Annotated in this window: 53 protein-coding genes and 1 pseudogene (1 of these 54 only partly in view); 22 read left to right on the top strand and 32 right to left on the bottom strand. The window is 74.1% G+C overall.

Translation table 11 applies throughout. From position 1 onward, the window contains the following. Positions 1-88: 88 nt before the first annotated feature. The 4 genes from V1J52_RS12375 to yczE all read right to left on the bottom strand — a co-directional run bounded on the left by V1J52_RS12375 (position 89) and on the right by yczE (position 3671). Positions 89-463, bottom strand: coding sequence for an RNA polymerase-binding protein RbpA (locus tag V1J52_RS12375; protein ID WP_330139770.1), 375 nt, complete (start codon positions 461-463; stop codon positions 89-91). A 253-nt stretch (positions 464-716) separates the two neighbouring features. Continuing rightward, positions 717-2078 carry an MFS transporter gene (locus V1J52_RS12370; protein WP_330139769.1) on the bottom strand — a complete coding sequence of 454 codons (1362 nt, stop codon included), beginning with the start codon at positions 2076-2078 and terminating at the stop codon, positions 717-719. A gap of 73 nt (positions 2079-2151) precedes the next feature. Continuing rightward, the gene (locus V1J52_RS12365) at positions 2152-2919 is read right to left on the bottom strand and encodes a glycerophosphodiester phosphodiesterase family protein (protein WP_330139768.1); all 768 of its coding nucleotides are present in this window, start codon (positions 2917-2919) and stop codon (positions 2152-2154) included. Continuing rightward, positions 2916-3671 carry a membrane protein YczE gene (gene yczE, locus V1J52_RS12360; RefSeq protein WP_443075806.1) on the bottom strand — a complete coding sequence of 252 codons (756 nt, stop codon included), beginning with the start codon at positions 3669-3671 and terminating at the stop codon, positions 2916-2918. Before yczE ends, V1J52_RS12365 begins: the two co-directional genes overlap by 4 nt. A 56-nt stretch (positions 3672-3727) precedes the next feature. Between yczE and yczR the strand changes: the two genes are divergently transcribed. Beyond that, on the top strand, positions 3728-5230 hold the full coding sequence (gene yczR / locus V1J52_RS12355) for a MocR-like transcription factor YczR (RefSeq protein ID WP_330139766.1): 1503 nt from the start codon (positions 3728-3730) through the stop codon (positions 5228-5230). A gap of 34 nt (positions 5231-5264) precedes the next feature. Here yczR and V1J52_RS12350 read toward each other — a convergent pair whose 3' ends face one another. From V1J52_RS12350 to V1J52_RS12340, 3 genes are all read right to left on the bottom strand, one after another. Further along, positions 5265-6743: an NACHT domain-containing protein gene (locus tag V1J52_RS12350; RefSeq protein ID WP_330140102.1), complete on the bottom strand. Its 1479-nt coding sequence runs from the start codon at positions 6741-6743 to the stop codon at positions 5265-5267. Positions 6744-6795: 52 nt separating this feature from the next. Continuing rightward, on the bottom strand, positions 6796-6990 hold the full coding sequence (locus V1J52_RS12345) for a hypothetical protein (RefSeq protein WP_330140101.1): 195 nt from the start codon (positions 6988-6990) through the stop codon (positions 6796-6798). 100 nt (positions 6991-7090) lie between these two features. Further along, the gene (locus V1J52_RS12340; protein ID WP_330139765.1) at positions 7091-7285 is read right to left on the bottom strand and encodes a hypothetical protein; all 195 of its coding nucleotides are present in this window, start codon (positions 7283-7285) and stop codon (positions 7091-7093) included. A 245-nt stretch (positions 7286-7530) separates the two neighbouring features. Between V1J52_RS12340 and V1J52_RS12335 the strand changes: the two genes are divergently transcribed. The 3 genes from V1J52_RS12335 to V1J52_RS12325 all read left to right on the top strand — a co-directional run bounded on the left by V1J52_RS12335 (position 7531) and on the right by V1J52_RS12325 (position 9389). Then, positions 7531-7950 carry a VOC family protein gene (locus V1J52_RS12335; protein WP_330139764.1) on the top strand — a complete coding sequence of 140 codons (420 nt, stop codon included), beginning with the start codon at positions 7531-7533 and terminating at the stop codon, positions 7948-7950. A 138-nt stretch (positions 7951-8088) separates the two neighbouring features. Continuing rightward, on the top strand, positions 8089-8493 hold the full coding sequence (locus V1J52_RS12330) for a DoxX-related protein (protein WP_330139763.1): 405 nt from the start codon (positions 8089-8091) through the stop codon (positions 8491-8493). Between the two features lie 191 nt (positions 8494-8684). After that, a complete protein-coding gene (locus V1J52_RS12325) occupies positions 8685-9389 on the top strand; it encodes a phosphatase PAP2 family protein (RefSeq protein ID WP_330139762.1) in 705 nt (234 codons plus the stop codon). 33 nt (positions 9390-9422) lie between these two features. Here the strand turns inward: V1J52_RS12325 and V1J52_RS12320 are convergent, their stop codons facing one another. From V1J52_RS12320 to V1J52_RS12310, 3 genes are all read right to left on the bottom strand, one after another. Then, positions 9423-9590: a hypothetical protein gene (locus tag V1J52_RS12320; protein ID WP_330139761.1), complete on the bottom strand. Its 168-nt coding sequence runs from the start codon at positions 9588-9590 to the stop codon at positions 9423-9425. Between the two features lie 231 nt (positions 9591-9821). Next, positions 9822-11885 (bottom strand): neutral/alkaline non-lysosomal ceramidase N-terminal domain-containing protein, encoded by a 2064-nt coding sequence (locus V1J52_RS12315; RefSeq protein ID WP_330140100.1) that lies wholly within the window; start codon positions 11883-11885, stop codon positions 9822-9824. Positions 11886-12104: 219 nt separating this feature from the next. Further along, a complete protein-coding gene (locus V1J52_RS12310) occupies positions 12105-12443 on the bottom strand; it encodes a DUF427 domain-containing protein (protein WP_330139760.1) in 339 nt (112 codons plus the stop codon). A 143-nt stretch (positions 12444-12586) separates the two neighbouring features. On the opposite strand from V1J52_RS12310, the gene V1J52_RS12305 reads away from it, so the two are divergent. Beyond that, complete coding sequence (locus tag V1J52_RS12305; protein WP_330139759.1) at positions 12587-13810, top strand: cytochrome P450; 1224 nt, start codon at positions 12587-12589, stop codon at positions 13808-13810. A gap of 16 nt (positions 13811-13826) precedes the next feature. On the opposite strand, the gene V1J52_RS12300 is transcribed toward V1J52_RS12305, so the two are convergent. From V1J52_RS12300 to V1J52_RS12275, 6 genes are all read right to left on the bottom strand, one after another. Further along, positions 13827-15089: a cytochrome P450 gene (locus V1J52_RS12300; protein ID WP_443075821.1), complete on the bottom strand. Its 1263-nt coding sequence runs from the start codon at positions 15087-15089 to the stop codon at positions 13827-13829. 29 nt (positions 15090-15118) lie between these two features. After that, positions 15119-15730, bottom strand: coding sequence for a GTP-binding protein (locus V1J52_RS12295; protein ID WP_330139758.1), 612 nt, complete (start codon positions 15728-15730; stop codon positions 15119-15121). Continuing rightward, the gene (locus V1J52_RS12290; RefSeq protein ID WP_330139757.1) at positions 15711-16070 is read right to left on the bottom strand and encodes a DUF742 domain-containing protein; all 360 of its coding nucleotides are present in this window, start codon (positions 16068-16070) and stop codon (positions 15711-15713) included. The genes V1J52_RS12295 and V1J52_RS12290 overlap by 20 nt, the downstream gene beginning before the upstream one ends. After that, positions 16067-16486 (bottom strand): roadblock/LC7 domain-containing protein, encoded by a 420-nt coding sequence (locus V1J52_RS12285; RefSeq protein ID WP_330139756.1) that lies wholly within the window; start codon positions 16484-16486, stop codon positions 16067-16069. The genes V1J52_RS12290 and V1J52_RS12285 overlap by 4 nt, the downstream gene beginning before the upstream one ends. 123 nt (positions 16487-16609) lie before the next feature. Then, on the bottom strand, positions 16610-18115 hold the full coding sequence (locus V1J52_RS12280) for a sensor histidine kinase (protein WP_330139755.1): 1506 nt from the start codon (positions 18113-18115) through the stop codon (positions 16610-16612). Between the two features lie 649 nt (positions 18116-18764). Then, the gene (locus tag V1J52_RS12275; protein WP_330139754.1) at positions 18765-19181 is read right to left on the bottom strand and encodes a CBS domain-containing protein; all 417 of its coding nucleotides are present in this window, start codon (positions 19179-19181) and stop codon (positions 18765-18767) included. A 513-nt stretch (positions 19182-19694) separates the two neighbouring features. On the opposite strand from V1J52_RS12275, the gene V1J52_RS12270 reads away from it, so the two are divergent. Further along, positions 19695-20552, top strand: coding sequence for a SigB/SigF/SigG family RNA polymerase sigma factor (locus tag V1J52_RS12270; protein ID WP_330139753.1), 858 nt, complete (start codon positions 19695-19697; stop codon positions 20550-20552). Positions 20553-20579: 27 nt separating this feature from the next. On the opposite strand, the gene V1J52_RS12265 is transcribed toward V1J52_RS12270, so the two are convergent. After that, positions 20580-20954 carry an RNA-binding S4 domain-containing protein gene (locus V1J52_RS12265; RefSeq protein WP_330139752.1) on the bottom strand — a complete coding sequence of 125 codons (375 nt, stop codon included), beginning with the start codon at positions 20952-20954 and terminating at the stop codon, positions 20580-20582. A 169-nt stretch (positions 20955-21123) separates the two neighbouring features. Between V1J52_RS12265 and V1J52_RS12260 the strand changes: the two genes are divergently transcribed. After that, positions 21124-22542 carry an FAD-dependent oxidoreductase gene (locus tag V1J52_RS12260; protein ID WP_330139751.1) on the top strand — a complete coding sequence of 473 codons (1419 nt, stop codon included), beginning with the start codon at positions 21124-21126 and terminating at the stop codon, positions 22540-22542. Between the two features lie 54 nt (positions 22543-22596). On the opposite strand, the gene V1J52_RS12255 is transcribed toward V1J52_RS12260, so the two are convergent. Together V1J52_RS12255 and V1J52_RS12250 are read right to left on the bottom strand one after the other, a co-directional pair. Continuing rightward, on the bottom strand, positions 22597-22944 hold the full coding sequence (locus V1J52_RS12255; RefSeq protein WP_330139750.1) for a DUF3140 domain-containing protein: 348 nt from the start codon (positions 22942-22944) through the stop codon (positions 22597-22599). Further along, complete coding sequence (locus tag V1J52_RS12250) at positions 22941-23192, bottom strand: hypervirulence associated TUDOR domain-containing protein (protein ID WP_330139749.1); 252 nt, start codon at positions 23190-23192, stop codon at positions 22941-22943. Before V1J52_RS12250 ends, V1J52_RS12255 begins: the two co-directional genes overlap by 4 nt. 246 nt (positions 23193-23438) lie before the next feature. Here V1J52_RS12250 and V1J52_RS12245 point away from each other — a divergent pair, with 246 nt between their 5' ends. From V1J52_RS12245 to V1J52_RS12235, 3 genes are all read left to right on the top strand, one after another. Then, on the top strand, positions 23439-24740 hold the full coding sequence (locus tag V1J52_RS12245) for a glycosyltransferase family 4 protein (RefSeq protein ID WP_330139748.1): 1302 nt from the start codon (positions 23439-23441) through the stop codon (positions 24738-24740). After that, a complete protein-coding gene (locus tag V1J52_RS12240) occupies positions 24737-25660 on the top strand; it encodes a hypothetical protein (RefSeq protein ID WP_330139747.1) in 924 nt (307 codons plus the stop codon). Before V1J52_RS12245 ends, V1J52_RS12240 begins: the two co-directional genes overlap by 4 nt. 127 nt (positions 25661-25787) lie before the next feature. Beyond that, positions 25788-26072, top strand: a complete 285-nt coding sequence (locus tag V1J52_RS12235; protein ID WP_330139746.1) for a hypothetical protein — start codon at positions 25788-25790, stop codon at positions 26070-26072. A gap of 305 nt (positions 26073-26377) precedes the next feature. Here V1J52_RS12235 and V1J52_RS12230 read toward each other — a convergent pair whose 3' ends face one another. Continuing rightward, on the bottom strand, positions 26378-26731 hold the full coding sequence (locus V1J52_RS12230) for a glycoside hydrolase family 3 C-terminal domain-containing protein (protein WP_330139745.1): 354 nt from the start codon (positions 26729-26731) through the stop codon (positions 26378-26380). 302 nt (positions 26732-27033) lie between these two features. Beyond that, positions 27034-27693, bottom strand: a pseudogene (locus tag V1J52_RS12225) (glycoside hydrolase family 3 protein); the annotation flags it as partial. A 337-nt stretch (positions 27694-28030) separates the two neighbouring features. On the opposite strand from V1J52_RS12225, the gene V1J52_RS12220 reads away from it, so the two are divergent. After that, the gene (locus V1J52_RS12220) at positions 28031-28270 is read left to right on the top strand and encodes a hypothetical protein (protein WP_330139744.1); all 240 of its coding nucleotides are present in this window, start codon (positions 28031-28033) and stop codon (positions 28268-28270) included. 83 nt (positions 28271-28353) lie between these two features. Here V1J52_RS12220 and V1J52_RS12215 read toward each other — a convergent pair whose 3' ends face one another. Beyond that, positions 28354-29361 (bottom strand): YihY/virulence factor BrkB family protein, encoded by a 1008-nt coding sequence (locus V1J52_RS12215; RefSeq protein ID WP_330139743.1) that lies wholly within the window; start codon positions 29359-29361, stop codon positions 28354-28356. A 122-nt stretch (positions 29362-29483) separates the two neighbouring features. On the opposite strand from V1J52_RS12215, the gene V1J52_RS12210 reads away from it, so the two are divergent. Further along, the gene (locus tag V1J52_RS12210; RefSeq protein ID WP_330139742.1) at positions 29484-29987 is read left to right on the top strand and encodes a metallophosphoesterase family protein; all 504 of its coding nucleotides are present in this window, start codon (positions 29484-29486) and stop codon (positions 29985-29987) included. A 45-nt stretch (positions 29988-30032) separates the two neighbouring features. Here V1J52_RS12210 and V1J52_RS12205 read toward each other — a convergent pair whose 3' ends face one another. Continuing rightward, positions 30033-30896 carry an MBL fold metallo-hydrolase gene (locus V1J52_RS12205; protein ID WP_330139741.1) on the bottom strand — a complete coding sequence of 288 codons (864 nt, stop codon included), beginning with the start codon at positions 30894-30896 and terminating at the stop codon, positions 30033-30035. A gap of 232 nt (positions 30897-31128) precedes the next feature. Between V1J52_RS12205 and V1J52_RS12200 the strand changes: the two genes are divergently transcribed. Further along, a complete protein-coding gene (locus tag V1J52_RS12200) occupies positions 31129-32337 on the top strand; it encodes a glycoside hydrolase family 64 protein (RefSeq protein ID WP_330139740.1) in 1209 nt (402 codons plus the stop codon). Here the strand turns inward: V1J52_RS12200 and V1J52_RS12195 are convergent. Further along, positions 32324-32884, bottom strand: coding sequence for a gluconokinase (locus V1J52_RS12195; RefSeq protein WP_330139739.1), 561 nt, complete (start codon positions 32882-32884; stop codon positions 32324-32326). The genes V1J52_RS12200 and V1J52_RS12195 overlap by 14 nt on opposite strands. A gap of 125 nt (positions 32885-33009) precedes the next feature. On the opposite strand from V1J52_RS12195, the gene V1J52_RS12190 reads away from it, so the two are divergent. Beyond that, positions 33010-33711, top strand: a complete 702-nt coding sequence (locus tag V1J52_RS12190; protein WP_330139738.1) for a FadR/GntR family transcriptional regulator — start codon at positions 33010-33012, stop codon at positions 33709-33711. 64 nt (positions 33712-33775) lie between these two features. Here V1J52_RS12190 and V1J52_RS12185 read toward each other — a convergent pair whose 3' ends face one another. From V1J52_RS12185 to V1J52_RS12175, 3 genes are all read right to left on the bottom strand, one after another. Further along, on the bottom strand, positions 33776-35209 hold the full coding sequence (locus V1J52_RS12185) for a GntP family permease (protein ID WP_330139737.1): 1434 nt from the start codon (positions 35207-35209) through the stop codon (positions 33776-33778). A gap of 75 nt (positions 35210-35284) precedes the next feature. After that, the gene (locus V1J52_RS12180) at positions 35285-36508 is read right to left on the bottom strand and encodes an FUSC family protein (RefSeq protein WP_330139736.1); all 1224 of its coding nucleotides are present in this window, start codon (positions 36506-36508) and stop codon (positions 35285-35287) included. A 194-nt stretch (positions 36509-36702) separates the two neighbouring features. Further along, the gene (locus V1J52_RS12175; RefSeq protein ID WP_330139735.1) at positions 36703-37032 is read right to left on the bottom strand and encodes a hypothetical protein; all 330 of its coding nucleotides are present in this window, start codon (positions 37030-37032) and stop codon (positions 36703-36705) included. A 234-nt stretch (positions 37033-37266) separates the two neighbouring features. Here V1J52_RS12175 and V1J52_RS12170 point away from each other — a divergent pair, with 234 nt between their 5' ends. After that, entirely contained in the window at positions 37267-39483 is a 2217-nt protein-coding gene (locus V1J52_RS12170) for a catalase (RefSeq protein WP_330139734.1), read from the top strand. 38 nt (positions 39484-39521) lie between these two features. Then, entirely contained in the window at positions 39522-41087 is a 1566-nt protein-coding gene (locus tag V1J52_RS12165; RefSeq protein WP_443075805.1) for an MFS transporter, read from the top strand. Between the two features lie 72 nt (positions 41088-41159). On the opposite strand, the gene V1J52_RS12160 is transcribed toward V1J52_RS12165, so the two are convergent. The 3 genes from V1J52_RS12160 to V1J52_RS12150 all read right to left on the bottom strand — a co-directional run bounded on the left by V1J52_RS12160 (position 41160) and on the right by V1J52_RS12150 (position 45192). Beyond that, entirely contained in the window at positions 41160-42068 is a 909-nt protein-coding gene (locus V1J52_RS12160) for a ribokinase (RefSeq protein WP_330139732.1), read from the bottom strand. A 186-nt stretch (positions 42069-42254) separates the two neighbouring features. After that, positions 42255-43724 (bottom strand): NADP-dependent phosphogluconate dehydrogenase, encoded by a 1470-nt coding sequence (gene gnd, locus V1J52_RS12155; protein WP_330139731.1) that lies wholly within the window; start codon positions 43722-43724, stop codon positions 42255-42257. A 217-nt stretch (positions 43725-43941) separates the two neighbouring features. Continuing rightward, positions 43942-45192: a PP2C family protein-serine/threonine phosphatase gene (locus V1J52_RS12150; protein WP_443075820.1), complete on the bottom strand. Its 1251-nt coding sequence runs from the start codon at positions 45190-45192 to the stop codon at positions 43942-43944. Positions 45193-45485: 293 nt separating this feature from the next. Between V1J52_RS12150 and V1J52_RS12145 the strand changes: the two genes are divergently transcribed. From V1J52_RS12145 to V1J52_RS12140, 3 genes are all read left to right on the top strand, one after another. Continuing rightward, positions 45486-45908 carry a VOC family protein gene (locus V1J52_RS12145; protein WP_330139728.1) on the top strand — a complete coding sequence of 141 codons (423 nt, stop codon included), beginning with the start codon at positions 45486-45488 and terminating at the stop codon, positions 45906-45908. A gap of 258 nt (positions 45909-46166) precedes the next feature. Then, on the top strand, positions 46167-46598 hold the full coding sequence (locus tag V1J52_RS26150; protein ID WP_443075804.1) for a squalene/phytoene synthase family protein: 432 nt from the start codon (positions 46167-46169) through the stop codon (positions 46596-46598). Next, a complete protein-coding gene (locus V1J52_RS12140) occupies positions 46480-47721 on the top strand; it encodes a geranylgeranyl reductase family protein (protein WP_443075803.1) in 1242 nt (413 codons plus the stop codon). Before V1J52_RS26150 ends, V1J52_RS12140 begins: the two co-directional genes overlap by 119 nt. Positions 47722-47844: 123 nt before the next feature. On the opposite strand, the gene V1J52_RS12135 is transcribed toward V1J52_RS12140, so the two are convergent. Further along, positions 47845-48663, bottom strand: a complete 819-nt coding sequence (locus V1J52_RS12135) for a hypothetical protein (protein WP_330139726.1) — start codon at positions 48661-48663, stop codon at positions 47845-47847. Between the two features lie 245 nt (positions 48664-48908). Then, complete coding sequence (car, locus tag V1J52_RS12130; protein WP_330140098.1) at positions 48909-52337, bottom strand: carboxylic acid reductase; 3429 nt, start codon at positions 52335-52337, stop codon at positions 48909-48911. 602 nt (positions 52338-52939) lie between these two features. Between car and V1J52_RS12125 the strand changes: the two genes are divergently transcribed. The 3 genes from V1J52_RS12125 to V1J52_RS12115 form a co-directional block, all read left to right on the top strand. Then, complete coding sequence (locus V1J52_RS12125; protein WP_330139725.1) at positions 52940-54112, top strand: 3-deoxy-7-phosphoheptulonate synthase; 1173 nt, start codon at positions 52940-52942, stop codon at positions 54110-54112. A 143-nt stretch (positions 54113-54255) separates the two neighbouring features. Next, positions 54256-54939, top strand: a complete 684-nt coding sequence (locus tag V1J52_RS12120; RefSeq protein WP_330139724.1) for an isochorismatase family protein — start codon at positions 54256-54258, stop codon at positions 54937-54939. Between the two features lie 38 nt (positions 54940-54977). Continuing rightward, positions 54978-55549 carry the start of an anthranilate synthase family protein gene (locus V1J52_RS12115; RefSeq protein ID WP_330139723.1) on the top strand. The gene runs 1321 nt beyond the window's last position, so only the first 572 of its 1893 coding nucleotides appear in the window; the start codon lies at positions 54978-54980; its stop codon lies off the right edge, out of view.

Here is a 55549-nt window from a genome sequence, read left to right as displayed (position 1 = left end):
GGCGCGGGGGCCTGGCACGCCATCCTCGGATGACGTCCCAGGCCCCCGCGCCGTGTACGGCAGCCGCCGTGCGCCGGGCCGGAGGGCCCTAGGCGGACTTGCGGCTGTCGCGCGGGTGCACCGCGATGTTCATGGCTCCGGAGCGCAGGACGGCCAGCCGTTCGGCCAGCACCTCCTCCAGCTCCTCACGGGTGCGCCGCTCCATGAGCATGTCCCAGTGCGTGCGCGCGGGTTTCGTCTTCTTCTCCTCGGGGCCCTCGCCGTCCACCAGCAGGGCCTGGGAGCCGCATACCTTGCACTCCCACTCCGGCGGGATCTCCGCCTCGACCGAGAACGGCATCTCGAACTGATGTCCGTTCTGGCATGCGTACTCCACGGCCTGGCGCGGAGCCAGATCGATGCCGCGGTCCGTCTCGTAGCTCGTCACCACGAGTCGCGTGCCGCGTAGAGCTCGCTCACTCATGAATCGTGCCTCCCGGGCTTGTCGCCCACAGGACAGGTGTCGCTGTCGTCGTCATCCGGTCAACGTCCGGTCGGCGGTGAAGATTCCCGTATCGGGACATGCGTCGCCCGTCGTGCCGCCCTTGTTCTACCCACCGGCGCCCGCTTTGTCACATCTGCGGCAAGATGTCATCCGGCGTCCTTCCTGGTGGACGCGCGGTAACGGTCCGTCCGGCGGGCCAAAGGCGTACACTACCGCCCCGGCGGCGGCGGGGCTAAATCCGGCCAGGGACCGTGTTGCCCACCGCCTCGGCCGCCCGCCGTACGGGTACCCGCAGCAGGAGCACGAAACCGGCGGCGAAGAACACGACCAGCGAGATGATGGCGTCCCGGTAGCTTCCGGTGAGCTGGTACGTCAGCCCGAACACCAGCGGCCCCAGCCAGCTCGTGCCCCGGTCGCTCACCTCGTACAGGGAGAAGTACTCCGCCTCCTTGCCGCGCGGCACCAGCTGCGCGAACAGCGACCGCGACAGCGCCTGCGTACCGCCGAGCACCATGCCGATCGCCGCCGCCAGCACGAAGAACCACAGCGGCTCCCCGGCGGGCAGGAAGTACCCGGCGGTCACCGTGGCCGTCCAGGCCACCAGCGAACCCAGGATCGTGCGCTTCGCGCCGTGCCGCTCCGCCAGCCGGCCCAGTCCCAGGGCGCCGAAGACGGCGAGCACCTGCACCAGCAGGATCGCGCCGATCAGCGTCTCCTGGGCCATGCCCAGCTCCTCGGAGCCGAAGACCGACGCCTGTGTGATGACCGTCTGCACGCCGTCGTTGTAGAGCAGGTAGGCGAGCAGGAACATCAGCGTCAGCGGATAGCGGCGCAGCTCCCGCAGTGTGTGGCCCAGCTGGCGGAACCCGCCGCCCAGCGACAGCCGGGCCCCGGCCACCGTGCCCGGCCGCTCCCGCAGCCGCCGCAGCGGCACCAGGGTGAACACCGCCCACCACAGCCCCGCCGACGCCAGGCAGATCCGCACGGCGGTGCCCTCGGTGACGCCCAGCGCCTCGTGGCCGAGGAACAGCCCGAGGTTCGCCACCAGCACCAGCGCGCCCGCCGCGTACCCGAAGGCCCAGCCCCGCGAGGAGACGCGGTCCCGCTCCTGGGGCGCTGCGATCTGCGGCAGGTAGGAGTGGTAGACGACGATCGAGGCGGCGTAGGCCACGTTCGCCGTGATGAGCAGCAGGCCGCCCAGGAGGTACCGGTCGCCGTCCAGGAAGAACATCGCGGCGGTGGCGGCGGCGCCCAGGTAGGCCGACGCGCCCAGCAGCGGCTTCTTGCGGCCCGTGCGGTCGGCGAGCGCGCCCACCAGCGGCATGACGAGCACCGACAGCAGCACCGAGGCCGAGATGACGTAGGCGAAGTAGGACCCGTCCCGCACCGGTATGCCCAGCGGGTACACGTAGCCGTCCGCGTCGGCCGCGGCCTTGGCCACCTCCGTCAGGTACGGGCCGAGGAAGACGGTGAGCACGCTCGTCTGGAAGACGGAGTTCGCCCAGTCGTACCAGTACCAGCCGCGCTGTTCGCGGCGGCGCGCGCCCGCGTCCGGCGCGCCGCCCTCCGGCTCGCTCACGGTCTCGGTGTCCACCCGTGCCCCCTCGTCGCCACCCGCGCCGTCACCCGGGCCGCGGCCCGGCGCGGACCCGTGCGCGGGGCCGGGTTCACGGTACCCAGGCACCGCGTTCTTCGAGCACCGCGCGCAGCAGCTCCACGTGATCGGTCATGATGCCATCCACGCCCAGGTCCAGCAGCCGCCGCATCTCCCTCGCCTCGTTCACCGTCCACACGTGCACCTGAAGGCCCCGGCGGTGGGCGCAGCGGACGAACGCCCGGTCCGCCACCGGGACGCCGCCGTGCCGCACGGGCACCTGGGCGCCCAGCGCGTCGCCGCGCAGCCGCACGGGCAGGCCCCACGAGCGCAGCCGCAGCGCCAGCACCCCCCGGGTGCCCAGGGACGTCGCCAGCCGCGGCCCGGCCAGCTCCCGCGCCCTGGCGATCCGTCCCTCGTCGAAGGAGCCGACGCAGACCCGGTCCCAGGCGTCGGCCTCGTCGAGGACCCGCAGCAGCGGCAGCAGGGCGGCCTCCGCCTTCACGTCGACGTTCCACCGGGCGCGGGGGAACTCCCGCAGGAGGTCACCGAAGAGGGGCACCGGTTCGCGCCCGCCGACCCGGGCCCGCGCCACCTGGGACCAGGGCAGCTCCGCGATGCGCCCGCGGCCGTCGGTCACCCGGTCCAGCGTGGGGTCGTGGAAGGCGGCCAGCCGTCCGTCGGCCGTGGCGTGCACGTCCGTCTCCAGGTAGCGGTAGCCCAGGGCCACCGCGCGGGCGAAGGCCGCCCGGGTGTTCTCCAGGCCGTCGGCCGCCCCGCCCCGGTGGGCGAAGGCCAGCGGGCCCGGATGGTCGAAGTAGGGATGAGGCGCAGTCGTCACCGGCGCAGTATCGCGCGCCGCCCGCGCGGCGCGGTCGGCGCCGCCGGCCCGCCGGTCCTCCCGCCCCCCGTCGCGGGCGGTACCGCGAAGACGCGCAGGAACCACTGCGCCAGGGGGCCGATGGTCAGCGCGTAGGCCACCGTTCCCACACCGGCCGAACCGCCCAGCGCGAACCCGCTGGCCAGGACGGTCAGCTCGATGCCCGTGCGCAGCAGCCGCACGGAACGTCCGGTGCGCTGGTGCAGCCCCGTCATCAGCCCGTCGCGCGGCCCCGGCCCGAACCGGGCCGCGATGTACAGGCCCGTGGCCGCCCCGTTGCCGACGATCCCCGCCACCAGCAGCAGCACCCGCACCGCGAGCGGTCCGGGCTCGGCGGGCAGCAGGGCCAGCGTGGCGTCCAGGGAGAGCCCCACGACCACGACGTTCGAGACGGTGCCGAGTCCCGGCCGCTGCCGCAGCGGCAGCCACAGCAGCAGCACCACGGCCCCCACCGCGACCGAGACCATCCCGATGGAGGTGCCGGTGCGCTCGGCGACGCCCTGATGGAAGACGTCCCACGGGCTGAGCCCCAGGCCCGCCCCGACCATCAGGGCGGCGCTGGCGCCGTAGAGGACCAGCCCCGCGTACAACTGCGTCAGCCGCCGCACCAGCCGTCCGCCGCCCCGCCGCTCGTGCGCCCCCGTGGTCACGTCGTGCCCCTTCCTTGCCGGCTGCGGCGCACCGGCTCCTCCCGCGGTGCGCACCCGTGTCATCCTGGGCTTGCGACCAGGCCAGTGCGATGGCCAATTCCCGGAAGGTGGACCGGATCATGCCCCAGTGGACCTCGGCGGTCGGCTCGCCCCAACTGGTGCGGCTGCTGCACTCCCAGCGCGCGGCGGCGCCGGGGGAGACCGGCGGCGTCCCGGCGTACCGCGCGCTGGCCGACGGCGTGCGGCTCCTCGTCCTGGAAGGCCGGGTGCCCGTGGGGGCCCGGCTGCCCGCCGAGCGGGAGCTCGCCGCGTCCCTCACCGTCAGCCGCACCACCGTGGCCGCCGCCTTCGAGGCCCTGCGGGCCGAGGGCTTCCTCGTCTCCCGTCGCGGCGCGGGGAGCTGGACGGCCGTCCCTGCGGGCAGCCCGCTGCCCAGCCGCGGCCTTGAACCGCTGCCGCCGGAGTCCGGCGCCACCACCATCGACCTGGGCCAGGCCGCGCTCCCGGCACCCGAGCCGCACCTGAGCCGGGCGTTCGAGGCCGCGCTCGCCGACCTCCCGCCCTACGCCCGCACCCACGGCGACTACCCGGCGGGCCTGCCCGACCTGCGGCAGGCGCTCGCCGACCGCTACTGCGCCCGGGGCCTGCCCACCATGCCGGAACAGATCATGGTGACCACCGGCGCCATGGGCGCCGTCGCCGCGATCTGCCGCCTCCTGGTGCCGCGCGGGGAGCGCATCGCCGTCGAGCACCCCAGCTACGCGAACGTCCTGCAACTCCTGCGCGACCTGGGGGCCCGGCTGGTGCCGGTCCCCATGGCCGACGGGCTCGGCGGCTGGGAGCTGCCCGCCTGGCACCAGGCCCTGCGGGCGGCGGCCCCGCGCATGGCGTACGTCGTCGCCGACTTCCACAACCCCACCGGCGCGCTGGCCGACGAGGACCAGCGCCGCGACCTGGTCACCGCCGCCCGCACGGCCGGCACCGCGCTGGTCGTCGACGAGACGATGGCCGACCTCGCCCTCGACACCGCCGCCCAGGGCGCCCCGCCCCGGCCCGTCGCCGCCTTCGACCCGGGCGGCGCGACGGTCATCACCGTCGGCTCGGCGAGCAAACCGGTGTGGGCGGGGCTGCGCATCGGCTGGGTGCGGGCCACGCCCGACGTCATCCGCAGCCTCACCGCCGCGCGGGCCTGGGCGGACCTCGGCAGCCCCGTCTTCGAGCAGCTCGCCCTCACCCGGCTGCTGACCGACGGCGGCTGGGAGCGCGCCGTGGCCGTGCGCCGGGCGGAGGCCGGGCGGAACCGGGACGCGCTGGTCGCCGCCGTGCGGCGGCACCTGCCGGACTGGGAGTTCAGCGTGCCCCGCGGCGGGCTGACCCTGTGGGCGCGCACCGGCGGCCTGTCCGGGTCGCGCATCGCAGAGGCGGGGGAGCGGACGGGGGTACGGGTGCCCTCCGGCCCGCGCTTCGGCGTGGACGGCGCCTTCGAGGGGTACGTGCGGCTGCCGTTCACCGTGGACGACCCGCTGGCCACCGAGGCCGCCGTACGCCTCGCGGCCGCCGCCCGGATGGTGGCCGGCCGGAGCGCGGCCGAACCCGACATCCCGCGCAGCTTCGTCGCCTGACGCCCGCGCCGGCCGCCTGCGGGCCCGCGCCGCCTCACTCCTCGACGCCCACCACCGGCACGGGCAGCAGCGCCGCTACGGCCTCCCGGTGCGCCTCGGCGGCCAGCTCGTCGTACGGGTCCGGGGTCGCCGGGACCTGGAGCCGCAGCACGGGACCGGTGCCCAGCCGGGCGTAGCCGCGGCCGGGCGGCACCTCCCGCACCGGGGTGGTCTGCGGCGGTTCGCCGAGGACGGCCCGCACCTGCTCCGGAGTGGCGCAGCCGAGCACCACCCGCGCCCGGGTATAGGCGCGCACCGCCTGGGCCAGCGCCTCGGCCCCCTCGAACTGCTCCGCCAGCGCCACCGACACCCGGGCGGCCCGCCCGTGCCGCAGCACCACCTCCAGCAGCTCCTGCGGATCGGGCCGCCCCTCGCTGCGGGCCAGGTGGGTGAGGACGGCGGGACGGTCCACCAGCACCCACAGCGGGCGGTGGCCGCCGCCGGGCGGCCCCGCCCCGTCCGCGCCCTCCCGGGCCCGGACGGCGGCCAGCAGCCGCCGCTCCGTCTCGTGCGCCGCCCACTGGAGCGAGGCCAGCGCGCCCACCGGCGTCGTCTCCACCGACAGCACACCGCGGCGTCCCGCCAGGCAGGCGTACTCGCCCGCCCCCGAGCCGTCGACGATCGCCACGTCCCCGTGCTGGAGCGCCTGGAGGGCGACCGAGCGCAGCAGCGTCGTCGTACCGGAGCCCGGCTGTCCGAGCACGAGCAGGTGCGGCTCCGTCGACCGCGGGCCGGTCCGCCACACCACCGGCGGCACGTCCCGCGTCTCGTCGCCGTCCCGTACCGGGAGGGTGCGCGGTACCGCCTCGGCGTCGGTGAAGCCGAGCACCATCTCGCCGGGGGCGACCACGAAGCGCTGGGCGCACAGTCCGGCCGGCAGCGGCTCCAGGGCGGTGACGTGCAGCGCGTTGGCCTCCTCGTCCCAGTCGAACCGGAACTCCCGGTCGCGCCCGGCCTTGGCGCACAGCAGCCGCTGCACGCGCAGCCGGGCGTCGGGCTCCCCGTCGGGGAAGCAGGGGGGATACCGCAGCAGCAGGTGCGTGAGCCGCCCGTCGGCGTCGAAGCCGTACGCGGTGAAGGCCCGCTCCCACGAGCCGTCCCCGCAGTACAGCGGCTCCGGGCGCGGGTCACCGGCGACCGCGAAGCACGGCACCAGCGCCTCGTACAGCGCCTGGAGCCGGGCCGCCCGTTCCTCCGGGTCCGGTTCCGGCTCCACCGCGGCCGGTTCCGGGCGCTCCCGCCCGCACCAGGCCGCGGCACCCAGCGCCGCGGCTCCCGCCAGCCACGGCCCGTACGGCATCAGCCACAGGAACAGCGCGCAGGAACCGGCGAGGAACAGCGCGGGGCCGCGGTGATCCCGCGGTGCCCGCTCCCACCAGCCGCGCGCCCCGGCCGCCAGCCGGGCCCCGCCACGGCTGAGGACGAGCAGCGGGTGGACGACGTCCACCGCGCTGTCCCCGACCGTGCGGACCATGCCTCGCCCCTGGGCGAGCGTGCGCCACGCCACCTCGGCCTCCTGACTTCCGCTAGAGGGTGATGCCGCCGAGCAGGCCGGCCAGCTTGTCGCCGCCCGCGTGGATGCCCGGCGCGACGGCGGTCCCGGACAGGTAGAAACCGAACAGGGCGCAGACGGCGGCGTGCGAGACCTTCAGGCCGTCCTTGCGGAAGAGCAGGAAGGCGATGAATCCGAACAGGACGACGCCGGAGATCGACAGGACCATGGGCAGCTCCTGGAAGTACCGGGTGTGCGGCGGCTGGGGGCGGCACACGGGCGGACCGCGGGCGAATCGGCGGGGCCCGGCCGCGGGGGCCGGGCGGGGGTCACAGGTTCAGGCCGGACACCAGGGAGGCGATCATGTCGCCCCCCGCCCGGATGCCCGGAGCCATCGTCGTCCCGGCCAGGTAGAAGCCGAAGAGGGCGCAGACGGCGGCGTGCGAGACCTTCAGTCCGCTCTTGCGGGTGAGCAGGAAGATGGCGATGCCGAGAATGAGGACGCTTGAGACGGACAGGGCCATGAAAGCTCCAGTAGGCGGGAAGGTCCGAGCCGGGCTTCCTCAGGTTCACCGGGGTGGTGACCGTGCGCAAACGGGATGATACGGACGGCTGACACGGCCGTGCGCCGCCCGTGGGACGCGCGGGCACGCGCCGCCGGAAGACCGGGCGCCCGGGAGCGATGAGTTCCGCGCGCGTGGCCCGTCAGACACGGGTGAAGGCCGGCGCAGGCCGCAGCACACCACCCGTGACGAGGAAAGAGGACCCGATGTCCACCACGATGTTCCTGAACCTCCCCGTGAAGGACCTGGCCGTCTCCAAGGAGTTCTTCACCCGCGTCGGGTTCACCTTCGACGACGAGTTCACCGACGAGAACGCCGCCTGCCTGGTCATCGAGGAGGGGCACCTGTACGCGATGCTGCTGACCGAGTCCTACTTCCAGACCTTCACGGACAAGCAGGTGGCCGACACCGCCACGGCCTCCGAGGCCATCGCGGCCCTCGGTGTGGCCAGCCGCGAGCGCGTGGACGAACTGGCCGACAAGGCGCTGGCCGCCGGGGCCAGGGCCACCGGCGAACCCGCCGACCAGGGCTTCATGTACGGGCGCGGCTTCGAGGACCCGGACGGCCACCTGTGGGAGGTCTTCACCATGGACCTCGACGCGATGCGGGCCCAGCAGGCGGACTGACGCGCCGGTCCCGCCGCTGCGGACCCCGGCCGGCCGCTCCGGCCGGGGGAGTCCCCCGGGGGCGCCGCGGCCTGACGCGGGCACGCTACCCGGTGGTAGAAAGGTGCCGGCCTGTCCGCCGACCGCCGGGAGCCACCCGTGTCCACCACCGAGCCGCCCCCGCCGGCCCGCCCCGCCGCCGACCGCTCCGCCGCCGCGCTGGCCGCCCTCCTCGCCGTGGCGGGCACCGCGCACTTCCTGGTGCCCCGGCCCTTCGACGCCATCGTCCCCCGCGCGCTCCCCGGCCGGGCCCGCACCTGGACGCAGGTCAGCGGCGCCGCGGAACTCGCGCTGGCCGCGGGGCTCACCCTGCCGCGCACCCGCCGCGCGAGCGCGCTCGCCGCCGCCGGGCTGTTCGCCGCCGTCTTCCCCGCGAACGTCAAGATGGCCCACGACTGGCGGCACCGCCCGGCGGCCCTGCGAGCCGTGGCCTACGGGCGGCTTCCGCTGCAACTGCCCCTCGTCGCCTGGGCCCGTTCCGTCGCCCGCGCCGCCACCGTCTGACCCACCGCGCCACCCGCGCCGTCCGGGCCTGCGCTTCCCCCTCCGGCGCCGCTCCTGCGGGACGGGGCACACGAACACACCAGCCTACGGCGGGTCCGTCCGACAGGGCGGCAGGCCGCAACCGGGGCGTGGCGCCTCCCGCGCCACTAGCATCGGCTCCCTGCCCGACGGACTGACCCACCGGAGGAGAGATGCCCGTGCGTGCTCGAACGGTGGCGGGGCTGGCCGGGGCGTCAGCCGCCGGCGGCCTCCTCCTCCTCGCCCTGGTGGTGACCGGCTGGCCCCCGCTGCGGCGGGCCGACCACGCGCTGTCCGACGCGCTGCACCGGGCCGCCCACGCCGAGCCCGGCTGGACCCGCGCGAGCCGCGTGATGACCGACTGGGTCTGGGACCCCGTGACGATGCGCCTGCTGGCCGCCGCCGCCGTCCTGGTGCTCCTGGCCCGCGGGGCCCGCCGGCCGGCCGGATGGGTGGCCACCGCCGTCCTCGGCGGCGCGGCCGTGCAGTACGGGCTGAAGGCCGCGGTCGGGCGGGCCCGCCCCGAGTTCCCCGACCCGGTGGACAGCGCCAGCTACCACGCCTTCCCGTCCGGGCACGTCATGACGGCGACCATCGTCTGCGCCGTGCTGCTCGCCCTGGTCCTGCCGCGCCTCCCGCACGGCGGGCCGTGGCGCACGGCCGCCTGGGCGCTGGCCCTGGTGTCGGTCGTGGGCGTCGGCCTGACCCGGGCGCACCTGGGGGTGCACTGGCCCACCGACGTGGCGGCGGGCTGGCTCTTCGGCACGGCCGTCGCCGCCGTCTCGGCGCTCCCGTTCCGGCCCTGGCTGCGCCGCAGGCCCGGAGCGCACCCGGAGATTCCGGCGCAGGCGCCGATGCGGCTGCGCACGGACGTCTGAGCGGCCCGCCGGGGACGCCCGTCCCCGGCGGGGCTACCCGCCGCCCGGCAGGACGCCGCCGGCGGCGCCGGACTCGGGGTGCGGCGGCGGTTCGACCGTGTGGTAGCACTGGCCGCACACATAACCGCCGCTCGGCCCCTCGAAGACGACGCTCCCGCAGTGCGCGCAGTGCATCGCCGGGGAGGGCAGGGGGCTGTTCATCCGCTGCTCCCGCAGTTGTTGCACGCCCAGCCCCCGTCCGGACCCTGGATCACTTCGGCTCCGCAGTTCGTACAGTTCATCGTGCCCTCCTTGAGTCGTGGAGGACTGCTGTCACGCTCACGGTAGCCGCCGCCCGGCGATGTGCCCAGAGCGCACGGGAGCCGGGAGGGCCCTTGGCCGAAACCCCGCGTGCGCCGCCCGCCGCCCCCGCGCGGACCGGACACCGCCCGGTCAGGCCCGCACGGTGAACGGGCGCGTGCTGCCCGTCACCGGGCGCACGCCGCCCAGCAGCGCCTTCGCGTCACCGCGGTACCGGATGCGGTAGGAGCCGGGGACGGCGTCACCGGGCACGTCCCAGGTGACCGTCACCCGCGAGGCGGCGAGACCCTCACGCTCCCAGCGGAACGCCGTCGACCAGTCGCCGTCGTCGGCGACCCGCCGCCAGCCGCCGTCCTCCCGCCGCTCCACCCACAGGTAGGTGCCGCCCCGGTGCAGGACGTTCCCCGGGTGTGCGCCGGCGAAGACGGCCACGGCCCGCTCCCCCCTGCCGTACTCCGCGGCCGGTTCGCTCAGCACGTCCCCGAAGCCCCGTCCCAGCTGCGGCGCGTCGAGCACGATGGGCGGCTGGAACGACAGCGTCCGGCCGGAGAGGTCCGGCGGCGGCGTGCCGGGCGCCACCGGGCGGCCCGCGCGCATCGCCTCCGCCAGCCCCGCCACGACCTGCTGCAATGCCGGAAGCTGCCAGCGCCCGAAGAGGGTGCTGCCGCCCTCGTACTGCTGCGCGTCGTACTCCTCGGGCGTGGTGACGTAGTGGAAGTAGGCGTTCGCGTACCCGGCGACGAGCACGTCGCGCAGCTCCGCGCCCACCGCCGAGGCCACCGTGCGGCGCAGCCGCAGCCCGGCTCCGACCGTCACCTCGCCCGGCACACCGATCAGGTACAGCGGGCCGATCCGCAACAGCTGCACCGGCACCGTCTCCTGCACCCACGGGTACACCCGGTTCATCTCGCCCACCGGTGCGAACACGGCCTTCGGGGCCTGGGCCGCGCGCAGCTCCGGCGAGGCGGTGTAGATCACCGAGTGCGACACGGCGTCCCAGAACGGGTTCGCGCCCTCCGCGAACCCGGGGAAGGCGGGACCGTCCTCCGTGCTGCCGGCCGCCATGGCCGCCCCGACGGCCGGTTTCGACGTCCGGTGCGTGCGCCCGTCCCCGGTGAACTCGGGGGCCACGGTGACGTCGGAGAGGTCCACGTACACCAGGCGCGCGTCCACGCCCCCGGCCATCGCGGCGCCGTCGCCGGCGAGCTGCCCGGCCGCGGCGGCGTACTGCCGCATGCCGTTCTCCCGGGTGCGCCCGAAGTCCTCCGGCGTCGTGGGCGGACGCAGGTCGAGGTTGGGCGACATGTCACCGGCGTTCGTCTGCGCGAAGGCGGCGACGAAGGGCGGCGGAGCGGCGTCCAGGTAGTCCGCGCCCGCCACCTCGCGCTCCCAGTGGTAGGCGGCGAACCCCTTGTTGTCCGCGCTGACCAGCCGGTTGTCGCCGGACATACTGGTGCAGTGGGTGGCGAACCAGTTCACCGCCCCCACCAGGCGGCCCTCCCGCTCGATGCGCATCAGCGTGGTCTGCGGATCGATCGCGCTCGGGAAGTGGTCGGTGATGTCGGCGGGGTTGCGTTCGAAGGCCGTGCGTGACCGGTTCACGCTCGCGTCGTGCAGCTCGCCGTGCGACAGCGTGAGCCGGGAGGCGGCCAGGTCGTCGTGGGCCCGGACGACGGCCTCCACGATGCCGTCGGTGACCGCGTCGAACGTCGCGCGGTGGAACCCGAGCGTGGTCAGGTTGTAGAGCAGGTGGTGGGCGTAGCCGCCGGGCCCGGCGTGGGTGTGGGTGGCGGTGATCATGACGTTCCGCGCGGTGTAGCGGTCGCCGTACCGCTGCCCCAGGCGGTGCAGCACGGCCTGGCGCACGCTGTCGAAGATCATGGGGGCGTCCACGACGACCAGCGCCACCCGCCGGTCCACGCCCGGGTCCGTGTCCGGTTCGGCCACGACGAACGCCCGGGCGCGCAGCCGGGTGTGCAGGCCCTCCGCCTGCTGGTCGGTGCGCCCGTACCCCATCAGGCCGACCTCGGCCACCTCACCGGTGGCGTCCGCGATGCCGCGTCCCACCAGGTAGGTGCCGGGCTCCCAGGCCCCGGCCGCCTCGCGCGCCGCGGTGACCGGCCGGGAGGCGGCGCGGGCGGGGGCAGCGGCGAGACCGAGCCCGGCGCCGGTGGCCGCGGCACCGGCCGCCAGCACCCTCCGGCGGCTGTGGCCGCTCCCCGGCCGGCCGGACGCGCCGGGCGGTCCGGCCTCCCCGGAGGGTTCCCCGTGCGGCTGGTGCTGCGGCGACCCGGTCTCGTTCACGTGTGCTCCTCACGTCCGGTTCACGGGCGGGGGCCCGGCGGTGAGAGTGAGCATGACAGCCGAGCGGGTCGTCGACAACGCGTCAACACCGGCTGTCTGGCGGGTACTTGCTCAGTCCCCGACCACCTCGGTGTCGTAGAAGCACAGGTGGCCGGCGATGGCGGCGGCCTCCTCCTTCGGCTCCGGATAGGCCCAGGCCACGTCCTGCGGCCCGTCCGGCAGCGACCAGTAGGACGCCTTCCCCTTGAAGGGGCAGACGCTGTGCGAGCCGGACGGCTCCAGCAGGTCCATGGACACGTCCTCGCGCGGCAGGTAGTACCGGACCGGCAGGCCCGTCTCGTGCAGCAGCAGCGGGCGGCGGCTGTCGGCCAGCACCTGCCCGTCGCGCTCCACGCGGACGTGCTCGCTGCCCTGTTCGATGCGGATGCGGTGTCCGTGTGCGGCGCCCATGCCCCGTTCCTCTCCTCGGTGGCCTTCGTCTCCGTCACTGTAAGCGCTCAGGCACTCACTTTCGGAGCGGATGAGGTCTGGCCGAGCTGATGAATGATCAATAACCTGACTCACGACGCCCGTTCCTGACATGAGGGAGCACGATGGCTACGGCCCAGCAGGTCCCCGACATCCTCTCGCCGGAGTTCGCCGAGAACCCCTACCCGGCCTACCGGATGATGCGCGAGGCTGCCCCGCTGATCTGGCACGAACCCACCAAGAGCTACATCATCTCCCGCTACCGCGACGTCGAGCACGCCTTCAAGGACTCGGTGTTCACCACCGACAACTACGACTGGCAGATCGAGCCGGTACACGGCAAGACCATCCTCCAGCTCAGCGGGCGCGAGCACGCCGTCCGCCGGGCCCTGGTCGCCCCCGCCTTCCGCGGGACCGACCTCAAGGAGAAGTTCATGCCCGTCATCGAGCGCAACTCCCGGGAGCTGATCGACGCCTTCCGGGACGCCGGCGAGGCCGACCTCGTCACCCAGTACGCGACCCGCTTCCCGGTCAACGTCATCGCCGACATGCTCGGCCTGGACAAGGCCGACCACGAGCGGTTCCACGGCTGGTACACCACGGTCATCGCCTTCCTCGGCAACCTCTCCGGCGATCCGGAGGTCACCGCGGCCGGCCAGCGCACCCGCCGCGAGTTCGCCGAGTACATGATCCCGATCATCCAGGACCGCCGGAAGAACCTCGGCGACGACCTGCTGTCCACGCTGTGCGCCGCCGAGGTCGACGGCGTCCAGATGGACGACGAGGACATCAAGGCGTTCTGCAGCCTGCTGCTCGCCGCCGGGGGCGAGACCACCGACAAGGCACTCGCCAGCATCTTCGCCAACCTGCTCACACACCCCGAGCAGCTCGCGGCCGTCCGGGAGGACCGCACCCTCATCGACCGGGCCTTCGCCGAAACGCTGCGTCACACCCCGCCGGTGCACATGATCATGCGGCAGACCGCCCGGGACGTCGAGGTCAGCGGCGGCACCATACCCGCGGGCGCCACCGTCACCTGCCTCATAGGCGCGGCCAACCGCGACCCCGAGCGCTTCACCGACCCGGACTCCTTCGACATCTTCCGGGACGACCTCACGACCACGCGGGCCTTCTCGGCCGCCGCCGACCACCTGGCCTTCGCCCTCGGACGGCACTTCTGCGTCGGCGCCCTGCTCGCCAAGGCCGAGGTGGAGACGGGCGTCAACCAGCTCCTGGACGCCATGCCGGACCTGCGCCTGGCCCCCGGCTTCACCCCCGCCGAGGCGGGCGTCTTCACCCGCGGCCCGCAGCGGCTGCCCGTGGAGTTCACGCCCGCCGGCCGCGGCTGACCGGCGGGCGCTCAGGTCACCGGTTGACGGGAGCGGGGGTGAACCGCACGGGCAGCGCGGTGAGCCCCCGCATCCACACCGAGGGCCGCCAGCGCAGCTCCTCGGGCTCCACCGACAGCACCACGTCGGGCAGCCGCTCCAGCAGCGCCTCGATCGCGCTGCGGGCGATCACCTCGGCCAGCAGCGGCGCCGGGTAGGGGCAGCGGTGCTCGCCGTGGCTGAAGGACAGGTGCGCCGAGCTGCCCGCGGCGCCCACGTGTCCCTGCGGCCAGATCTGCGGGTCGGTGTTGGCGGCGGCGAAGCCCAGGACGAGGCAGTCCCCCTCCCGGATGAGCCGCCCGCCCAGCTGCGTGTCACGCACCGCCCAGCGGCCGATGAAGTTCTGCGTCGGGGTGTCCAGCCACAGCACCTCCGTCAGCGCCTGCGTCACGCTCAGCCGCCCGCCCGAGACGTTCAGCGCGAACCGGTCGTCGGTCAGCATCAGCCGCAGCGTGTTGCCGATCCAGTTCGCCGTGGGCTGCTGGGCGGCGGCGATTACCGAGATCAGGTCCTGCACGACCTCCGCGTCGGTCAGCCCCGCCGGGTGCGAGAGCATCCGGGAGGTGACGTCCGAGCCCGGCTCCGCCCGCTTCTCCCGCACCAGCGCCTGGATGCGCTCCTGCACCCGCATGTAGGCGGCCACCGGGTCGTCGCCCTCGGCCGCGTCCAGTGTGACGGCCAGGTCCCGCACCAGCCGGTCGGTGTCCGCGCTCTCCGACGGCATGCCGCACATCTCCAGGGCGGCCAGCATCGGCAGCGGCTGGGCGAAGGCGGTGTTCAGGTCGGCCTCGCCCCGCCCGGCGACGGCGTCCACGAGGGTGTTCGCGATGCGCCGGCAGTGCGTCTGCAACTCGAACTGGTCCACCTGGCCCAGCGCCTCGCTGATCACGCCCGCCCGGCGCTGGTGCTCGGCGCCCTCGGTGAACAGGACCGACGGCTGGTATCCGACGAAGGGCATCAGCGGCCAGTCCGGCGGGATGGTGTCCCACGCGTGCCAGCGCCGCGAGTCCCGCGCGAACAGCTCGTCGTGGCTGGTGACGTAGCGCACCTCGCGGTAGCCGAGCACCAGCCACGCCGGCACCCCGCCGTCCAGCAGGATCGGCGCCACGGGCCCGTGCTTCTGCCGCAGCCCCCGGTACAGGTCGGAGGGCGTCTGCTGGTACTCCAGACCACTCAGCGCGGTCGCCTGGGCGTGCGCCGGGCAGCCGGCCGCCTCGGCGTCGGCCGGCCCGCCGGGCACGCCCGGGTCGACGGTCAGGGGGTGGTCGGTCACGGCGTCATCTCCCGGGCCTTGGACATGTCGTACAGGTGGTTGACGAGCCCGATGAGCACCGACTTGCTGGAGTCGCGCCGCCGGGCGTCGCAGTCGAGCATCGGCACGTCGGCGGAGACCGACAGCGCCTCGCGGATCTCCTCCAGCGAGTGCGCGGGGTCGTCGTCGAAACGGTTGACGGCCACCACGAACGGCGTGCCGTGGTGCTCCAGACGGTCGATGGCGTACCACGAGTCCGCGACCCGCCGGGTGTCCACCAGCACCACGGCGCCGAGCGTGCCGCTGAACAGCCGGTCCCACAGGAACCAGAACCGCTCCTGGCCGGGGGCGCCGAACAGGTACAGCACCATCCGGTCGTTGAGGCTGATGCGTCCGAAGTCGAACGCCACCGTCGTGGTGTTCTTGCTGCCGACCTGGTCCGTGTCGTCGATGCCGACGCCGGCCTGGGTCATCACCTCTTCGGTGTTCAGCGGCCGGATCTCGCTGACGGAGCGGACCAGGGTCGTCTTGCCCACGCCGAAGCCGCCGACGACGACTATCTTCAGGCCGGTGTCGGCGGCCGCGCCCAGCGGGGTTCTGGTGTCCGCCTCAGATTTTGTGGAGTCCATCGAGTACCTGCTTCAGAAGTACGGAGTCGGGCAGCGCGGAGTGGGCCGCGGGAACCTGCGGGTGGCGGGCCGTGATCCGTCCCGTGGCGAGCAGGTCGCCGAGGAGGATGCGCACCACCGTCACCGGCAGCGCCAGCACGGCGGAGACCTCCACCAGCGCCGTGGGCCTGCGGCACAGCTCCAGGATGCGGACGTGCTCGGACTGCATCCCCGGCGCCGGCTCGCACTCGCTGACGATGAGGGTCACCAGGTCGAACGACGTGTCGTCCGCGCGGTGCCGTCCGCCGGTCACCGTGTAGAGCCGGTCGGGGTCTCCCAGATCGACGGGCCGCCTGATCATGCCGGCCGTGTCTCCTCGTGCCGTACGCGCGGTGCCGCGCGCAAGTGATCGCTCAACTGCTCCACCAGTTCGCTCATGTGGTGCCCGATGATGCCGGGATCGGCGTCGTCGGAGGCCACGACCGCCAGGTGCGCGCCCTCACCGGCCTCCACGATGAACAGCAGTCCGCCGTGGAACTCCGTCATCGACTGGCGCACCCCGCCGGTCCCGTCGCCGAACTCCACCGACGCCCCGTGGGACAGGCTCTGGATGCCCGAGGCGATCGCGGCGAGCTGGTCGGCCCGGTCGACCGTGAGCCGCTCGCTCCAGCACAGCTTCAGCCCGTCCCTGGACAGCACCAGCGCGTGCCGGGTGCCGGGGGTCCTGGACAGGAGGTTCTCCAGCAGCCAGTCCAGGCTGCGGTCTGTCGTCTGCATCGTGGTCCTGGGGCCGACCGGCATCGCCGGGGGCATCGGCCCGTGCCTCCAATCTGGTGCGGGGGGACTTGGGCGCCGGGACGGCGGGGCCGTCACGCCGGCGGGCGTCGGTTCCGGCCGGGCTCACCCGGCGGCGGGCGGCTCCGGCTCCTGCGGGCCGTGCGGCGTCTCGCCGTCCCCGGCCGGCCGGCCGCGGCTGGCCCGCCGGAACGCGCTGAACCGGCTGCCCGCGTCACCGCGCGGGGCCCGGGAGGGCGGCACCGAGGGCGACGGCGCGGAGCCCTCGGCCGCGGCCAGCGTGCGGCCGCGCGGGCGCTTGGGCAGCGACCCGGGCGGGACCTCCTCGGCGCCGGGCACGGCGCCGGGCACGGCGTCCGGCGCGGCAGCGTGCCGGGCCGGACGCTCCCGCTCCACGGGGGGCGGGGGAGCGGACACCGCCCGCGCGGGCACGGGGGCGCTGCGCGGCGTCTCCTCCGCTTCCGGCGAACGCGGCTGGGCGAGGAGCTGCTGCGGGATCAGCACGACGACGCCGGTACCGCCGCGCGAGGACGGCCGGTAGCTGACGGTCAGCTGGTGCTTGGCCACCAGCCGTCCGACGACGGGCAGGCCCAGCCGCGTGCCCTGGAGCAGCGCGAGGTCGGTCTGCGTGCCGGAGACGCACTCCTCGGCGCGGCGCAGGGCCGCGTCCGCCATCTTCAGTCCGCTGTCCTCGATCGTCACGACGATGCCCGCCGTGCGCTCCTCGACGTACACGTGGACCTCGTCGATGGGCGGCGAGAAGTTCGTGGCGTTGTCCATCAGCTCGGCCAGCGCGTGCATGATGCCCTCCGCCGCGTGCCCGGAGATGGCCACCGTGCTGGTGCAGTGCAGCCGCACCCGCTGGTACGCCGCGATCCGCCCGACCGCGCCGCGCAGGATGGACTCCATCACGATGGGCTTGTTCCACTGGCGGCTGGACCGGCCGCCCATCAGCACCGCGAGCCGGTCGGCCAGCAGACTCAGCTGCGAGGTGTTGTGGTCCAGCTGCAACAGGTCCCCGAGCACGTCCTCGTCGTAACGATCCTGCATGTCGCGCAGGTGGGCGAGGATCGTGTTGGCCTGCGCCTGCACCCGGTCCACGGCCTTCACACTGGCCGCCATCGCCGCCACGCTGCGCCGTTCGCCGAGGGCGATCTCGCGGGCGCACAGGTCCAGCAGCCGCTGGGCGGCGGCGCCGCCGGGCCGCTGCACGCGGTCCAGTGCCGTGGCCGCCGAGGCTCCGTCGCGGAGCTGCTTGACGAGGGCGGGCAGCGTGATCTCGGCCAGCTGGGCGATCTCCCCGCCGGTGCGGGCCAGTTCCTCGCTCGCCCGGTCGTGGGCCGTCCGCAGCCGGGCGGCTTCCTCCTGGGCGGCGGCGGCCCGCAGGGCGGCGCGGCGCAGCGCGACCATCGCCACGGTGGTGGCCACGACCACCACCACGCCCGCCGCCACGGCGGTCGCGGTCACCCACACGCGTCCCGCCTGCGGCGCGGCGAACGTCACCGCGGCGCAGGCCGCGGCGGTGGCCAGGACGGTACCCGTCAGCGCGAGCGGTCCTGGGGCGCGGGGTGGCAGCGTCGCCGGCTGACGGGGTGTCACAGGCACTGACATCAATCGGTCCTCATGGGCAGAAGGTGCTGGAGGAGGGCGGAGCTGTGCCCAGCGCTGGCAGGCCGGACAAGTGGTCGCGGGCACCATGTTGACAGCGATCTTCCGCACCACCTCGGCCTCATGTTAGCCACGTACAGGCGCAGTTGAGTCCAAACCGCGATGCGGGCAGCCGCGAGGGTGACGGAGCGTCATATTCGCCGTCCGCGTTCGCCGTCCGTGGTAGGAGCCGTACCGCGGAGCGGGGGACTCCGGGCGGCGCCGGGAACCGGGGGCCATCCCCGCGAGTGCCGGGCGGGGGCACGGTGGGAGCCGCGTGCCGGAGTGCCCCGGCACCGCCGCGCGCCACGCGGGGCACTCCGCGCGGCGTGACGCACGGTGATGGTGAAAATCGTGTGAGTTGCCTCCAGGCTCCCTCCGCGAACCCGGGCGCGCGACCGCGGAGGGGCCCTCCCTGCGGCCGGTCCTCCCGCGTTGGCCGGGGGGCCGGGGGCCCATGCAAGGGCCCGCCCGGTGCGACGGGGGATGCACACCGGGCGGGCTTGTCGTTCTTCTTACCGCGAACGGCACCTTCCATGCACGGCCGGACCGTGCGGATTCCGGGCCGTCCGGCCCGGCGTCGCGAGGGCCGCGCGGGACGGGCCGGGGGCCGTCAGCCGGCGGACAGCGCCTCCAGCAGGTCGCCGACCTTCGGCTGCGGCAGCGCGCGGGCGACGTCGGCCTGCGCGACCATCCCGACCAGCTCCTGCCCGTCGATCACCGGGAGCCTGCGGACCTTGTGCTCGGTCATGGTCACCATGACCTCCTCGGCGTCGTCGTCCGCGCCGATGGTGACGGCCTCGCCCTGGGCCAGCTCCCCGGCCTTCGTCTGCCCGGGGTCCTTGCCCACCCCGAGGACCTTTACCACGAGGTCGCGGTCGGTGAGGACACCCTTGAGCTTGTTGTCGGTGCCGCAGACCGGCAGGGCGCCGACGCCCAGCTCGGTCATCTTCCGCGCCGCCTCCAGCGTGCTGTCCTGCTCCCCGATGCACTCGGCGCCCGGAGTCATGATCTCGCGTGCGGTGGTCATCGTCGCTCCTGTCCCGTCGGGTGCGTACGTACCTGCCGGCCGCCTGGCGGCCGGCGCCAGACACGGGTGCCCTGGCCCGGCCGGGCCTAACCCGCCCGCCGCCGCTCCGCCCGGTGCCGCGGCGGCGGGCGTGACCGGGCCCGGCGGGGGTACGCGCGTCCACCCCGTACGCGGGCGCCCCGCACACCGGCACCGCCGTCCGCGCGCCCGCTGTGCGCCGACCGGGTGGTGGCGCGCCGCCGCGCAGGACGACGCGCTGCCTGCGTTTGCGGTCGGGAGCGCCCGGCCGCAGAGTTGTGAGGGAGACGGATCGCGTCACCGCCCGGCCCCGGCTGTGAGAAGGCGAACCGCGGGTGCTCCGGCCGGAAGGCGCGGTCGCCGGGGCCCGCGCCGCCGCCGCCATCGGCCGCCGCAGACCGCCGGCCCTCCGCACCGGAACGACCCCGCGCGTGCCTGCTCCCGCGGACACCGCTTCCACCCGCCGACAAGCGTGTTTCTGGGAGAGCGAAGCAGATGAGCACCGTAGTTCCCCGGGCCAAGCGCGCCCGTCATCCGCATGACGACGCCCCCGACACGGCCGCCGACATGGTGCGGCTGGCGTCCCTTCCGGCGGGGCCGGAGCGGGAACGGCTGCACCAGGACATCGTGCGCGCCTGGATGCCCATGGCCCACCGGCTGGCCCATCGCTATCGCAATCGCAGTGAAAGCCTGGAGGACCTCCAGCAGGTCGCCGCTCTCGGACTGGTGAAGGCGGTCGACCGGTACGACCCGGAGCGCGGCTGCGCCTTCGAGAGCTACGCGGTGCCGACCATCGTCGGCGAGCTGCGGCGCCACTTCCGGGACAACCTGTGGGACCTCCACGTACCCCGCCGGGTCCAGGAACTGCGCAACAAGGTGCGCGCCAGCCGCCGGGAGCTGAGCCTGACCCTGGACCGGCGCAGCCCCACCGTCGCCCAGATCGCCGAGCACACCGGGCTCTCCGAGGAGGACGTGCAGCTGGGCATGGAGGCCCTGGAGAGCTACCGCACCCTCTCCCTGGACTCGCCCTACCCGCACGCCGAGGACGCCTTCACCCGGGCGGACACGCTCGGCGACTTCGAGCCGGGCTACGACCGCGTCATCTACCGCGAGTCCGTCAAGCCCCGGCTGCGCAGGCTGCCGGAGCGCGAGCGGCGCATCCTGTATTTGCGGTTCTTCTGCGACATGTCGCAGAGCCGCATCGCCGCCGAGGTCGGCATCTCGCAGATGCACGTCTCCCGCCTCATCAGCTCCACCTGCCAGCGCATCCGCCGGGAGGTGGAGGCGGAGATGACCACCCCGCAGCCCGAACGGGCCCGGCCGCCCGAACGCCCCGCGGACCGGCTGCCCTGACCCGGCACCCGGCCGGGCCCCGGGCCGTCACCGCCCGCGCAGCCGGTTCAGATCGCGCCGCTCCCGCTTCGTCGGCCGGCCCGCCCCGCGGTCGCGCCGTGCCACGGCCACCACCGGCTCGTCGGGCGGCGGCGCCGGGGTGTTGTCCACGTAGCACTCCACCGCGACGGGCGCGCCCACCCGCTTGCGGACCACCCGCGACACCACGACGATCCGTTCGCGCCCGGCGAACCGCAGCCGCACCTCGTCGCCCGGCCGCACGGCCTGCGCCGGTTTGGCGCGCTCACCGTTGACCCGGACGTGCCCGGCGCGGCAGGCGTCCGCGGCGACCGAACGCGTCTTCACCAGCCGGACGGACCAGATCCAGGTGTCCACCCGCGCCGTGCCCTCGTCTCCCGCCATGCCCCGACTCTAGCCCCGGCCGGTGGCGGCCGGGCCGCGTCCGTTCGCCACCGGCCGGGTGTGAGGCGTCCCGGGCGCGGGCAGCCGTGGTGGAGGTCCCGGCCGTGTCCGGGCACGGACCGGTCCGCGTCCCGCGCGCGGACCGGCGGCAGGAGAGGAGCGGTCCGGCATGGCGAGCGTCCGGCGCATGGTGGTCATCGGCGGGAACGCCACGGGCATGGCGGCGGCCTCCGCAGCCCGCAGGCTCGTCGGCGAGGACGAACTGGAGATCGTCGTCCTGGAGCGCGGCGACTTCACCTCCTACTCCTCCTGCGGCATCCCCTACTGGATCGCCGGGGACGTGCCCGACCTCGACACCCTCGTCGTGCGGGGCCCCGACGAGCACCGCAGCCGCGGCATCGACGTCCGCATGCGCACCGAGGCCACCGCGCTCGACACCGGAGGCCGCCGGGTGCGGCTGCGCGGCCCCGGGGCGGGGGAGGAGTGGCTCGGCTACGACGAACTCGTCCTCGCCACCGGCGCCCGTCCCGTGCGTCCGCCACTGCCGGGCATCGACGCCGAGGGCGTGCACGGAGTCCAGTCGCTCGACGACGGCCGCGCGCTGCTCCAGGCGCTGGAGCGGGCCGAGGCGGACGCGGCGGGCCGGGACGGGCGGCGCCGCGCCGTCGTCGTCGGCGCCGGCTACATCGGTGTCGAGATGTCCGAGGCGCTGGTCCGCCGGGGCTACGAGGTCACCGTGCTCGACCGCTCGCCGCAGCCCATGACCACGCTCGACCCCGACATGGGCCGCCTCGTGCACACGGCCATGGACGGCCTCGGCATCGAGACCGTCACCGGTGTGACGGCCACCGCCGTCCGCACCGGCGCCGACGGGCGTGCGGAGGCCGTCGTCACCGAGGACGCCGAATACCCGGCCGACATCGTCGTCCTCGGCCTCGGCGTCCGGCCCGAGACCACGCTCGCCCGGGAGGCGGGGCTGCCGCTGGGGGAGTCCGGCGGTCTGCTGACCGACCTGTCGATGCGGGTGCGCGGCCACAGCGACGTGTGGGCCGGCGGTGACTGCGTGGAGGTCCTGGACACCGTCGCGGGCCGCACCCGCCCGGTCGCGCTCGGCACCCACGCCAACAAGCACGGCCAGATCATCGGGGCCAACATCGGCGGCGACTACGCCACGTTCCCCGGCGTCGTGGGAACCGCCGTCAGCAAGGTGTGCGACCTGGAGATCGCCCGCACCGGGCTGCTGGAGGAGCAGGCCGCCGGGCTGGGCCTCCGGTTCGTCACCGTCACCGTGGAGGCGACCAGCCGCGCCGGGTACTACCCCGGCGCCGAACCGATGCACGTGAAGATGACGGCCGAGCGCCGCACCGGGCGGCTGCTGGGCGTGCAGATCGTTGGACGGGAGGGTGCGGGCAAGCGGGTGGACGTCGCCGCCGTCGCCCTGACGGCGGGGCTGACCGTGGAGCAGATGACCTCGCTCGACCTGGGCTACGCGCCCCCGTTCTCCCCGGTGTGGGACCCGGTGCTGACGGCGGCCCGCAAGGCCGCCAAGGCGGTCCGCGCGGCGGCCGACCGCCCGCACGGCGGCTGACCGGCCGACCGGCCGCCGAACTCCCGCGTCACCGGCCCGGGGCCCGTCTCGGCGTCAGCGCTGCGGGTCGTGGCCCCAGTTCATGAGCGAGTGGCGCCACGGCGTGTCCGTCACGTCCCCCCGGGGCCGCTGGGCGAGGTGGCGGTGCACGTAGCCGACGACCTTGCGCATGTGGGCCACGTCGTCGTCGCTGAGGTCCTTCTCCTTCGTCCGCAGCAGGTCCACGATGCGCCGGCCCGAGGCGTGGCCCACACTCTCACCGCCGTCGCCGTGCTGCCCCGCCTCACGCGCCGCGTCGGTGCGCAGCCACTCCTCCAGCTGGGACGGTGTCAGGTTGACGCACGCGTGGAACTCGTCGATCACCTGCTCACGGCCTTGACCGCCCCCGCGCGCCGCGCTCATCCGCCACCGTCCTTCCTGCGCAGCGCGCCGGGCTTGTGCACCGCGTGGCCGCCGGACGTCTCGCTCTCCACCTCGTACTGCGGTTCCTCCTTCGACGCGTCCACGGTCCGCCCGGCCGCCCGGGTCCGTCCGGTGATCCTGCGCTTCACCCTGCCGACCGCCTCGCTGCCGTGGCTCTTCCACGACACGCGGTCGCCCTTGCGGAAGCGGTCGTCCCCGTCCTTGCCCTTGCTCTTGTGCTTCGGCACGGATATCCCCTTTCGAGTGAACTTTCCTGCCGCAGCCGGGTGCCCGTCGACGCCGCGGCCGAACGTCGGACCTGCCAAGTCCGTGCCGGACACGCCCTGGCGCCCCACCCGGAACGCCCCGCCGCCGACTATGGTGACCAGCGACGAGACCAGGGCGTCCTGGTACCGGCCTCCCAGCCGAGCGGGGGCCCGGACCCGCGGTGACGTGGCCGGGCGCCCCGTGTCCCCTCAGCAGCACGAGGACACATGCGCATCGCTTTTCTCATCCACCACGCCTACGGCATCGGGGGCACGATCCGCACGACGTTCAACTCGGCCAGCGCCCTCGCCGAGCAGCACGACGTCGAGGTCGTCTCCGTCTTCCGCCACCGGGACCGGCCCGCCCTGGAGCCCGGCCCGGAGGTCCGGCTGCGGCACCTGGTCGATCTGCGGCCCGGCAGCCCCGGCTTCGACGGCGAGGACCCCGAGCACGCCCGCCCCGCCCGCCGCTACCCGCGCGCCGACGGGCACTACGGCCGATACAGCGGCCTCACCGACCGCCGCGTCACCGAGTACCTGCGGAGCACCGACGCCGACGTCGTCGTCGGCACCCGGCCCGGGATCAACACCCAGATCGCCCGGTACGCGCCCCCCGGGCCCGTGCTCGTCGGCCAGGAGCACCTCACCCTCGCCTGCCACTCGCGCCGCCTGCGGCTGACCCTGCGCGACGCCTACCCCCGGCTGGACGCCCTGACGACGGTGACCGAGACCGACGCCCGCGACTACCGCAGCCGCATGCGGCTGCCGGGCGTCCGCGTCGAGGCGGTTCCCAACGGCGTCCCGGCCCCGCGCACCGCACCGGCGGACCCGGCCGCCAAGTGGGTGATCGCCGCGGGCCGGCTCGCCCCCGCCAAGCGCTTCGACCTGCTGCTGCGCGCCTTCGCGCAGGTCGTCGCAGAGCGGCCCGACTGGCGGCTGCGCATCTACGGAGCGGGGCCGCAACGGGAGCGGCTGCGCGCCTGCATCGACCACCTGGAGCTGTACAACCACGCGTTCCTGATGGGGCCGGCGCACCCGATCGAGTCGGAGTGGCTCAAGGGGTCCCTCGCCGCGTCCAGCTCCAGTCTGGAGTCCTTCGGCATGACGATCGTCGAGGCGATGCGCTGCGGACTGCCGGTGGTGGCCACCCGCTGCCCGCACGGACCGGCCGAGATCATCCGTGACGGCGAGGACGGCCGGCTGGTGGCGGTGAACGACCCCGACGCCCTCGCGGCCGGGCTGCTCGGGCTCATCAGCGACGAGGACCTGCGCCGCCGCATGGGACGGGCCGCGATCGAGAACGCGCGGCGCTACGATCCCGCCCGCGTCGCCGAGCGCTACACGGACCTGTTCACCGCGCTCCTCGCCCGCCGCGGCCGCCACAGCCGCCTGGGCCGCCTGCGCGCCGGGCTGCACCGCACCCGGGGCGCGGCGCTCGGTACCGCGTTCGCCGCCCGTGACGGGCTGCGGCACGCCCGGGCGGCCGTGCGCGGCGCCACCGCGCGGAGCACGGAAGGACCCGCCGCATGAGGCTGCCCGCCCCCGCGGACGGCACCGGAGACGGCTCCCGCGAGAGCCGCCCGGCCAGCGGGCCCCGGGCCGGTGCGCGCGGCGCGGCCGGTTCCGGTGAGCGGACCTTGCCCCCGGCGCCCCGCGCCGACTGCGCGGCCGACGCCGCCGGCACCCTCACGTTCACCCTCGCCCTGCGCACCGGGGGCTCCCCCTGGCGGACGGTGCTGCTGCAACGGCGCGGCGGCGAGAGTCCGGTGGACACCGTGCACCTGCCGCTGACCGAGGAGGTCCCGGGCGTCCTCAGCGCCCAGCTGCCCCTCGCGCTGCACCTGGCCGAGGGCCGCTGGGACGTGTACGCCGCGCCGGCCGGGACCGGGCGCACCCGGCTGCGTCCGGGCGTCTACGACCTGCGCACCCTCGCCGGCGGCGCGGCCGCAGCCGGCCACTTTGCCGGGGCGGCCGTGTGCGTCCCCTACACCACCAAGTACGGCAACCTCTCGCTGCGCACCTGGCTGCGCGAGCCGCACGCCGAGGCGGGCGCCATCCACCTGGCCGGGCGGACCGGCACCGTCGAGGGCCGGCTCCACGGTGCGGAGCTGGCCGGCGGCGCCCGCCTGGAGGTCCGGGCCCGTGGCGCGTCCGGCCCCGCCCACGCCCTGCCCGTCACCCGCGACGGGCAGGACTTCACCGCGGCCCTCGCCCTCGGTGCGCTGCCCGCACCGGCGGACGGCCCGGCCCGGTTCGAGCTGTGGCTGCGGCCGGACGACGCGGCGCCGCCCGTGCGGGTCGCCCGGCTCCTGGACGACGTGCCCGACAAACGCGCCGTCTTCCGCTACCCGGCCGTCGCCCTGGGCGACGGCCGGGAAGCCGCCTTCGTCTACACGGCGGACAACGACCTGGACGTGGAGGTCCGCGCGGCCGTGGCGCCGGCCGCCTGATCCGGCCCCCCCGGGGCAGCGGAGGATCCGCTGCCCCTGACGGTGCGGGCGGGCACCGGAGTGTGCGGGCAGCCGGGGCGGGTACCGCTGGTCAGGTGAGGAACCACTGAGGGCAGGAGGTGCCGCCATGGCAGGCAGGGAAGACGACGCGGAGCGGGACGAGCGCGAGAGGGCCGGGGACGAGCCGTCCCGGATGGGCAAGGCGGACAGCCCCGCCGTCGCGGGCAGCGACATCCAGCAGCCCGAGATCGCCGAGGGGCCCGTGGAAGGACTCCAGCCGGGCGAGAGCGTCGAACGCGGTCCGTGGACGCCGCCGCTGGAGGTCGATCCGCCCACCGGCCCGGACCTGCCCCGCGACGCGGCGGGGGAGCCGGATGCCGTCAAACGGCAGAAGGAGGAAGGGGGTCCCTGACCCCCGGCTCTGACCTCTGGCTCTGACCGCCGGGCACGCCTGTGCCCGGCACGCACGGCAGGCCGCGTCCGGCGCGGCCTGCCGTGCGTGCGCGTGCGGGGCCGCGTGCCGGTGGTGCCCGCACGCGTCCGCCTGCGTCCAGGCACGGAGGCAGGCAGGACACCGGTTCTGACGCCAGGTCAGGAGCCGGTCCTGGCGGGGGCCGTTGACAGTCCACGCGGCCGGGGACATCCTCCCTGGAGAGCGCTCTCCCGGCTCTTCGCCAGGCGCATGCCCCCGCACCCGTGACGAGGAGAACCCGTGATCTACGGCTCCACCACCCGCGCGTCAGGCCGGTGCTCGGCGTGCAGTTCCCGCCCGTCGCCGTCCAGGAAGCGCACCAGCACCCCCGGTTCGTCCGTCAGGGGGTTGTGCGCCCGTGAGCCGTCCAGCGGCGTGGGCGGCCCCTCCGGAAGCGCCCCGGGGCAGTGCCGCACCCGGGTGCGGCCGAGCGCCGCCGTGAGCCCGGCCAGCGGGGAGACGGCCCCGGCCGCGGCGTCCACCCGGCCGCTGCCGCCGCCCTGGTACCGCGGGGCCGCCGCGTTCGGCCCGAGCACGGCGAGCGTGCCCAGGCCGGGCCCGTCCAGCGGCAGCAGCCCGCCCTCGTTGCGCAGCAGCACCGCACCCGCCGAGGCGGCCCGGCGCAGCAGTGCCCTGGCACGCCGGGGGCCGGGGGCGGCCGGCCCCCGGCGCCGGGGGTGCGGTGACCGCGGGGCAGGCTCCCACCCGTGCGGCCAGGCGCAGCAGCCGCCGCACCTTGTCGTCGACCGCCTCCTGGCTGACGGCGCCCGAGCGCAGCTCGGCCAGGAAGCCGCGCGCCCAGGGGCCCGTCCGGGCCGGGCATGGCCAGGTCCTGCGCGGACCGGGCGGAAGCCCCGACCGAGCGGACGGCGCCCCAGTCGGAGACGACGGGCCCGTCGAAGCCCCAGGCGTCCTTGAGCGGATCGGCCAGCAGGGGGCTCTCCGTCATGGTCGTCCCGTTGGTGGCGTTGTAGGCGCTCATCACCGCCCAGCACCCCGCCGAGACCGCCGCCTCGAAGGGCGCGAGGTACACCTCGTGCAGCGCCCGGGGCCCGATCCGGGAGTCGGCGGCCAGCCGCCCGTCCTCGCTCTCGTTCCCGACGAGGTGCTTGGGCGTGGCCGCGACGCCGTACCGCTGCACCCCGCGCACGAGGGCCGCGCCGGTGCGCGCGGCGAGCACCGGGTCCTCGGAGAAGCACTCGAAATGGCGTCCGCCCAGCGGCGTCCGGTGCAGGTTGAGGTTGGGCGCCAGCAGGAGGTCCACGCCCCGGTGCCTGGCCTCGGCCCCCAGCAGCGCGCCCAGCTCCTGCGCCAGTCCGTCGTCCCAGGCCGCCGCCTGGGCGGTGGGCGAGGGCAGGACGCAGGGAGGCGGCTGCCGCCGCGCGTCCCGGCGCACCCCGACCGGCCCGTCGGAGGCGACCAGCGGCCGCAGACCGACGGCGGGTTCCCCGTGGGTCCGCCACAGGCTGGCACCGGTCAGCAGCCGCACCTTCTGCTCCGGTGTGAGCTTGCCGAGCAGCACGTCGATCCCGTCCTCGGCGGCGGCGCGGGCGTCGGTCATCGAACCTCCAGGCGGGTACCGAAGCAGCTCCGAGTGTTGGAGAGCGCTCTCCGAGGCCACAGGTTCGCGGTCCGCCCGAATGCTGTCAATGGCGGGACGGCGATGTGCGCCGGTGCATGGCGATCCAGGCGTTTTTTCGCTTATCCGGCGATACGAGTGATTCGTTGTGTTCTTGGGCGCTGCCGGGGCACCCAGGGGCCGTGTGCCGGGCCCGGGCCCGTCGACGGCCGGACCGGCGCACGTCCGGGCCGCGCCGTCGGCCGCACCGCCTCCGCCGGGGCCGGCCGCGCCGGGACCCGGCGGCGCACACGAGCGAACGCATGGTTAGGGAGACAGCATGATCATCAAGAAGCTGCACGAGTCCGGCATCCGCAGCGAGCACGCCTACACCGCAGCCCTCGCCTCCATCGGCTTGAGCTTCCTGTCCTGGACGGCGTCGCTGAAGAAGGAGGAGGCGGGGCTGGACCGCGCCGACCGCTGGGGCATCTTCGTGGGGGAGTGGGCCCCGACGTTCTTCGGGCTGGGCCTCGCGCTCGCCCAGTATGAGAAGCGCGACGGCGGCCTCCTGAAGCACTGACCGCCCCTCCCGCAGCCGGGCGCCGCCGCACCCCCGACGGGTGCGGCGGCGCCCGGCTGCGGCCCGCTGTCTGGGGTGCCGCGTCAGAGCTTGCGGGTGTCGCGCGGCTCGACGTACGGCTCCTCGCCCGGCGGGTGGCCGCTCTCGACGGCCCGGCCCCGCTCCAGCTCCGCGTTGAACTCCAGTCCCAGCAGGATGGCGATGTTGGAGACCCACAGCCACACCAGGAAGATGATCACCGCGGCGAGGCTGCCGTAGGTCTTGTCGTAGCTGCTGAAGTTGGCCACGTACAGGCCGAAGGCGGCCGAGGCGATCAGCCAGATGAGCACGGCGAGCAGACCGCCCGGCGTCACCCAGCGGAACTTCCGCTTCACGTTCGGGGCGGCCCAGTACAGCACCGAGAAGACCACGCTCACCAGCAGCAGGAGCACCGGCCACTTGGCGATGTTCCACACCGTGATGGCCGTGTCGCCGAGGCCGAGGACGTTCCCGGCCCGGCGGGCCAGCCCGCCGGTGAAGACGACGCCGACGGCCGAGACGGCCAGCAGCACCACGGTGACCAGGGTGATGCCCACCCGCGTCGGGACCGTCTTCCAGACGGGGCGTCCCTCGCCGATGTCGTAGACGGCGTTGCCCGCCCGCATGAACGCGGCGACGTAGCCGGACGCGGACCACAGGGCGACCGCCAGGCCGAGGACGAACGCCAGGCCCGCCTTGCCCTGGCCGTTCTGCAACTGCTCCAGCATCGAGGTCAGGATGTCGCGGACGGCCCCCGGGGCCAGGCTGCTCACGTTGTCGATCATCGGCTGGATCGCCGAGCTGCCGATCAGGCCCAGGACCGAGACCAGGGCCAGCAGCGCCGGGAAGATCGACAGCACGCCGTAGTAGGTCAGCGCCGCGGCCCAGTCGGTGAGGTTGTCCTCCTTGAACTCCTTGCCCGTCTGCTTCAGCACACCCTTCCAGGTGCGCTTGGACAGGCCGGACGGCTTCTTCGCGGGTTCACGCGGCGGCGCCTGTCCGGGCGCCGCGCCGCCTGGCGCCTCGTCCGGGGAGGCGGAGCCGCGCGCCTCGTCGTCGCGGTGTCGCGCCATGGACATCACCTCTTCGGGTCGCGGTACGGCAGCAGGGGTCCAGGCGGCCGGGTAACCGGCGCGACGCGACGGAAACGGAACCACGCGTACCGGTGTGCGGAGGCCGCCCCTACGCTGGGAGGGTGCGCCTGCTGCTGACATCGGACACCCACCTGCCCCGCCGGGCGAAGCAGATGCCCGCCGAACTGCTGGAGCGGATCGAGGAGGCGGACGCCGTCCTCCACGCGGGCGACTGGGTGGACACCGCGACGCTGGACCTGCTGGAGGCGCGTTCCCGGCGGCTCATCGGGGTGTACGGCAACAACGACGGACCCGCCCTGCGCGCCCGGCTGCCCGAGGTCGCCCACGCAGAGCTGTCCGGCGTGCGCTTCGCCGTCGTCCACGAGACCGGCCCCGCCCGCGGCCGGGAGCAGCGCTGCGCCGCCCGCTTCCCCGAAGCCGACGTCCTCGTCTTCGGGCACAGCCACATCCCCTGGGACACCGAGGCGCGGGGCGGTCTGCGGCTGCTCAACCCCGGCTCGCCGACCGACCGGCGCCGCCAGCCCTTCTGCACCTACATGACCGCCGAGGCCGCGGCGGGCCGGCTCTCCGGCGTCACCCTGCACCGTCTCCCGCCCCGGCGCTGACACCCGCCGCGGGTCCCCGGCGCAGGTCCGCCCGGGGCGGGCGCCTCACCGCTCACCGGGCGGTGCGCCGCCCGGCTGGCCGCCCACCTCGACCGCCTCGCCCCGGCGGCAGTGCAGCAGCCGGCCGGCGAACCCGTCCCGCTCCGCGGCGGCGAGGAAGTCCGCGAGCGGGGACCGCATCACGCCGTACTCCTCGTAGTGCACCGGCAGCACCCGCCGGGGCTGGAGCAGCCGGACGAACCGGGCGCCCTGCCCGGCGTCCATCGTCAGCAGCCAGCGGCCCGCCAGCAGCGTGCCGCCGAGGTGGACGGCGGCCACGTCCAGGGGACGGAACCTGTGCGCGACCTCCCGCAGGCCGTCGAAGACCAGGGTGTCGCCCGACAGGTACAGCCGCACGTCGGGCGGCTTCCCGGCGGGCCCGAACTCCAGCACGCTGCCCATGACCGGCGGCAGGGCCGCCCGCAGCAGCCGGCTGCCCGCGTGGCGCCCGGGGACGGCCGTCACCCGCACCATCGCGGTGCCCTTGACCAGGGTCTGCTCCTGCCACGTGCGCAGCCCCACGGCCCGGGAGAATCCGTGCAGGCCCTGAAGCCGCCGTGCGGCGTGCGGCGTGGTCACGACGGGCGTGCCGCGCGGCAGTGCCCGCCGCGCCCGCCGGTCGAAGTGGTCACCGTGCAGGTGGGAGAGGACGACCGCGTCCAGATCCCCGGGCAGGTCGCCGGCCCCGAGCGCCGGCTCGGTCAGCCGGCGGCTCACCAGTCCCTTGCCCAGGTAGGCGAACTCCCCGCGGTGCAGGAAGTTCGGATCGGTCAGCAGCGTCAGCGGGCCGTAGCGCAGGAGCAGGGTCGCGTTGCCGGCGAAGAGGATGCGGACGCGTCCCGGTGGTACCGGCGTGTCGGGTGCGGGCATGGCGCGGCACCGTCCTTCCCGTGGCCGCCCGGCGGGCGGGAGCACGCCGGGTACCCCGTCGGCCCGGCCCGGACACCTGGCCAGCGTCCTGCCCGAGTCCGGGCCATGGCTTCGGGAACTGAAGGATGAGAACGCTCTCAGGAAGAGGTGACGCGGTGTCTTGACGGCGGCACCGGACCGCACCACAGTGACGTCCGCCACCTGTGCGCCTTCCCCCCACCCTGGAGGCCCCATGGTTTCCCGTCGTTCGTTCCTCGCGTCAGCCGGCGCCGCGGCCGCGGCCGCGCCGCTGTGGAACCGGAGCCTGACGCCACCCGCCGCGGCCGCCCCGGCCACCTGTGAACTGGTGCTGGCCAACCGCGGCCTGCCCGGCACCGTGTACGCCTACGTGACCGGACGCGAGCCGCACACCGGCCGCTGGAGCGTGCTGCGCGCGGACGGCAGCCGCTACCTGCCCGCCTCACCCGCCGCGCGGGTGCCCCTGCCCGCCGACTGCGCGATCCCCGTGGGCGGCGCCGGATCGGCCCGGCGGCTGACGCTGCCGAGGATGTTCGGCGCCCGCGTCTACTTCGTCCGCGACGCCACGCTCGACTTCTACCTCGACCCGGGACCGGCGCTGGTCGAGCCCTCCTTCGTCAACCAGGCGGACCCGAACTACGCGAAGACGTGGGCGTTCTGCGAGTTCACCTTCAACGAGGTGCAGCTGTTCGCCAACATCTCCTACGTCGACCTGGTCACCGCCCTGCCGATCGGGCTCTCCCTGGAGGGCGACGCCACCCACACCGTCGCGCCGCTGCCCCTGGACGCCGCGCGGCGCGTCGCGGACGGGCTGGCCGCGCAGCGTGCCCGGGACGGCCAGCCCTGGGACCGGCTGGTCATCCGGGACGGCGGCCGGGTCCTGCGCGTCGTCTCGCCGCAGAACATCATGGCGCCGCACTTCGACGACCAGGCCGCCATGCCGTTCCGCGGCTACTGGGAACCGTACGTCGACGCCGTCTGGCAGAAGTACCGCAGCACCGACCTGCGCATCGACCTCCAGGGCGGCCGCGGCGTGCACACGGGCCGGGTCAGGGGGGACGTGCTGACGTTCACCGGCGGCCACACCTTCCGCAGGCCCACCTCGCGCGACGTCTTCACCTGCAACCACGGCCCGTTCACCAACAACCCGGCGGACCCGGACGTGAGGAAGGGGCTGCTGGCCCGGCTCGCAGCCGGGTTCAACCGCAGCACGCTGCTCACCCACCCCGACCAGCCGAACTCCGCCACGGCGGCCGACTACTACCGCGACCCCACGACCAACCACTGGTCGCGCCTGGTCCACGCCAACGCCCCCATCGGCTACGCCTTCCCCTACGACGACGTGCGCCCGGACGGGCAGCCCGACGTCTCCGGCGCGGCGCACGACAACAACCCGCGCCGCTTCACCGTCACCGTGGGCTGACCGCCCGCCCCCTGGGCCGGCCGCCCGGCCCCTCCGCCCGGCGCAGCGCGTCGAGCGCCCGGCCGACGAGCACGGGCGGCGCCGCGGTGACGGACACCGCGGCGCCGCGCTCGTCGGCCTCCAGCGGTTCCAGCGCGGCGAACTGCGAGTCGAGCAGCGTGCCGGGCATGAAGTGGCCCCGGCGCCGGCCCAGCCGGGCGGAGATCAGCTCGCGGTCGCCGGTGAGGTGGAGGAAGAAGAGGCCGGGCTCCGCGGCGCGCAGCCGGTCGCGGTAGCGCCGCCGCAGCGCCGAGCAGCTCACCACGCCCGCGCAGCCCGCGGCGTCCCGGCCGCGCTCCCGGGCCCAGGCGCCGATGGCCGCCAGCCACGGCGCGCGGTCGGCGTCGGTGAGCGGCGCGCCGGAGGACATCTTGGCGATGTTGGCCGGCGGGTGGAACGCGTCGGCCTCGGCGTAGGGCACGCCCAGCTCGGCGGCCAGGAGGGCACCGACGGTCGACTTCCCCGTACCCGACACGCCCATGACGACGATCACGGTGGGTGCGGACAACGAAACCTCACTGTTCGTGCGCTTACCGGCCCGGCCCGGCCGGGGCCGATAGGTGCGATGTATAGGTGAAGAGATGGCATAAAAGTATTACTTAAGGGGGCTGGGGGCAACGTAGGCTGAGGCCCATGGACAATCAGCGGCAAGGGCTGCACGCGCGGGTGCTGGCCACCCTCGGGCCCGCCATCACCGGTGGTGACTTCCCGCCGGGCAGCGTGCTGCGCACCGACGAGCTCGAAGACCGCTTCCAGGTGTCCCGGACGGTGGTGCGCGAGGCCATCCGCGTCCTGGAGTCCATGCACCTGGTGCGCTCCAGGCGCCGGGTCGGCGTCACGGTCCTGCCCGAGGAGTCCTGGGACGTCTACGACCCGCAGGTGATCACCTGGCGCCTCCAGGGTCCCGGCCGTCCCCGCCAGTTGCGGTCCCTGACGCTGCTGCGCTCGGCCGTCGAGCCGGTCGCCGCCCGCCTGGCCGCCGAGCTGGCCACCCCCGAGGAGTGCGCCGAACTCACCGAGCACGCGCTCGGCATGGTCGCCACCTCGCGCGGCCAGCAGCTCGACCGCTACCTGGTCCACGACGTCGCCTTCCACCGCGTGGTGCTGCGCGCCTCGCGCAACGAGATGTTCGCCCGGCTCGGCGACGTCGTCGCCGCCGTCCTGACGGGCCGCACCGAGCACCAGGTGATGTTCTCCGATCCCGACCCCGACGCGGTCACCCTCCACGTGCGGGTCGCCGAGGCCGTGCGGAGCGGCGATGCCGGGCGGGCCGAGGAGCTGACGCGCCGGATCACCACCGGCGCGATGGCCGAGCTGGAGGTCCTCGCCCCCTGACCGCTGCCGCCGGCCGCCACGGGGGCGGGGCCCGGCGCGCCACCGGGCCCCGCCCCCGCCGCCCCTAGACGACCGCCCACAGGCCCAGGGCGATCAGGAACGCCGACAGGCCGAGGGTGGTCTCCATCACGGTCCACGTTTTCAGCGTCGTCTTCTCGTCCATGCCGAAGAACCGGCTGACCAGCCAGAAGCCCGAGTCGTTGACGTGCGAGAGCACGGTGGCGCCCGCGGCGATCGCCACGACCAGCAGGGCGATCTGGGCGCTGCCGAGGTCCGCCTGCCCCACCGCGCCGGCCAGGAGACCGGCGCTGGTGGTCAGCGCCACCGTGGCCGAGCCCTGCGCGACGCGCAGCAGCGTCGAGATGATGAACGCCTGGAGGATCAGGGAGAAGCCGAGGTCCGAGAGCGAGGAGCTGAGCGCGTCACCGATGCCGCTCAGCTCCAGCACGCCGCCGAACATGCCGCCGGCCGCGGTGATCAGGATGATGGAGCAGATCGGCCCGAGGGCCTCGTCGACGATTCGGCGCACCCGCTCCATCGACGTGCGCGGCCGGCCCAGCACCAGCACCGCGACGACGACGGTGATCAGCAGCGCCACGGTGGTGCTGCCCAGCAGTCCCAGGAACGCGGGCAGACCCGAGCCGGCGTCCAGGACTCCGGCGGCGTCCAGCGTGTCCAGCACGGTGCTGAAGGAGATGAGCACCAGGGGGATCAGCAGCAGCGAGAGCACCGTGCCGAAGGCCGGCGGAGCCTGGCCGAGCTGCGGCTTGCCGTCCTGCCCGCCCTGCTCCTGCTGTTCGGCTCCGGTGCGCCCGTGCGCGTCCCGCGCCTCGCCGAAGACGACGTTCGCCACCGGGACGTCCACCCGCGCGCCCAGGAACCGCGAGACGAGGTAGACGCCGACGTACCAGGCGGCCACAGCGATGGGCAGCCCCATCAGCAGGGTGACCCCGATGTCCCCGCCGAGCTGCTCGGTCGCCGCGACCGGGCCCGGGTGCGGCGGCACGATGGCGTGCATCGCGGCGAACGCGCCCGCCGCGGGCAGGGCGTAGAACAGCAGGGAGCCGCCGAAGCGCCGGGCCACGGTGAGGATGATCGGCAGGAACACCACGAGGCCGGCGTCGAAGAAGATCGGGAAGCCGAAGCACAGCGCGGCCACGCCCAGCGCCAGCGGCGCCCGCCGCTCCCCGAAGCGCGAGATGAGGGTGTCCGCCAGCACCTGCGCGCCGCCGGTCAACTCCAGCAGGCGTCCGAGCATCACGCCGAACGCCACCAGCAGCGCCACCGAGCCGATGGTGTCCGCGAAGCCGAACATGAGGACATCGGGGACGTCGGCGAGCGGGAAACCCACCACCAGGGCGGTCACGACGCTGACCCCGACCAGTGACACGAAGGCGTGCAGCTTCACCTTCATGATCAAGAACAGCAGCAGCGCCACCGCGCCGGCCGCGATGAGCAGCAGCGTCGCCGTCCCGTAGACCGGCTCTATCGCTTCCATGAGGACACTCCCTTGAAGACCGGAACCGGAAGTTACGCGAAAGGTACTACCTGTTCAAGAGGTGAGAATGAAAAGTCATACGAAACGTGACCTGCTGCGGCGCCGGAGCAGGCGCTGGACGCGCAGCAGCCACTTCGGCCGCTGACGCCGCTCCCGCGAGTACCGGTCCAGCTCCTCGGCCAGCCGTACCGAACGCTTCTCGACGTCCAGCTCGTCCAGCATCCGGTCCACGTCGGCCAGCAGCGCGCCGTGCAGCTGCCACTGACGCGGATGCTCCTGCACGGTCGCCAGGAGCAGGTGCGCGACGTGCTCCCGGCTGGCGCGGCTCGCCGACAGCTCCGCCAGCAGAAAGGTCTCCGCCTCCTCTGCGTTGGCGCTGACCTGCGTGGTGATCAGCACCGCGAAGCTCTCCACGGCCCCGGCCATGTGCTGGAACAGCTCCTGGAGCGCCTGGGTGACCTGCGGCGGGAACAGCGCCTCCTCCCGGCGGTACTTCGCCAGGTCGGTGAGCGTCCTGGCCGTCACCCGCAGCACCACGGCGCAGATCTCCAGCGTGTCGAGCCCCGTGCGCAGCACGATCCGCGACAGCAGGCCCTCCCTGACCCGCGGATTGAACCGCAGGCTCTCCTCCGCGCGCGCCAGCGACTCGTCGACCTGCACGATGTCGTGGTCCAGCCGCCGCGCCGTGTGCAGCCGCGCCACCGCCTCCTCCACGGGCGTGTGCCCGGACATCTCCTCCCCGAGGTCCAGGAGCAGGTTGCGCATCCGCCGGGCGAGGTCCTCGATCGACTCCCCGGCGGTGTCCACCCACACCGGCGGCAGGAACACGAAGTTGAACAGCAGCCCCACCGCGGCGCCGATGACCGTCTCCAGCACCCGGCTCAGCGCGAGATCCGTCGCGTGGGACACCCCGAGCACGAGCATCGCCGAGATCGCCACCTCGGGCACGAACTCCCCGGCGTGCACCACGTGCCCCAGCACCAGCGCCGAGATGATGAGCAGTCCGAGGCTCCACCAGCTCAGCCCCACCAGCGTGCTGAAACCGACGGCGATCACCACGCCCGCCACCACCGCGTTGACCCGGCGCATGCCGCTGGTCAGCGTCGCGTACAGGGTGACCTGTACGACGAGCAGGGCGGTCAGCGGCGCCAGCAGCGGCGGGGGAGGCGTGCCCAGCAGCCACAGCGCGGCCGCGTAGGCCAGCGTCGCGGCCGTCGCGGAGCGGACGGTCCGGACGACGACCGGCTCGTTGCGGCGTTCGACGAGCTTGACCACGGGTTCGGGGAGGACTTTCGACACCCGCTGTCCCTTCCCGCTTCCCGCGCAAGCAGACACCGCCCGGCCCCGGGCACTCGGGTGAACCCTTCCGGGCCGGCCGCCGCGGCGGGCCCGGCACGCGCCGCCGCGGCCACCCGGGCTCCACGCCGCGCACGCGGAAGCCGGGTTCCGGCCCCCGGGGGCCGGAACCCGGCTTCGCCGGTTTCGCGCGGGCGTCAGTCCAGGAAGCAGACCGCGTACACGGTGACGGGCAGACCCTGCGGCTCGTTGCTGTCCCCGTGCGCGTCGACCTCGCCCCAGGCGCTGCCCTCCCAGCCGTACCCGTCCTTGGTGGGCCGGGAGCGGAAGACCGTCACCTCGTCGTCGTGGTCGATGTCCACGCCGCCGCCGATGGCGTGGAAGCCGTAGGGGCAGTTGACGGTGACGTCACCGAAGCCGCTCTTGGTGACGTGCAACGTGGGGCGGGCGGTGGCCGAGGCGGCGGTGCCCAGCACGACGGCCCCGGCGAGGGCGGCGGTCACGACGGAACGCGTGGTGTTTCGCATGATCATCATGCCGCCCATGTCTACCCGCCCGCGCTCCGCGCCCCAAGGGACACGCGCGTCATCCCCGCCCACGTCCCCGGTTCGGCGCAGTGCCACGCCCTCCCGCCCCGGCGGTACGCGGCGACCCGGCGGCGCCGCCCCGCTGCTTGCACCCCCGGTGCGGAAGGGGCGGTTTGGGACCGCCGCGACGCGGTCACCTGTGAAACCGCCGCTGTCCCGACGCACGGAGGAACGATGGACCCGTCTGCCCCGATTCCCGGCCGCCCCGCCAGCGAACCGCCCTCCCTGGAGGAGCCGACCGAACCGAGGGGCCCCCTGCCGCCCAAACCCGACCAGCGGGGGCCCGCCACGGTCAGCCCGACGGGACAGCCCACGGGAGCCGACCCGGCGGACGTCGCCCAGGGCGGTGACCGTCTGACGACCGCGCAGGGCCTGCGGCTGCCGGAGACCGACCACTCGCTCAAGGCCGGGCCCCGCGGCCCGGTGCTCCTCCAGGACCACCACCTGCGGGAGAAGATCACCCACTTCGACCACGAACGCATCCCCGAGCGGGTGGTCCACGCCCGCGGGGCGGCGGCGCACGGCGTCTTCCAGGGCTACGGCACCGCGTCCGAGATCACCCGGGCGGCCTTCCTCGGCAAGGACGCCGAGACCCCGGTCTTCGTCCGCTTCTCCACGGTCCTCGGCTCCCGCGGCTCCTCGGACACCGTGCGCGACACGCGCGGTTTCGCCACGAAGTTCTACACCACCGAAGGGGTCTTCGACCTCGTCGGGAACAACATCCCGGTGTTCTTCATCCAGGACGCCATCAAGTTCCCCGACATCATCCACGCGGGCAAACCCCACCCCGACCGGGAGATCCCGCAGGCCCAGAGCGCCCACGACACGTTCTGGGACTTCGTCTCCCTCCACACCGAGGCCGCGCACCACACGCTGTGGAACATGTCGGACCGCGGCATCCCGCGCTCCTACCGCATGATGGAGGGGTTCGGCGTCCACACCTTCCGCATGGTCAACGCCGCGGGCGAGACGACGCTGGTGAAGTTCCACTGGAAGCCCCGGCTCGGCGTGCACTCCCTGGTGTGGGAGGAGGCCCAGCTCATCAACGGCGCCGACCCCGACTTCCACCGGCGCGACCTGGCCGACGCCATCGAGGCCGGCGCCTACCCGCAGTGGGAACTGGGCGTGCAGACCTTCCCCGACACCCCGGAGCAGACCTTCCAGGGCATCGACCTGCTGGACCCGACGAAGATCGTGCCGGAGGAGCTGGCCCCCGTCCAGCCGGTCGGCCTGCTGACGCTCAACGCCAACCCCAGCAACTACTTCGCCGAGACCGAGCAGGTCGCCTTCCACCCGGGCCACCTCGTGCCGGGCATCGACGTGACGGACGACCCGCTCCTGGCCGGGCGGCTCTTCTCCTACATCGACACCCAGATCACCCGCCTGGGCGGCCCCAACTTCGCCCAGATCCCGATCAACCGGCCGCACGCCCCCGTCAACGACATGCTGCGCGACGGCCTGCACCAGAGCGCCGTCCACCGGGGCGTGGCGCCCTACCGGCCCAACTCACTGGACGGGGGCTGCCCCTTCCTCGCCGGGGCCGACGCCGGGGGGTACGTCGAGACGCCCGTCGAGGTGCCCGCCGCGCAGAAGGTCAGGGAGGCACCCGCCTCCTTCGCCGACCACTTCAGCCAGCCGCGCCTGTTCTGGCTCAGCCTGTCCCCGGTGGAGCGCGAACACGTCATCGCCGCCTACACCTTCGAGCTGAGCCGGTGCTACGAGCAGGCGGTCAAGGAGCGGGTGCTGCGCAGCCTGGCCAACATCGACCCCTTCCTGTGCCAGGAGGTCGCCACCGGGCTCGGGCTGCCCGCGCCCGAGGCGTCCGGGCCCCTGCCCGAGCCGGAGCCGAGCCCGGCGCTGTCGCAGGTCGGCCGGGAGTGGCCCGCGGCCGGACGCCTCGTGGGCATCGTCGCCGACGACAGCAGCGACCTCGACGGCGTACGGGCGGTGCGGCAGGCCGTCCTGACCAGCGGAATGGTGCCGCTGGTCGTCGCGCCCGCAGGCGGTGCGCTGGGAGCCGACGGCCCGGACCCCGTCACGGTCCAGCGCACGTTCGCCGCGGCGCGTTCGGTGGAGTTCGACGCGCTGCTGCTGGCCGGGGCGCCCGCCCCGGCACCCGACGCCCGCGGCGCGCGCGACGCCAAGGCAGGGGTCGGCGCGGCCGCGGCGCAGCCGGTGGACCCGCGGGTCCTCCTGCTCGTCGGTGAGGCGTTCCGGCACGCCAAGGCCATCGGCGGCTGGGCCGGAGCGGACCGGGTCCTGACCGCGGCCGGTGTCGCGCCGGACGCCCCGGGCGTGGTGACCGGCGACACCGGCGAGTCGGTACTCGCCGGCGTCACGGCCCTGCTGTCCCGCCACCGCGTCTGGGACCGCTTCCCCGCCGGGGCCTGACGCACCGGCCGCCCGCCGCGCCGCGTCGGACGTCCAGAATGGGACGGAACGCCGGGGGCGCGGGCGCGAGGGGGAGCAGACCGGGAAAGAGGAAGAGTACGCACGTGGACGAGGAGGAACCGGTACGGCCGGACCGGGCGGCCGGCCGTACCGTCCCGGCCCCCGCCGACGGCGGGGGGCCGGACCCGAAACGCTGGCAGGCCCTCGCGGTGTGCCTGGTCGCGGGCTTCATGACGCTGCTCGACGTCTCCATCGTCAACGTCGCGCTGCCCTCCATCCGCACCGGGCTGGACACTCCCGAGTCCCACCTCCAGTGGGTGCTCTCCGGCTACGCCCTGGCGTTCGGGCTCCTCCTCGTCCCCGCCGGGCGTCTCGGGGACGCGCGGGGGCGGCGCGCGGTGTTCATGGCCGGTCTCGCCCTGTTCACCCTGGCCTCGGCGGCGTGCGGAGCCGCCCAGTCCAGCCTGTGGCTGGTCATCGCCCGCCTCGCCCAGGGGTTCGCGGGCGGGCTCGTCTCCCCGCAGATCTCCGCGCTGATCCAGCAGATGTTCACCGGCCGCGAACGGGGCCGGGCCTTCGGCATGTTCGGCACGGTCGTCGGCATCTCCACCGCCGTCGGCCCGCTGACGGGCGGGCTGCTCATCCAGGCGGCCGGAGCCGAGGAGGGGTGGCGCTGGGTGTTCTACGTCAACGTGCCCCTCGGCGCCGTCTGCCTGCTGCTGGCCCGCCGGCTGCTGCCCGACACGCCGTCCGCCGGCCCCGTCACGGCGCGGGCCCTGGACCCGCTGGGCGTCCTCCTGCTGGGCGCCGGGACGCTGACGCTGCTGCTGCCGCTCGTGCAGGCCCAGCAGTGGCCCGGGAACGGCAAGTGGCTGCTCCTGCCCGCCGCCGCCGTGCTGCTGGCCCTCTTCGCCTTCTGGGAGAGCCGCTGCGCGCGGTGGGACGTCGTACCGGTGGTGCGGCTGACCCTGTTCCGCATCCGCGCGTACAGCGCGGGCCTGACGCTCATCCTGTTCTACTTCGCCGGTTTCACCTCCATCTTCTTCGTCACCACGCTCTACCTGCAAAGCGGACAGGGCTACAGCGCCCTCCTGGCGGGCCTGGCCATCACCCCCTTCGCGCTGGGCTCGGCCCTCGCGGCGGCCCTCAGCGGACGCCTGGTGCACCGCTTCGGCAGGCCGCTCGTCGCCGCCGGCCTCGCCACGGTCGCGCTCGGGCTGGGCGGGGTCGCCCTCGCGGTGCACTACGTGCCCGGCCGCGACGCCGGATGGGCGATGGCGGCACCGCTGCTGCTGGCCGGACTCGGCAGCGGCCTGGTCATCGCGCCGAACCAGACGCTGACCCTCGCCCAGGTGCCGGTGGAGACGGCGGGCAGCGCCGGGGGAGCGCTCCAGACCAGCCAGCGGGTCGGCTCCGCCCTCGGCATCGCCGCCGTGGGCGCGGTCTTCTTCGGCCAGGTCAGCGACCAGGGCTGGGCCGACGCCTACGATCACGGGCTGCTGGTCTCGGTGGCCTTCGTCGTGGCGGCCCTCGTCGTCGCGCTCACCGACATCGGCACCTCGGCCCGCCCCTCCCGGACCCCGCGCCGCGAGCACGGCCGGTGAGCACCGGGCCGGGGCCCGGGCCACCACGTCCGGAAGTGCGGTCGTGCGCCGTGCGTGCGCGCCCGTGGCGTCTCACGCCAGCTCGGCGGCCGTGGGGAAGCTGGGCTGCGCGCCCGCGCGGGTGACGGCCAGCGCGCCGACGCGGACGGCGACGCGCACGGCGTCCGGGAGGGCGTCACCACGGGCGAGGCGCCACGCGAGCGCGCCGGTGAACGCGTCCCCGGCGCCGGTGGAGTCCACCGCCGTCACCGGCGGCGCCGCGACGCACGCGGTGCCCCCGGCGCAGGACACCAGCGCGCCCGCTGCGCCGAGGGTGACGACCACGCTCCGCGGGCCCAGGCGGCGCAGCGCGGCGGCCCACCCGGCCGGCGCCGCACCGGCGTCCCCTCCGGCCAGCAGCCGCGCCTCGTGCTCGTTGACGACCAGCGGATCACAGGCCGCCAGCACTTCGGGCGGCAGCGCGGCGGGCGGCGAGGGGTTCAGCACCACCCGCGTACCGGCCGCCACCGCCACCGCGACGGCCTTGGACACCGTCTCCACCGGCACTTCGAGCTGGAGCGAGACCACCGACGCGGCGGCGAACGCCTCCCGGGCCGCCGCGACGTCGTCAGGCGACAGCCGCGCGTTCGCGCCGGGGGAGACGACGATGGTGTTGTCCCCGGCCGCGCCGACCGTGATGAGCGCGACGCCGGTGGGCGCCTCGCCACCGGTCAGCAGTCGGCCGGTGTGCACGCCCGCCTCCCGCAGCGAGGCCGTGAGCAACCGGCCGTGCGCGTCGTCGCCGACCCGGGCCAGCAGGGCCGTCGCCGCCCCCAGGCGCGCGGCCGCGACGGCCTGGTTGGCGCCCTTGCCGCCCGGGTGGACGGTGAGGTCCGAGCCGAGCACCGTCTCACCGGGGGCGGGGTGCCGTCCGACCACGGTCACCAGATCGGCGTTGGCCGAGCCGACGACCAGGACGTCGAGGCCCGCGGGAGTCGTCATCGGCGCAGGACCGCCTCCTCGAGCACCCCGGGCACGGCCGTCGGCGCGCGCGCCGCGGCGCCCCCGGCGTCCGCTGCCGCCGCCCCCCGGCCCGCCGTGAGAACGATCACGCCCCGATTGAAGCCCACGTCCTGGCCCGTCGGCAACACCGCACCGGCGGCGGGCACCGGGCGGCGCCGCGGGCGGTCAGTCGGCGGGCTGCTCGGGGCGCCCCTCCTGCGCCCACCGGGTGTGGTGGACGCCCCCGCGGTCGGTCCGGCGGTAGGTGTGGGCCCCGAAGTAGTCGCGCTGGCCCTGGATCAGCGCGGCCGGGAGGCGTTCGGCGCGCAGGCTGTCGTAGTAGGCGAGCGCCGCCGAGAAGCCCGGGGTGGGGATGCCGGAGGTGGCGGCCGTCACGACGACCCGACGCCAGGCGTCCTGCGCGTCGCGCAGCGCGGCGGCGAAGTCCTCGTCGGTCAGCAGGGTGGGCAGCGCCGGCCGGGCGTCGTAGGCGGCCCGGATGCGGTCGAGGAACTTGGCGCGGATGATGCAGCCCGCGCGCCACAGGGCGGCGACCTCCCCCAGGTCGATGTCCCAGCCGTACTCCTGGCTGCCGGCCGCGATCTGGTGGAACCCCTGCGCGTACGAGACGATCTTGGAGGCGTACAGGGCCTGCTCCACGTCGGCGACGAAGCGGTCGGCCGCCGCACCCTCCAGCGCCACCGGTGCCGGACCGGCCAGGGACGCCGCCGCCTCGCGGAGAGCGGCGTGGCCGGAGACGGCGCGGGCGAAGACGGCCTCGGCGATGCCGCTGACGGGCACGCCGAGGTCGAGGGCGGTCTGCACGGTCCAGCGGCCGGTGCCCTTCTGCTCGGCCTGGTCCAGCACGACGTCCACGAAGGGCTCGCCGGTGGCGGCGTCGGTGTGCGCGAGGATCTCGGCGGTGATCTCGATCAGATAGGAGTCCAGCCGCCCCTCGTTCCACGTCCGGAAGACGTCGGCGATCTGCGCCGGAGTGCGGCCCACGGCGTGCCGCAGGACGTCGTACGCCTCGGCGATGAGCTGCATGTCGGCGTACTCGATGCCGTTGTGGACGGTCTTCACGAAGTGGCCCGCGCCGTCCGGGCCCACGTGGGCCACGCAGGGGGTGCCGTCCGGAGCCTTGGCCGCCACCGACTCCAGCATCGTGCCGAGCGCCTTGTAGGAGGAGGCCGAGCCGCCGGGCATCAGGCTCGGGCCGTGCAGGGCCCCCTCCTCCCCGCCGGAGATGCCGCACCCGACGAAGTGGATGCCGCGTGCGCGCAGCTCCTGCTCGCGGCGCCGGGTGTCGGAGAAGTGGGCGTTGCCCGCGTCGATGAGGATGTCGCCCTCGTCCATCAGGGGCGCGAACTCCTCGATCACCGCGTCGGTCGGCTCCCCGGCCTTGACCATGAGGACGAGGCGGCGCGGACGCTGCAGCGCGGCGACCAGCTCGGCGGCGCTCTCGGCGGCGACGAACGTCCCCTCGTGGCCGAAGTCCTGCACCAGGGACCGGGTCCGGGTGGCGGAGCGGTTGTGGACGGCGACGCGGTAGCCCTTGCGGGCGAAGTTGCGGGCGAGGTTGCGCCCCATCACGGCCATACCGGTCACGCCGATCTCTGCGGTCCCGTGATGTGCCGCCTCGGTCTCCGCGTGCATACGTGCCACCCTTCCCGTTGGTCCCTCGTGAACGCGCGGGCCCCGGCACCGGGGCCCGCGCCCATCGTGTCCTGCCGCGCCCATCGCTTGATCACTGTCTCCTCGCCCGCTCGCCCCGGACTCGTCCGACGCTCGGTGCACCCTGGCCCCCGCGCGGCCCACGGCCGCCCCGCCCGGCATCGCCGGAACGCCGCCGGGACGGCGGCCGGTACCGGCGTCAGGCCCGGTCGCCGGGGCGCGGGTGGAAGCCCGCCGACTCCGGCAGGCCGGCCAGGTCGGCGGCCTCCGCGCTGGGATCGGGTTCGGGGCCGAGCCACTGGCAGAACAGCACGGTGGCATCGTCCTGGAGCTGGTCGTCGTGGTACTCGCGGACCGCGTGGATCACACGGCGCAGCGTCTCGGGGACGGACAGCCCGGCAGCGTGGTGGCGGACGAGGAAGTCGGTGAAGCGTTCCAGGCCGAACCGGGTGTCGCCCGCCCCGCCCGCTTCGGTGATGCCGTCGGTGTAGAACACGACACGGTCGCCGGGCTGGAGCTGCTCGCGGCACACACGGCTGTCCAGGCCCAGGGCGGTGCCCATCGGATGGGCGGGCGGACAGCGCAGGTGCGTGGCCCACCGGCTGCCCCGGATGACCACCGGCGGGTGGTGGCCGCGGTTGACCCACGCCAGCGTCCCGTTCCGGGTGTCCAGGCTGGCCAGGATGCCGGTGACGTAACGCCGCTGGCCGTACTGCTCGATCAGCGCCGCTTCGACCGTCTCCCCGCAGGCGACGAGGCCGCCGCCCCGCCGCCGGGTGGCGCGGCAGGCGCCGACCGCCAGGTTGGCGGACAGGCCGGCGGCGGTGTCGTGCCCCATCGCGTCGAAGACCGCCAGATGGACCAGCGGGCCGTCGGTGGCGTAGTCGAAGGCGTCACCGCTGATCTGGTACGCCGGTTCCATCGCCGCGGCGATGACCACCCGGCCGTCGGCGTAGGCACGCGGGGGCGTGAGCTGCCATTGCATCTCCGCCGCCACGTGCAGCGGTCGCACACGCTCGATCCGGTGCAGGTAGTCGCTGTTCTCCCGCCTGCTGTGGATGATCAGGGCGAGCAGCGAGGCCAGCCGCTGCATGCTCTCCAGCGCACGGTCGTCGTCCTCCACCGCGGTGACCCGCAGCACGCCCAGGCGCTCGGTACCGTCCAGCAGCGGCACCCACCAGTCACGGCCACCGTCGGTCGCGGGCCCGGCGGGGAGGATCCGCCCGTGCTCGAAGGCCCGCCCGGCGACGGTGCCCGTCACGGGGAGCTGCGTCTCGCGCTCCCCGGCGCGCACGCCCTCCGCGGTCAGCAGCCGCAGCACCTGCCGCTGCAGATCACCCAGGTAGATCAGCACCCGCGGGAACCCGGCCTTCGCGGCGTTCTCGCTCGTCCTGGCCGACAGCAGCTCCGCCGGCATCAGGTGGCTGTCCGCCAGCAGGCCCGACAGCATCCGCCAGTTGCCCGCATCCCTGTCCAGGCCAGAGGAACCCACAGCGCTCTCCCGTCACCAGCCGGGCAGGCTCCCGGCAGACACGTCCGCGTCCACTGTTCCAGCTACCCGCCCCCACCGCCCGCGACCACCCGCCGGATGCCTCACGGCGTCCCCGCGCCGGCCCACCGGAACACGCACGCCGGTGGAAGGACCGTGCCCGGCTCCCCCGGGCCCGCCCGGCCCGTGACCGTCCGCCGATGCTGCGGCGGGCCGGGTGGCGGGGCCGGCCGGCTCACCGGCATGATCGCTGGATGCAGCGTCTCGGACTGGTGACTGTGGTGGTGCGTGACTACGACGAAGCCATCGCCTTCTACGTGCACGTTCTGGGCTTCAGGCTCGTGGAGGACACGGACCTCGGCGACGGGAAGCGCTGGGTGGTCGTCGCCCCGCGCGGGGCGCGGGAGACAGCGGTGCTTCTCGCCCGCGCCGCGAGCGGCGGGCAGGAGGCCCGGGTCGGGGACCAGACGGGCGGCCGGGTCGGCTGGTTCCTGCACACCGACGCCTTCGACCACGACCACCGGCGGCTGCGGGCAGCGGGAGTCGTCTTCGAGGAGGCACCCCGCCACGAGCCGTACGGCACGGTGGCCGTGTTCCGGGACCTGTACGGGAACCGCTGGGACCTGATCGAGCCGCACCGGCCCAGCGCCCCGGGAGGCACCGGCAGCGGGATGTGACGCGGGCGCCGTCCAGCCGTGTCGTCCGGTCCGGGCGGCGTTCCCCGCACTCCGGCCCCGGCGCGCGACCTCGCCGGGGTGAGGACACCATCGCAGGGCGGACGGCGTGCGACGCGCATCCTTCCTCACCCTTTCCGGTGACGCCCCACGCGTTCTCCTCCGTCGAACCACGCAGAGGACCAGGATGTCCGTGGGCGGTGCCGCTCTCCGCCGGACGGGCGGCACCAGGCCACGGGCAGGGGGAGGAGTGGGTGACACGTGCTGGGAGACCGGGCGGCTCTGGACCGGGCCTCGGTGACGGATCCGGTGCTGCGGGAGTCCTGCCGGCTGTGCGGCCGGCTGCTGGTGGCGTTCGAAGGGCGGGGCCACTGGGCGGGGTCGCTGCTGCTGCCCGCGGGCAAGCGCCCGCACTCCTGGGCGCTCTACGCGCTGTGCCGGTGGGCGGATCAGCTGACGGACAGCGGTGACCCACCCGCAGACCCGGCGGGCCCCGTGCGCGCCCTGGTGCCACGGTGCCCCGCAGAAAGGACGGACGGTTATGGCTGCCAGTCGGACGGAGGAGACCGCGGACGTGGTCGTCGTAGGGGCCGGCCCGGCCGGCTCCGCCACGGCCTACTACCTCGCCCAGGCGGGGCTGAACGTGCTGCTCCTGGAAAAGGCGACGTTCCCCCGCGACAAGATCTGCGGTGACGGCCTGACCCCGCGCGCGGTCAAGGAACTGCTCGCCATGGGCGTCGACCTGCACGGCTCCGGCTGGGTGCGCACCCGGGGCCTGCGCTCCTACAGCGCCGGCCTGCGGGTCGAAATCGACTGGCCCGACACGACCGGCTTCCCCGACTACGGCCTGGTGCGCACGCGTCAGGACTTCGACCACCTCCTCGCCCAGCGGGCCCAGCAGGCCGGCGCCCGCCTGCTGGAAGGCACCAGGGTCACCGACCTCGTCCTGGACGAGCGCACGGGCCGCGCCCGCGGCGTTCTCGCCCGGCGCGACGGGGTGCAGCACACCTACGCGGCCCCGCTGGTCGTGGCGGCCGACGGCGCTTCCAGCCGGGTGGCGGTGGCCCTGGGCCTGGAACAGCGGAAGGACCGGCCCCTGGGCGTCGGGGTGCGCCGCTACTACACCACCGACCGCCCGGACGACGACTACCTTGAGGCATGGCTGGACCTGTGGGACCCCGCCGCGCCCGGCCGGCGCGCCATGCTGCCCGGATACGGGTGGATCTTCCCGGCCGGCAACGGCCTGTGGAACGTCGGCCTCGGCACCATGACCGTCAACCGCAACCTCGGCCTCGACCACCGCGCGCTGCTGGAGGACTGGACCCGGCGGCTGCCCGAGGACTGGCAGATCGACGAGGACCACGCCACCAGCCCGGTCCGGGGACACGCGCTGCCGTGCGGCCTGAACCGGCGCCCCCAGTACACACGCGGCGTGCTCCTGACCGGCGACGCCGCCGGGATGATCAACCCGCTCAGCGGTGAGGGCATCGACTACGCGCTGGAATCCGGCCGCCTGGGCGCCGAGTTCATCATCCAGGCACTGGCACGGTCCACCGCCGACCAGCGCGAACGCGCCCTGCACGCCTATCCCCGCCATCTCCAGGACGCCTTCGGCGGCTACTTCACCCTGGGACGGCTGTTCGTCCAGGCCATCGGAAACCCGCACGTCATGAAGGTCTTCGCCCACCACAGCATGCGTCACCGGGCCCTGCGCGGCCTGATGTTCAAGCTGTGGAGCAACCTCACCGACCCGCACAGCAAGGACGCCGGCGACCGCGTCATCAGCGCCCTGCTCAAAGCCACCCCCGCCGCCTGAGACGGCCGGGGCGGGGCGGGCACCGACCGCAGATCCTCCCCGCCCCGGCCGTGCACGCCGCGCGCCCACCGCTGCGGACCGGCAGCCCGGCGACGGCCCACACCACCTCCGCCTCGGGGGACCTCAGGGGTCCAGCGGCAGCTGATCACCGGTGGCGCCGACTTCCAGACGGGCGTAGTCGGGGTGGTCCAGGCGGTGGTGGACGTAGATCTGATCGGCCCAGGGCGGATCGAAGGGCGTGAACGCGCGCAGACCCAGGACCCGGCCGATCGCCCGGCCGGGGTGGGCGGCGTTGAAGTCGTCGACCGCGGCGGCCTCGCCGATCTGCTCGGTGGTGCCCGGCAGGTCGTCGAGGTAGCAGGTGACCCGCGGCAGCAGGTGCTCGTGCGCGGGACCGCGGAAGAGGCCCAGGGCGGTCACCGTCGAGGAGTAGTAGTCCAGATCGAGGCTGACGAAGCCGACCGGGTGATCGCGCAGCGTGTCCGCGCGGGAGCTGAGGTAGCCGGGCAGCGTCTCGGCGAGGTCACCGATCACCAGCTCCGCCGTCCCCAGACGGGCGCGCAGGCGACGCTCGTCCATGGTGTAGAAGCCGGGACCGAAGAGGTAGGGGACGTCCCTGCGGTCCGCGGAGGCGGGCATGCCCCTGCCGCTGTCGAAGCCGACCACCCGTACCGCCACGCCGGTGGCGTCCGCGTAGTACCGGGCATGCTCGGCGAGGGTCAGCAGCCCGTTGCCCCCCGCCACCCCGAACTCCACCACCGTGACACCCCGGTGACCCAGCCGCGCCGCCAGCTCGGTGGCCCGGCGGACGCCGTAGGCGTAGTGCGGCCGCTCCACCAGCCCGAACCGGTAGGCGGCCGCGGAGCCGACCCCGGGCAACCGCCGCAACAACCGGTTCCGCGCCGCGTGCCGGGTGCCGGACTTCGACCACTCCCACAGCACGTCGGCCAGCCCTCCGGCAGGCCGGCGCCCCAGCGGATGACCTTTCTGGGCAGTCGTACGTGAACCCCTGCGCGCCATGGGCACCCCTCATACGACGGACACGGTCAGCGGCAGCTTTCCCGCCCGCACCCCGCTCCCAACCCCACCGTCACCGCTGCCCGCGCCTGACCGGACGTCCCGGTCTTGGCCCCGGTCCCGTCGGGCAGTGCGCGCACCTTCGCCAGGCGCGCGCACCGCCCCCTCGGTCACGGGGTGATCAGGTGCGCCAAGTCGTCCGCGTACTTCCTGATGAAGGCCGGGGAGAGCTGGGGAACGGCGCCTTCCCGGCCCAGGCGTGCGTCCTCGACGGCGGCCTGGAAGCGGGCGGAGGGTATGGCCGATCCGTTGACGACTCCCTCCGGAGTCCGGTGCGCGTCGAGCAGCGGAAGAATTGAGTGCTTCCGCTGCGTCTCGGGCGCCGCGCGCAGCGCCGTCTCGAACCGCGCGAGCCAGTCGTCGTAGTCCTCGACGCGGTCGATGCGGTGGCCGGCCTCGTTCAGCCAGTCGACGAAGGTGTCGAGCGAGATGCCGTCGTCGTGCGGGTTCACCAGGCTGTACGTCCGGTACCCCGCCCGCGCCTCACCTCCCAGCGTCACCACGGTCTCGGCCGTGAAGTCGACCGGGAGGCCGTCGTAGTGGGCGCGCGGGGGGCCGCCCGTGCCGTCGGTCTCGTAGAAGGAGCGCGGGGCGATGCCCGTGACGATGAGGCTGAGCAGCAGCCGCGTGAACATGTCGGTGACGTTCAGCTGCCCCGGGTACTGGCTGTGCGCCAGGATCATGTTCGAGCGGAACGTCGTGACCGGGAGGCCGTGCAGCTCGTGCGCCTCCCGCAGGAGCACCTCACCGGCCCACTTGCTGGTCGCGTAGCCACTGGCGTAGCCGTCGTCGACCGGCTGGTCGGGGAGGGCGAGGCGGACGTCGGAGTCCTCGTCGAGGGCCCGGCCGCCGGGCAGGGACGCTGCGACCGCCACACTTGAGATGTACGTGAACGGCTTGAGCCGGTCCGTGAGCCCGAGGCGGATCAGTTCGGCGGTGCCCACCACGTTGGCGTCGAACAGGTGGTTGTAGGGCAGGACGTGGTTCACCAGGGCCCCGGCGTGGACGATCCGGTCCACCTCGCCGGACAGTCGCTGCCACACCTGGTCGCCCAGGCCCAGCTGGGGTTCCGCCATGTCGCCCGCCAGGACTTCCAGGTGGTCGCGGGCCAGGTCCTGGAAGGTACGGGCGGGCTCCTCGCTCCCGTCGCCGAAGGCTTCCACGAGACGTGCCAGGGCCGCGGCGTCGTCCGTCCCGCGCACCACGCAGATCAGCTTGCCGCCCACCGGGGCGAGCCGCCGCAGCCACTCCAGGCAGAGGAACCGGCCGAGATAGCCGCTGGCTCCCGTGAGCAGCACGGTGTGCGGGTCCCCGAAGGTCCGCGGCAGGGCCAGGGCGCCGGCACGCGTCTTCTCGTCGATGAACTTGTCGAGGGTGAGGTCCGCGGCGTGGACCCGGGAGCTGCCCTGGGTGTGGACCGCCGCGAAGCTCACCCGCCGGGGCCCCGCCGCGAGCTTCTCCTCGACGTAGCCCGCGATCCGCCGCAGGTCGGTGCCGCGGCTGATGATCACGTCCACGGGGACGCGGACGCCGAAGATGTCGTGGAGGAGATCGGAGAAGGTCACCGCGGACATGGAGTCCCCGCCGATCTCCCTGAAGCGCGTGCCGGGACCGATTCCGGACGTCGTGGTGGACAGCAGCGCCTGGGCCGCCCGCTGCACCGTCTCCAGAGCCGGCCGGTCCTTGCCGCCGCGGCGCACATCGCGCAGCTCGTCCTTCTCCCTGGAGGCGATGGCGGAGTACGTCTCCTCCAGGGCCGGGCGGTACTTCTCCAGGAGCTGGGGGCGCAGGAGCTTGCGGTGGTCGGAGAGCAGGCCGTTGCCCTGGCTGAACGGCTCGGTCTCGATCAGGAAGTCACGGGGTATCTCGTAGGAGTTCAGCCCGGCCTCCTTCGCGATCTCCTGGAACGACTCCCCGAGGAGTTTCCTGAGCGTCGTCTCGTCGTCGCCGCACTGTTCGAGGGCGTCCGCGGTCGGGACGACCACCGAGAGCAGGTAGGACCGCTCGCTGTTGCCGTACACGAATATCTGCCGGACCAGCGGGCTGACGGCGAAGACCGCCTCCAGGCGGGACGTGGCGACGAACTCCCCCTGCGACAGCTTGAGTACGTTCTTGCGCCGGTCCACGACGACATGGCGTCCCGGCTCGGTCTCCGCGACGATGTCGCCCGTACGGTAATAGCCCTCCTCGTCGAAGATCTCGGCGTTGAGGTCGGGCCTTCGGTAGTAGCCGGGCACCATCGCCTCGGTCTTGAGCAGGAGTTCGCCCCGGGGGTGCGGTGAATCGGTGGTGTAGTAACCGAGTTCCGGAACGTCGACGAGTTTGTGGTCGATGACCGGGGGCTTCAGGAGCTTTCCGTCCACCGAGACCGCGGCGGCCTCCGTGGAACCGTAGATGATGTGCACCTCGATTCCCAGCAGTGATTCGGTGAATTCCTTCAGTTCGGCGGAGAGCGGAGCCGATCCGCAACTGGCCCACCCCACGCGGCCACCGAGGACGTTCTCGCGGATGTCCCGCTTGACCTCGGACTCGATGTGCTCCTGGTCCCCTCCGCCGCTCTGGGCCGACCGGCGGTCGAGTTCGCTCTGGTACTTCTGGAACAGCATTTCGCACACGCGCGGCACCAGGGACATTTCCGTGGGCCGCGCCAGTGCCATGTCCTCCAGGAAGGAGGACAGGTCGCTGTTCGCCGTGAAGTACGTGGTGCCGCCGCGGGCCAGCGTGTTCTTCAGCGAGGAATGCCCGGCGACGTGGCTCATCGGCATGTAGTGGAGGTTCGCCGCGTGCTCGTCCGAGAACAGCTGTGACCAGGCGCCGCCCCACATGGCCCGGGTCAGCCGCTCGGTGTACATGGCGCCCTTGGGGGTCCCTGTGCTGCCCGAGGTGTAGATGAGCATGGCGAGCGGGTCCTGGTCACCCTCGACGTCGAACAGCGGCGCCTCGGGCAGTTCGGCCCCCCGCGCGCGTACGTCCCCCAGCACGTCGATGCCCAGCTCACGCCCGTGCTCGGCCAGACGGGCCCGGGCGGCGGCGAACCGGGCGGACTGCTCGTCCACGTCCGGCTCGAAGTCGAACAGCACCAGACGGCGCACCGACGGATTCGCCAGGGCCAGTTCGGCCGCGGTGTCCAGGCGCTCGATGCTGGTCGCGATCGTGACGGGCTCGGTCTCCTCGACGATGGCGTTCAGCTGGGACACCGTGGAACTGGTCTGGAGGGGCGTGCTGACCGCACCGAGATGGGCACAGGCGAGATCGACCGTCGTGTAGTCGACGCTGGCGAAACCGAGAATCGCCACCCGGTCCCCGGCCCGCACCGCGTCGTCGCCGCCGTGGTGCCACGCGCTCGCCACCGAGCGGACCCGCTGCCACAGTTCGCCGTAGGTGGTCGTCTCGTACCGCGGCAGCAGGCGGATGCGGGTGCGGCCCGTACCGGGTTCCTCGACGAGTTCCTTCGCGCGTTCCCCGAGGGCTGGGCGTTCGGCGAACTGCTCCATTATGTCGGCCATCACTCGCGCAAGTCGCATGGTGAATCTCCGTATCGCATGACTGGATTACGTCAACTCTTGACGTCGGACGCTTGAGGCCGGACGACAGGGAATGGCCCACGCGGGGCGCGGCGGGCGCAGATGCCGTCCCATCGCCCAGGGTGCACCGTGATGCTAGGCGCGGCCGAACCGAACACCCGAGCCCCTGAGTTGGAGTCCGTCAGGTCCGCCCTCCGCGACCCGTCCAGCGACAGGAACGAGGCACCCGGCGACGCCCACCTGACGGACTATGTTCCGCCAGGTTGTCCGCCGGGCGCCGCCGGCGAAGAGTGGTACCTGTCCGAGAGGCGGTCCCGGTCGTCCGGCGGTGCGAGAAGCGTCGGAATTCCACGTATGAGCGGTGGAGACACGGCTCAGTACCCGGGATCTCCATGGGTTTTCATCCCGGGAGAGAAGATTCCCGGCAGAAAGCCGCCGAAGGGCACGCGGCATCGCCCCGTGCACCTGTACGGAACGCTGCGTTGCCAGCCTTATGCGCCCCTTCACCTGCTCCTGGGTCTGCGCCTGTTCTTCCGTCGCTTCTCCTTGCGACTCGGCGCATCGCCAGGTCTGTCGACAGCCGGACCGTCCGGGTCCGGCCGATGCGAGGGAACTCAATGATCGACATAGTCTCTTATCTCCGTTCCATGCCCGCACGTCAGCAGCCCGACTGGGAAGGCCACCCGGAGCTCGAAGCGGTCCGCACGGACCTGAGCCGGATGCCCGCCCTGGTGGACGCCGAGGCCGCCCAGCGGCTGCGTTCCCTGCTGATGGAAACCGCGGCGGGCCGCCTCCAGATCGTGCAGGCCGGCGACTGCGCGGAGGACCCCGCGGAGGCGACTCCGGCGGACGTCCGGCGCAAGGGCGCGCTGCTCGACGTCCTCGCCGGGACGATGCGTCTGGCCTCCGGCCTGCCGGTGCTGCGGGTCGGCCGGATCGCCGGGCAGTACGCCAAGCCCCGCTCGGCGTCCGTCGAGATGGTCGACGGGCGGGAACTCCCGGTCTACCGCGGTCACATGGTGAACCGTCCGGAGCCCGACGCCGAGCTGCGCCGCCCCGACCCCCGGAACCTGCTGTCGGGGTACCGCGCCGCCAGCGACATCATCCACTTCCTGGGCTGGCGCGGCACCGAGTGCAGGACGGATCTCGACGCACCGGTGTGGACCAGCCACGAGACGCTGCTGCTCGACTACGAAGTGCCGCTGCTGCGGAGGGAGCCGGACGGTTCGCTGCTCCTCACCTCGACGCACTGGCCGTGGGTGGGGGAGCGCACCCGGCAGCTCGACGGCCCGCACATCGCGCTGCTCGCCGCCGTCTCCAACCCGGTCGCGGTCAAGGTGGGGCCCACGATGACGCCGGACGAGCTGCTGGCCCTGTGCGACCGCCTCGACGCGCAGCGCCAGCCGGGGCGGCTCACCCTCATCTCGCGGATGGGCGCGGACCATGCGGCCCGCACACTTCCCGGCCTGGTCAAGGCGGTGCACGACGCGGGGCACCCCGTGCTGTGGCTGTCGGACCCCATGCACGGCAACACGGTCAGCGGCCCGGACGGGACCAAGACCCGCCTCGTGAAGACCGTGGTCCAGGAGGTCGTGAACTTCCAGGAGGCCGTGACGCAGAACGGCGGGGTGGCCGCCGGGCTGCACCTGGAGACCACGCCGGAGGCCGTCGTCGAGTGCGTCCGCGACGAAGCCGAGATGGGGCGGCTGGGTGAGAAGTACCTGAGCTTCTGCGACCCGCGGCTCAACCCGCAGCAGGCGGTCGAGGTCGTCTCCGCCTGGCGCGGCTAGCCCCGCGACGGCCCCCGGGCCCCGCCCCTGGGCCACGAGCCCCCCACCCCGCAGCCGCCGGCGGTTCCCCCACGCCGCACCGCCGGCGGCTCCCGACCCCCACCACCCCGTTGCCACTCACCACGGAAAGGACGTGGCTGCCCATGCCGCACATACCACCCGTCGAGCCCTACCCCATGCCGGCGGAAGGGGAGCTTCCCGACAACACCGTGAGCTGGGTGCCCGACCCGGACCGGGCCGTGCTGCTCCTGCACGACATGCAGGAGTTCTTTCTCAGGCCCTTTCCCCGCACCGGCGAACCCGGCGGCGCCCTCGTCTCCAACGCCACCCTCCTCAGGGACCGCTGCGCCGAGCTGGGGGTCCCCGTCGCCTACACCGCCCAGCCCGGCGGCATGACCGTGGAAGAGCGCGGTCTGCTCCTCGACTTCTGGGGGCCGGGGATGAACCCCACCCCAAAGGACCGCAGGATCGTCCCCGGCCTCGAGTCCCGGCCGGGGGACTGGGAGTTCACCAAGTGGCGGTACAGCGCCTTCCACAAGTCCGGCCTGCTGGAGCGCATGCGTTTCCACCGGCGGGACCAGCTGATCGTCTGCGGTGTGTACGCCCACATCGGCGTCCTGATGACCGCCGTGGACGCGTACACCAACGACATCCAGCCCTTCCTGGTGGCCGACGCCGTGGCCGACTTCTCGGCCGACGACCACCGCCTCGCCCTGGACTACGTCGCACGGCGGGCCGGCCGGGTGCTCACCACCAAGACGGCACTCGGAGAACTCGGCGAGCCCGGCGGATCCGGTGGCCCCGGCGAGTCCGGAGCCGGCCGGTGAAAGCGCAGTCCGCACCATCTCACCCCACGGGGAACACCATGGCATCAGAACACGGAACTCCCGAGCTCCTCGCGCGGATACTCGACGGCGGCGCCCCCGACTTCGCCCTGCTGCACCGGCCGGAGCAGGCCGGCGCCGACACCCTGGAGATCCTCCTCGGCGAGGTGACCGAGGCCACCGCCCTCAAGGACCTGCCGGTCGCGGCAGAACCGGCGCCCGGTGCGGGACACGACCTGCTGGTCATGATCCCGTACGGGCAGATCACCGAGCGCGGCTACCAGGCCCGCGCCGACGGTGAGTCGCTGCTTTCCATGACCGTACGGGACCAGGCCACGGTGCCGCTCGGCGCGACGCTGTCCCGGCTCCCGGGCGGACCGGTCAAGTTCGTCGGCGGCCGGTTCGACGTGCCCGACGACGCGTACGCGGACATCGTGCGCCGGGTGATCGACGACGAGATCGGCACCGGTGAGGGGGCCAACTTCGTCATCAAGCGCTCCTTCGTCGCCCAACTGCCCGACTTCTCACGGCAAGTGGCCCTGTCCGTCTTCCGGCGGCTGCTGGAGCGCGAGTCCGGCGCGTACTGGACGTTCCTCGTGCACACGGGTGGGCG

It is taken from the genome of Streptomyces solitudinis, assembly GCF_036323765.1.
In the GTDB taxonomy this organism is placed as follows: Bacteria; Actinomycetota; Actinomycetes; order Streptomycetales; family Streptomycetaceae; genus Streptomyces.
The sequence above is the reverse complement of the archived record's forward strand: the minus strand, read 5'-3'. Positions and strand labels throughout refer to the sequence as shown.

Coding starts and splice junctions, on each gene's coding strand:
- V1J52_RS12255 (WP_330139750.1), bottom strand. CDS start 22,944: ATGAGCGCGGCGCGCGGGGGCGGTCAAGGCCGTGAGCAGGTGATCGAC.
- V1J52_RS12245 (WP_330139748.1), top strand. CDS start 23,439: ATGCGCATCGCTTTTCTCATCCACCACGCCTACGGCATCGGGGGCACG.
- V1J52_RS12215 (WP_330139743.1), bottom strand. CDS start 29,361: ATGGCGCGACACCGCGACGACGAGGCGCGCGGCTCCGCCTCCCCGGAC.
- V1J52_RS12340 (WP_330139765.1), bottom strand. CDS start 7,285: ATGGCCCTGTCCGTCTCAAGCGTCCTCATTCTCGGCATCGCCATCTTC.
- V1J52_RS12240 (WP_330139747.1), top strand. CDS start 24,737: ATGAGGCTGCCCGCCCCCGCGGACGGCACCGGAGACGGCTCCCGCGAG.
- V1J52_RS12200 (WP_330139740.1), top strand. CDS start 31,129: ATGGTTTCCCGTCGTTCGTTCCTCGCGTCAGCCGGCGCCGCGGCCGCG.
- V1J52_RS12145 (WP_330139728.1), top strand. CDS start 45,486: ATGCAGCGTCTCGGACTGGTGACTGTGGTGGTGCGTGACTACGACGAA.
- V1J52_RS12120 (WP_330139724.1), top strand. CDS start 54,256: ATGCCGCACATACCACCCGTCGAGCCCTACCCCATGCCGGCGGAAGGG.
- V1J52_RS12280 (WP_330139755.1), bottom strand. CDS start 18,115: ATGTCAGTGCCTGTGACACCCCGTCAGCCGGCGACGCTGCCACCCCGC.
- V1J52_RS12125 (WP_330139725.1), top strand. CDS start 52,940: ATGATCGACATAGTCTCTTATCTCCGTTCCATGCCCGCACGTCAGCAG.
- V1J52_RS12165 (WP_443075805.1), top strand. CDS start 39,522: ATGGGACGGAACGCCGGGGGCGCGGGCGCGAGGGGGAGCAGACCGGGA.
- V1J52_RS12175 (WP_330139735.1), bottom strand. CDS start 37,032: ATGCGAAACACCACGCGTTCCGTCGTGACCGCCGCCCTCGCCGGGGCC.
- gnd (WP_330139731.1), bottom strand. CDS start 43,724: ATGCACGCGGAGACCGAGGCGGCACATCACGGGACCGCAGAGATCGGC.
- V1J52_RS12335 (WP_330139764.1), top strand. CDS start 7,531: ATGTCCACCACGATGTTCCTGAACCTCCCCGTGAAGGACCTGGCCGTC.
- yczE (WP_443075806.1), bottom strand. CDS start 3,671: ATGACACGGGTGCGCACCGCGGGAGGAGCCGGTGCGCCGCAGCCGGCA.
- V1J52_RS12185 (WP_330139737.1), bottom strand. CDS start 35,209: ATGGAAGCGATAGAGCCGGTCTACGGGACGGCGACGCTGCTGCTCATC.
- V1J52_RS12290 (WP_330139757.1), bottom strand. CDS start 16,070: ATGATCAGGCGGCCCGTCGATCTGGGAGACCCCGACCGGCTCTACACG.
- V1J52_RS12260 (WP_330139751.1), top strand. CDS start 21,124: ATGGCGAGCGTCCGGCGCATGGTGGTCATCGGCGGGAACGCCACGGGC.
- V1J52_RS12345 (WP_330140101.1), bottom strand. CDS start 6,990: ATGGTCCTGTCGATCTCCGGCGTCGTCCTGTTCGGATTCATCGCCTTC.
- V1J52_RS12295 (WP_330139758.1), bottom strand. CDS start 15,730: ATGGACTCCACAAAATCTGAGGCGGACACCAGAACCCCGCTGGGCGCG.
- V1J52_RS12205 (WP_330139741.1), bottom strand. CDS start 30,896: ATGCCCGCACCCGACACGCCGGTACCACCGGGACGCGTCCGCATCCTC.
- V1J52_RS12305 (WP_330139759.1), top strand. CDS start 12,587: ATGGCTACGGCCCAGCAGGTCCCCGACATCCTCTCGCCGGAGTTCGCC.
- V1J52_RS12285 (WP_330139756.1), bottom strand. CDS start 16,486: ATGCAGACGACAGACCGCAGCCTGGACTGGCTGCTGGAGAACCTCCTG.
- V1J52_RS12270 (WP_330139753.1), top strand. CDS start 19,695: ATGAGCACCGTAGTTCCCCGGGCCAAGCGCGCCCGTCATCCGCATGAC.
- V1J52_RS12310 (WP_330139760.1), bottom strand. CDS start 12,443: ATGGGCGCCGCACACGGACACCGCATCCGCATCGAACAGGGCAGCGAG.
- V1J52_RS12375 (WP_330139770.1), bottom strand. CDS start 463: ATGAGTGAGCGAGCTCTACGCGGCACGCGACTCGTGGTGACGAGCTAC.
- V1J52_RS12325 (WP_330139762.1), top strand. CDS start 8,685: ATGCCCGTGCGTGCTCGAACGGTGGCGGGGCTGGCCGGGGCGTCAGCC.
- V1J52_RS12235 (WP_330139746.1), top strand. CDS start 25,788: ATGGCAGGCAGGGAAGACGACGCGGAGCGGGACGAGCGCGAGAGGGCC.
- V1J52_RS12320 (WP_330139761.1), bottom strand. CDS start 9,590: ATGAACAGCCCCCTGCCCTCCCCGGCGATGCACTGCGCGCACTGCGGG.
- V1J52_RS12265 (WP_330139752.1), bottom strand. CDS start 20,954: ATGGCGGGAGACGAGGGCACGGCGCGGGTGGACACCTGGATCTGGTCC.
- V1J52_RS12190 (WP_330139738.1), top strand. CDS start 33,010: ATGGACAATCAGCGGCAAGGGCTGCACGCGCGGGTGCTGGCCACCCTC.
- V1J52_RS12350 (WP_330140102.1), bottom strand. CDS start 6,743: ATGGTCCGCACGGTCGGGGACAGCGCGGTGGACGTCGTCCACCCGCTG.
- V1J52_RS12220 (WP_330139744.1), top strand. CDS start 28,031: ATGATCATCAAGAAGCTGCACGAGTCCGGCATCCGCAGCGAGCACGCC.
- V1J52_RS12275 (WP_330139754.1), bottom strand. CDS start 19,181: ATGACCACCGCACGCGAGATCATGACTCCGGGCGCCGAGTGCATCGGG.
- yczR (WP_330139766.1), top strand. CDS start 3,728: ATGCCCCAGTGGACCTCGGCGGTCGGCTCGCCCCAACTGGTGCGGCTG.
- V1J52_RS12170 (WP_330139734.1), top strand. CDS start 37,267: ATGGACCCGTCTGCCCCGATTCCCGGCCGCCCCGCCAGCGAACCGCCC.
- V1J52_RS12150 (WP_443075820.1), bottom strand. CDS start 45,192: ATGCTGTCGGGCCTGCTGGCGGACAGCCACCTGATGCCGGCGGAGCTG.
- V1J52_RS12160 (WP_330139732.1), bottom strand. CDS start 42,068: ATGACGACTCCCGCGGGCCTCGACGTCCTGGTCGTCGGCTCGGCCAAC.